We start from the raw sequence: 56,646 nt of genomic DNA, 5'->3' as shown, positions 1-56,646 counted from the left end.
TGGATGCCCCCGTCGGAAGCCTCCTCGCGTATTCCACGTCGCCGGGCAGCGTGGCTTTCGATGGCGATCGGAAAAATGGCCTCTACACTGAAAATCTCATTCGCGAGTGGTCGCGCCGCGACGCGAATCTGGAGAACGCACTCAAGCGCGTACGCCTGAACGTTCGGCTCGAATCGCAAGGCAAACAGATTCCCTGGGAATCGACTTCGCTGGAGAGCGAAGTCTTCATTTTTGACAGCGGACGCAAGCAACTGACCGACGCCGAACTCGAGAACTACGTCAAGGAGGATCTGGCCGCCTGGGAGCGCATCAAGTCCTCGCAGAACGCCGACGACTGGGTCGAGTATTTGCGCAAGTTTCCCGATGGACGGTTCGCGGAGATCGCTCAGTTCCGGCTGACGCGGTTGCTGGCAAGCAGGCAGTCGACGTCGGTCGCTGCCGCCGATGTGGGCCCAGCGAGCGCCGCAAGTGCTGCGCCGAATGGGCAGCCCTCACCCGCCCAAGCGGCGGCGACTGCAACCACGGCCCCATTGAACCCACCCGCGGGCGCGACCACAGCGGCAAGCGCGTCGACGACGGTCTCCTCGCAACCTGCAGTCGCAGCGGCGGCCCCAGTCACAACAGTGCCGGCGACCATTGCGGTGGCCGCTCCGGCCGCGGGTTCAAATTCGCCTCCGGTCGCAGCCTCGCCCGTATCCCCGCCGGGGTCAGCGACGGCATCGACAACCTCGATTGCGTCCGAAGCGTCGGCGGCCGTAGGAGTCTCGAGCGCTTTGGGAATTGCGGATAACCCGGCGGTCGTCATTGTGCCCGGGGGGCGCGCGCCTCGGCTCACACCGATGTCTGCAAATCCATTTTCGGCGGGACACTATCCGTTGGCGCGCCTCTTTTCCGTCGGCGACGAAGTCACCTATCGTGTGAGCGACATACTGACCGGCGTCGAAAGCTCTCGCTATCGCATTCGCATTACGCACGTCGACGAGAGCGCGGATATTGTGGAAGGCAACAACGGACGCTGGGTGTTCGACTCGATGGGCAACGAGATTGCTACTCCGAATGTCGGAAGGCATGCACCTGCGCAAAGGGTCCCTGCGGAGCTTCAGATTGGAAAGCGATGGAGCGCCGCATGGACCGTGCCTAACTCTCGATTCGGAGATCGAAAGGTCGAGCTGAATCTGGTGATTGCCGCGCGCGAAGTGACGCGCGTCTCGGATGTCGAATTTGACGCCTTTCGCATCGAAGGCCGCGGAAACCTGCTTTACCCCAGCGGTAATTTTCGACGTCTCGAGCAACGTTACTGGATCGTGCCCGGACTCAATTTTCATGTGAAGGCAGAGTACGTTGCGTATGCGCTGTCGTCGGTGGTACCTGCGGTTGTCGAGCGCAACGAGATGGTCTCTATGCGCCAACAGAGGGTCGGCCAGATCGCGGGCTGATGAGTCGTGATGCGCCACGCTAACTATGTGCGGCCAGATCGAAGCCATCCACCTACCGCGCAATTCTCAAGGCTCACGGCTCGAGAGCGTCATGGTGTCATCTGAAGTCGACTCGGCGGGTACCCATAGAACTTCTTGAACGCCTGTGCGTACGCGCCTTCGGTCGAATATCCGACTGCCAGAGCGATGTCGAGGAGGCGCATGCCACACGCGTGCAGTTCAAGAGCCTTTGTCATGCGAACTCTGTTGCGCCATTGCTGGAACGACATCCCAGTGGACGCATTGAAGCATCGTTGGATTGTCTTCGCACTGGCGCCCACGTCTTGAGCCCAGTCATCGAGCGACCTGGAGCTGGACGGATTACCTTCGATTTCGCGGCAAATGCGCGCGATCCGTTTGTTAGCGGGAATAGCGATTTCCGACGACATGCACGGCGCCCGTTCGATCTCTCCAACAAGGACCCGTGCCTTCGCATCAGCAAGACTCGCCTCATGGCTCTCGCTCGACCAACGCTGCGCGTCGAGGATCAACTCGCGCAACAGCGGTCGCACCGACATGACAAAAACCGAGCCGCTCGAAAAGAAAGCAGGCTCGATATACAGACTGTGATAGCGAAAACTGCGGTCGATCAACACCGCGTGCGCAATACCGTTAGGTACCCACGCTGCGCGATCCGGGGCGAGCCGAATCATGCTGTTGGCCGTCTCGAGAAGCAGGCCGCCGAGTTCCGGATAAATCAGTTGGCCATGTGCGTGAACGTGAGCCAGCGCTTCTGACGATTTCCCGCGACGTACGACAGAACTCACGGGCAGATGGCCTGCACTGTCGCAATTGCGTGGGCGGGTTGTATTCATCTGTCGCTTTTCGATCGATTGTTGGCCTTTCTTCAAGGGCCTGAAAAATGGAGAGCAGCTACATTTTACTCACCTTTTAACGGGAGATTTCGAATGTTTGTAGACCTCACTCTTTCAATTGCACAGGACGATCCGGTCATTGGCAAGGCAAGCAAGGATCCAGCGAGCTACATGTCGCAAGGTCATGTCGGCACCCATCTCGATGTCAATTTCGGTCACACCAGCCCTCCCAAGGAATTCTGTCTGCGGCGCGGTTGGGTCGTGGATGTCAGCGACAAGGCAGATGTGGAAATCGACGAGACCGTTCTAAAAGACATCGACTGGTCCGAAGGCGATTTCATCATGTTTCATACCGGGCAGACCAGAAGATTCACTTACGGAAGCAAGGAGTACTTTAAGGATCATCCGCAATTGAACTGGGATTCGATAAAGTCGATCGCGAGCCGCAGGCCGAGCTTTATCGGACTGGATTTTCCCGGCTTGCGGCGGGGCCCGGAACACAACATCGCCGACGCTATTTGCGCGGAGCACGGTGTCTATGTGATCGAAAATCTCGCCAATCTGGATAGCCTGCTGGCCGAAAGCAACGGAAGCGCATTCGAGGTTGTTACTGGATGGACGGGTTTCAATGGAGCAACCGGCCTATCGTGCCGCGTAACTGCGATTGTCAGGTAACTGCACGCGTGCCGGAGGCAAACACCATGACACAACCCTCTGAAACTCGAATCGATGCAGCGGGGTTTCGCAATGCGATGGCGAGGCTCGGCGCGTCGGTGCACATCGTCACGAGCACCGGTCCGGCTGGAACTGTCGGGCTGACCGCATCGGCGGTGTGCAGCGTCACCGACTCACCTCCAACACTATTGCTGTGCGTGAACCAGAGTTCTTCCGCACATGACCCGCTCACCTCGAATGCGGTCTTGTGTGTGAACACGCTCAGTTCGACACAGGAAATGCTGTCACGCCGCTTTAGCAGCCGGATACCGATGTCCGAACGCTTCGCCGATGCACGTTGGCATACGCTTAGCACTGGATCGCCGGTTCTCGACGATGCATTGGTCTCGTTTGATTGCAGGATCGTAAGCTCGACACGTTACGGAACCCACAGCGTGATCGTCGCCCAGGTCGTGGAAGCATGCGTCGGAGAGCACGCAGCGCGCGGACTGATGTATTTTGACCGGTGCTATCACGCAGTCTGACGAAGATTAGCAACGCTACGTTTCACTCGCCGCCTGCCGCTATAGGGAGAGTCAATACCGCGTATGGCGGCAGGCGTAGTCGGGAGCATGAACCTATCGATGGGTGATAATGCACGGCGCTAATAATTTGAAGCCCTTTTTTTGGAGCAAGCCAGAATGCGAATAAGGACGGTCGGGGTAATGGGCTCCGGAAAAAACCCATGGTCAGATCTCGCGGAGCCGCTCGGCCGCTGGATTGCCATGGCCGGTTATAACGTACTGACTGGCGGTGGTCAGGGCGTCATGTTGGCGGTCGCGCGGGCGTTTTGCAGCGTGCATGGGCGCACCGGCCGATCCGTCGCAATCTTACCGACGCGTGTGGACCCTCTGGCCGGTTTCGTACCGCTCGCCGGATATCCGAATCCCTATGTCGACGTGCCGATCATCACGCCGTTGCCGCGCCGCGAACCAACTGCCGCCCCCGACGCGCTCAGCCGAAACTATGTGAACATTCTCAGCAGCGACGTCGTGATTGCACTGCCTGGCGGCCCAGGCACAGTCGATGAGATTTTGCTGGCACAGCGCTTTCAGAAGCCATTCGCCTGCTTCGGACCCGAGCAGGAATTTCGAGCAATGGGATATGACGGGCAATGCCTGTCGTCGCTCGATCAGATTAAAACCTTCGTCGACTCGACGTTCGCGTGACCCATAGCACAGCGCATTGCCCTACAAAACGATGCGAGTCTAATTTGCCTTGCTGGCGTGTGCTATCCGGCAGGCTTAACGTCGCATCCAGACGATCCCGCCATGCGCGTGAGACCAGGCAACCGGGTCCCTGAGGTACGCTTCAAGTTCGTTCAGTGAGCGTTCGTCGACAAGCCCATCACATCTTGCAGCCACCAGAACATCTTGCCAGGTCGCCAATGAATGGACGGTCACGCCCCATCGTTCAAGTACTTCCGCCGTCGGAAACACTCCGTAGTCGAAAATAACGAAGATGTCTTTCACCTTTGCGCCGACTTCGTTGAGCGCACGGCAAAACTCACGCTTCGACTCTCCAGCGGCCATCAGGTCGTCAATCAGCAGTACGCGATCGCCGGTTTCGACCACCCCCTCGATTTGCGTCGACGGACCCAGACCTTTGGCCTTCTTACGCACATACTGCAGCGGCAACTTCAGAGTGTCGGCGATCCAGGCAGCCAGTGCTATGCCACTGGACTCCGCGCCCACAATGGCATCAATGCCTTCCAGACAATTGCGGTCACGCAGAAGTCGCAGGCTTTCGCTCACCAGGTCATACCGGAGCTTTGGAAACGAGATGAGGCGCCGGCAGTCCATGTAAACCGGACTGGTCCACCCTGACGGCAGGCGAAACGGCTCGTCGACGCGAAACTGAACACAGCCGGCTTCAATGAGTGCTTTCGCGACGGTGGTGGTGAGCGCGAGCTCTGTGCGTGAAATCGACATACAAACTCCAATACTTGTTATGGCGTACGCTACGGCCTACTGCGCAACGGCGTTCCGCTCTTCATCGGTCCCCGCGACGGCAATCAGACTGGCCAGACTTCCATGACAGTTCAAGTGCTCAAATGGGCGACGAGCCGCCAGGACAATGCGCCGTCTCCCATGAACGTTTCAATTGATTGGCCGTCACCGAGCGCAACACTTCGTGGAGCCTCATTGCGTTCACGAATCAGTGTGACGGTGCCATCGTTCGGCGGCAGGCCGTAAAAAAGGCGGCCGTTCTCGCTCGCGAAAGCTTCAAAGCGCTCAAGCGCGTGCTCCTCGTCGAACACCGTCAGGTACGCCTCGAGGGCCGTCGGTGCGCTGAAGATACCTGCGCAACCGCACGCAGCTTCTTTCGCTCCGCGCTCGTGCGGCGCCGAATCGGTGCCGAGGAAGAACGAGCACGAGCCCGAGGTCGCGACGCGCCGAAGCGCAAGTCGATGCTGCTCGCGCTTAAGTACCGGCAGACAGTAATAATGCGGACGCAATCCTCCCGTGAACATCGCGTTCCGGTTGAAAAGCAGATGCTGCGGCGTAATGGTCGCGGCGAGCCGGCCACTGGTATCCGCATCCACAAAGTTCGCGGCCTGTTCGGTGGTGATGTGTTCGAGCACGACCTTGAGCGCGGGAAACGTCTCGAGCAAAGGCTTGAGCGTGCGGTCAAGGAAAACGGCTTCCTTATCGAAAATGTCTACACCTGGGTCCGTGCTCTCCCCGTGGATCAGAAGCGGCATTCCCATTTCCTGCATGACGTCGAGAACCTTCGCGACTTTCTCGATTCCGGTCACACCATACTCGGAATGCGTGGTCGCGCCGGCGGGATAGAGCTTCACCGCCGTGAATACCCGTTCCTCGAATCCCGCGCGGATTTCGGCGGGATCCGTGCTGTCACACAGGTAGCACGCCATCAACGGCTCGAATACTGTACCCGTGGGCAATGCATCGAGAATGCGCTCGCGATACGCACGCCCAGCCGACACGGTCGTAACCGGTGGCTTGAGGTTGGGCATCACAACGGCGCGGCCGAACTGGCGCACCGAATACGGCAGCACCGTTTGAAGCATTGTGTCGTCGCGCAGGTGCAGATGCATGTCGTCCGGGCGGCGGAGGGTAACTGACTGAACCATGACTGTTCCTTGACCGATGCGGACTTGTTAGAGATGGTCGATGGTGTCGGCAAGCACACGCACGCCAAGCATGAAATCGTCGATGTCCATCGCTTCGTGCGGATTGTGGGAGCCGTTCTCGTTCCGGATGAACAGCATGCCGCTGGGGATGCCCGCATTTGCAAACAACGACGCATCGTGTCCCGCGCCACTGGGTACGGTTTCATACGGCGTCCCCATGCGCTTGCACGACTGGGCGAGCTCGGTGCAAATCCTCTCGTCCATCGTGGCGGGCGAAGACTCGAGCCGCCGGTCGAACTCAAATTTCACGCCACGTTCGCGCGAAATCGACGCGCACTCGGTACGCATCAACTGATAAAACCCTTCGAGCGTGTCGTGACTCTTGCTGCGCGCTTCGAAGCTGAAGTGGACCGTGCCTGGAATACGCGAGATGGAGTGCTCGGACGGATCGGTCCCCACGACGCCCGTCGTCACGACCAGATCGATGCCGCGTTCGAGCAGCACGCGCCAGTGCTCGTCGAGCCTGGTGATCAACTCCGCGACGGCAAACATCGCATCGTGACGCAGCCAGCGAGGAACCGCACCCGAGTGACCCGCCTCACCGGCACAGGTGATCCGGTTGTGCCGGACGTTGCCACGAATGCCCGGAACCACCCCGAGCGCAATCTTGCGGGCAACCATGATGGGACCCTGCTCGATATGCAGTTCAAGATAGGCCTTGGCCCTGGATTTATCGAATAGCGTTTCCTGCGACGCAATGGCGGCGGTGTCCGCGCCAACCTGTTCCATGTAGCTCGCGAGCGATTTGCCGGACGTTCGGTGCTTGAGTTCAAGGTCCTGAGCGGAGAGCTTGCCGAAGAGGGAGCCTGAACCCATATAAGCCTTGCCGAACCAGGCGCTCTCCTCCCCGCGAAAGGCAACGACGCGCAGCGGCGTATCTGACAGTTGGCCACTCTGCTTCTGCGCAACAAGACAAAGTAAGCCCGCGATGATGCCCGCAAGGCCATCAAAGTTGCCGCCTTGAGGTACCGAATCCAAATGCGAACCGACCCACACCGCCGGGCGCTGCGCGTCGCTATCAGGCAGACTGAATATGAGGTTGGCGGCGCGATCGACCTCGACGTGCAACCCCTCCTTGTCGGCAAAGTGCCGCAGATAATCGGCCGCCGCGGATTCGCCCTCGCCATAGCTGTCTCGCGTGACACCTACGCCGTCGAATGAGAGTTCGCGAATATCATCGAAGAGCTTCTGCGCGAGCCCGGTAAGCTCAAGTATTTCCATGATGCTGTCCATTTGCACAATGAGCCGGATCTATCCGGCGCTTAGTGAAGGCAGGCGGTGAGTGAGCCGCCTTCACGCATCGAGGATTCAGCCCGACTGTTGCGCGAACCGCAGCCAGCGGTCACTCAACTGACGGTCCAGCTTCACCTGGCCAGTCAGGTCCCGAATGCTCTCAACGCCCATTTCCGTGCAGTACGCGTCAAGTCCGTCGATGATCTTCTGCATGACACCCGGGTCACGAAACGATGCCGTTCCAACCTGCACAGCACTGGCACCCGCGAGCATGAATTCGATGGCGTCTTCGGCGGTCTGGATACCGCCGCAGCCGATAATCGGAATCCGCACCGACCTGTAGCACTGGTGCACAAGACGCACGGCGATAGGTTTGATGGCGGGACCGGACAAACCACCCATCACGTTGCCGAGTTTCGGCTTGCGGGTTCTAACGTCGATAGCCATGCCGAGCACCGTGTTGCCCATTACGATGGCGTCGGCGCCGGCGTCTTCGGCTGCCCGTGCGACGGCCGCGATATTGCTCGCGTTAGGCGTCAGCTTGACCCAGAAGGGGTGATTGGTGCGCCGGCGAATTGCCGACACGGCCTTGTAGGTCGTATCGGGCAGCATGGCGAATGCCATGCCGTCTGCTTCAAGATTCGGGCACGAGATGTTCGCTTCGATGGCTGCGACTTCCGGCAACGACATCTCCTCGCAGGCCTCGGCAAACTCGTCGGCGGTATCGGCTGAAATGGAAACGACAACGGGCGTATTGAACTCGAGATAGGGCGGCAGCACTTTCTCGCGGTAATACTCGAGTCCCTTGCTCGGAATGCCAATCGAATTGAGCATACCGCTGTAGCTATCCGCCACGCGCGGCGTGGGGTTACCCGCGCGCGAGGTGGGCGATACGCTCTTCACCACGAGCGCACCAAGACGATTGAGGTCCAGCGCTTCCTGATATTCGATCGCAAAACAGCCTGACGCCGGCATGACGGGGTTGCGCAAAATCATGTCGCCAACCCGGGCAGTTAAATTAGCCAAATTCCACCTCCCCAACCACCTCGCGGATGGGAAACACAGGGCCTTCGCGGCAGACGCGAAGGAATTTGCGCTCACCGTCGCAATCGAACAACCTGACGCATGACAGGCACACGCCCATGCCACAGGCCATGCGTTGCTCCATGGCGACTTCGGCGGTGATTTGCGGATAGTCGGATAGCACGCGCTGCAACAGCATCAGCAGACGATGCGAACCACAGGTGTACACGGCGTCAGGACGCTGCGCCTCGATAAGCTCGCGAAGCAGCACCTCCATTGCCTCGACCGAAGAGGTTCCGTCCGCATCGAAGACACTCCGGACATCCGCCCTCGCCCCGCGCAGAAACTCTTTCTCCATCAGGTCTGCCGGTGAACGCGCCGACATGACGGCCGTGATGTCGACACCCGCGCCATACGCTTCCTTGATCAGTGGGGCCATCGTGGCGAGGCCAACGCCACGCGCAACCACGAGAATGCGGCGATAGTTGGCGCTGAAGGTAAAGGTGTTGCCTAGCGGCCCGACAATCTCCATGTGGCCACCTTCGAGCAAGGTCGCCATCGCCTTGGTGCCAACGCCCGTGACGTTGTAGAGAAACTCGATACGGTTGTCTTCGGGACCTGCGCCATAGACACTCATTGGGCGCAGCAGGAACGGTTCATGTTCCGGCGAAGTTGGGCATTTGAGCTGATAGAACTGCCCAGCCTTCGTGATCCGCGCAATGGGTGCGTCTGCTTCCAGACGGATGTACTTGTATCGTTGATTGACCCAGTAGTGCTCCGCAACTTTGCAACGATAGGAAGCGACAGTGGCAGCGTTCTCGACGCTGCACGGGCTTGCTGACATGATGACTCCACTCTTCAATAACGCCACGAACCAGACGGGGAACAGAAAGGTTCGCGGCAAACTGCCTGGTTATTCCAGTTCCGCGCCCTTCAACTCCGGAATGAGAAAGATAGTTGCCCCCATGTCGAGCAGGTAGAGGCCTGCGAGCAGGGCAATCGCGAGTTGAAGCGAATAAGCCGCGGCGATACCGCCAACGACGATGGGACCCAGTCCCCCCACCGCACGGCCGATGTTAAAGAGAACGTTCTGTGCGGTAGCGCGTGCGGCTGTCGGGTAGGCCTCCGAGATCAGCGCACCATAGCCGCCAATCATGCCGTTGACGAACATGCCCATGAGCGCACCAGCCCACAGCATCACACCCGGGTCCGAGAGCTTCGAGTAGGTGATCACCATCGCCACCGCGCCGGCCTGGAAGAGCAGGAAGGTCGGCTTGCGTCCAATGCGGTCCGCCAGATGGCCGAAGAGATAGACACCGACCATCATTCCAACGATGGTGACCGACGTCCACAGCGCCGACTTGGTGAGCCCGAATCCAAGTGTTTTGGCGAGGTAAGTCGGCAGCCAGATCATGATGCCGTAGTAGCCGAAGTTCTGGATCGAACACAAAATGACAATGCCAACGCTTGTGCGAGCCGTTCTTCCATCGGCGATGAGTAGCTTGAATGCATTGGGCTTCCTGACCGATGTCTTCGCATTGCGCACAAACACTTCGGGTTCGTGCAACTTGTTACGCACAACCCATGCAACGAGCGCCGGCGCGACACCAATCAGGAACATTCCACGCCAGCCGATGTGCGGAAGCAGCAACGGCGTGAGCAAAGAGGCAGCAAGCACGCCGCTCTGCCAGCCGAGCGCGACATACGACGACACGCGAGCGCGATGCTTTGCGGGCCATGCTTCAGCCGCCAGCGCCATGCCGATTCCAAACTCTCCACCCAGACCGACACCCGCGACCGTCCGGTAGGCCAGCAAATCCCAGAAGCCATGAGCGAAAGCACACAAGCCGGTGAAGAGCGCAAAAATCACGATGGTCCACGTCAGAACGCGGATCCGGCCGAACCGGTCGGCAAGCGCGCCGAACAGGATTCCACCGGCAACTGCGCCAATCAGCGTCCACGTGACCAGCGCACCCGACTGCTGCGTGCTTAGATGCAGGTCCAGCGCGATGGCAGGCAGCATGAACCCGAGGATGAGCAGATCGAATCCGTCCATCGCGTAGCCGATTGCCGAACCGGCGAGTGCCTTCCACGCGTACTTGTTGGGACGGTGGTCGTCCGCGACTCCCGCGATGGCATGGTGCCCCGCCGCATTTGCATTTGCTTCCATTACATCCTCCGTGTGGAGACTTCCTTTCCTGCAATTCGAAAGAGGTCTTATAGACCAGGCGTCAAACCACGACGCCACCCGTACAAAAAAATAGACAACCAGCGCGTCGGAAACCATCCCAGGTAACATCACCCGGGAAACTTCGTGCGGTGTACTGTTTGACGACGGCCTCGGGTCTCGAACTGCGTGGAAGGGTCGCTGTCTCGGCAGTTGAACTCTGGTGGTTCAGCTTCTCGTCTAAATATTTAGACTACGCGGTTTTAGCGCACCCTGCAACGCAATTTCTGTCAGTGAAAACCCGTAAGCACGAATTGGCCAGGCAGCGCACGCGCCACGCCCTTCAGAAGTTGTGGCGAAGCCCCGCGCCGTAAGTGAGTCCTGTGGACTGGCTGGCGTAGTGGTCGTATTTGAACGCGGCGTACACGTCCGTGCGCTTCGAGAGCGGGTAGTCGTAGCCGACTGCCCAGGTGGTGCGATGAATGTCGCCACTGTTCGGCCCAGTCGACTTCGAATAGACGAAGTCTCCGAGTACCGACCCGACGCCCACGGGTACGGAGACGCCAAGCTGCTCCGAGTTTGTCGTTGCCGTGCCGAGCGTAGCGTTGTCGCGGATGTTCATGTAGCCGGCGAACACCCGAACAATATTGAAGTTGTAGGACCCATCGAGTTGAATCGTCTCCTGACTCTTCAGTCCTGGGACGGCCGGCAACGCCGTAGCGATGTCCCCCGCCGCATTGCTGTAGTTGATGTACTGGTAATTGGCCGCCAACTGGACCGGGCCGTTCGCATAGTTGAGCGTTCCGCCCCACTTATGCGCACCGGCCTCGCCCGCGGTATTGCCGAACGAGTATATGAGCGTGCCGTTCAGGCCGCGAACAGTTGGCGATGAGTACGCCACGGCGTTATTCCAGCCGGAATCGCCCACTACGCCCTGCGGACCTAGCCCCTTGTACGTGTGGAAAATCCACGGCGAGAACGTATAGGAATTAAAGAAGGGATTGAGGTTGATCGTGGAAATGTACAGAGGCGTTGTCAGCCTCCCCGCGCGAATGGAACCATACGGCGTAGCAATGCCGAGGTACGCGTTGCGGGAAAAGAAGCTGTCGTTTGTGAAGCGGCCGTACGTGCCGTTCTGAGGCTGGAAATAGCTCTCGAGCACAAAGAATGTGGAATAGCCGCTGCCCAGATCCTCGGTACCGCGAAGTCCCCAATAAGACGTGGACAGCCCCCCGCCTTGAGTCACCACGGCCGCGGGAGCGCCAGGACTTTTTACGGAGCCGACAAATGCGTCGACCAGGCCGTAAAGCTGCACCGAGGATTGCGCGAACGCCGGCGCGCTCAGCGCGGCAGTGCCGAGAAGACAAAGACTCGGCAGGAGTTTTAATTTTGCACCAGACATGAAAAGCCTCTTGTTCGTTTCTGCTGACAGCCGCGTGGTCTTCCGGCCTGCGTCGCCCATATCGCGAACGCACACCGGGCATCTGTGGCGCGCCCCGTAGGCCGACGTCACACAGAAATCTTGCGACCGTCTAAATAAAACGACAAGTGTACAAAATTACTAAATCTATAGAATTTCGGCAAAAACGACCCGGGATTTTCCCTGGTATTACCGTTTGAAAGGCAGCATGAGGTACAATTCGTTTGTATTTTTATACGAGGATGTATCGTGGCCGACGTTCTAGGTTTCCGCAAAACAGCGCCCACTTTCGACTTCCTCGCTATCGGCGAGCGCCTGCGTGCCTACCGCATGGCTCGCGGACTTCGCTCCGACGACATTGCCGAACGGCTGGCGATTTCCCGGGCAGCCGTCTACAACCTCGAGCGCGGGGAAATCGTCAAAATCGAAACGCTCGAACGTCTGGCCGCATTGCTGGAAGTCACGCTTCCGAACCTGCTCGGTGTCGAGTCCGAATACCACGATTCTGCGGTCAGCTACTTTGAGCGCATGCGCCAGCTCGAATCACGCTCCACGCGCATCCTGGCGAACTTCGATCCGATTTCATTCCTGCTGACCTCCGAGGCTTACGCGCAGTATCTGCGCTCCATGCTCGAGGAAAGCGTTCCGGCCGAACTCACCGATGAAAGCTCGAAGCGGATTAATAGCGATGTTCTGAAAATTCTGTCCGCCCGGCGCAAGTTGTTTGAACAGCAACGCCCGAGCATTCTCAGCCTGATCGGACTTCGACAGATCGAGCAGTTCCTGCACCATGGTCTGGTGGGTCGTTTAGGCCTGCCTTCGGGCGTGCAGCTTGAACGCAAGCTCGCTGCGCGCAAGGAAGTCGCACACATGATCGACGTGTTGAATAGCGACCCGATTGGCGTCCAGGTCGGCATCGTGACCGACAACCTGCCGAGCGAGACCTTCCAGATTTTCGAGGAAGCGGGGAGTCAGCACGTGGCGGTATCGCCATTCCGGCTTGGCGAACTCCCCAACGTACGAACCGGCATTGCGACGATTACAACATCGGCGGATGCAGTCGCGATGTATCGCGGTTTGATCGAACGGCTTTGGATCGGCGCCGCCAAAGGACGTGACGGCGCAAAACTCCTGCAGTCGTTGCTTGACCGTAGCTAGTGCGTCACTGCATGCCTGCTGCCCACGAGCTTAGGCACAGCAACGATGCGGTTGGCGCACAAGCCGTTACGCGCGCCGTCAAACAACAATGCTTGGCGCCAACTGGGTGGCAAATGCATTGAGCGCCTCCAGAAAGGCGGCATCCGACGCTACGCTGGCATCTTTCAGCGCTTTCGTATCCTTTCTCAACTCTGCAAGAAAGTCGTCCATGACTTCCGCCGACACCGCCACACCTTCATGGCGTTCACTGAACGCGGCCGCCCGCTCCGCGAGTAAGACGAGGGCGGCCGATTCGCGTCCGGAAACCGCGGCCGCATCCCGGCACTGCGTTGCAAACTGATGGATATCCGAGAAACCAACGTGGGGGCGCTCAAGCCAGCCACTTGCGAGTTGCAGATTCATTTCGCGTCCTTGAACGATTAGGAACAGACGCCGCCTTGGTTATTGCTGAACCCGTGGCAGGTCGTCAAAACGACATCATGCGCTCGTCTAAAAAAAAAGACAACCTTACGGATGTCCGATTCCCTGCGCGCCCGCGAAGCGTCCCGCGCCAACCTCACCGGTGGTCACCGCTGGCGGCATAAGCAAGACCGTCACGGACCTAATCTCGCCGCTATCAGGAACTGAGCAGGCTTATCTCGCCCCCCAACGCGACGTCACGCGATCGGCTGAACCCATTGACTGCGCCAGGCCGGTGCTTCAAAGGGCTCCGAAAAATACTGGGTCTCGTGAACGACCTTGCCGTTGCGGAATTCCATAATGCTCACCGTGTAAGCCGCCTGCCCCGTATAGGCGATGCTGTATTCCGTGACCCACAGATTGCCTTCTCCCTGAATCCGCCTCACATCGAACCCTGACGGCTTATCTGGATGATGGCCTCGGAGTGCCTGCAAATTAATTCGCCCGACGATCCGTTCACCTGATTGCGGATAGTCACAGATGACATCGTCATCGTAAATATCGTGTTCCGCGTCGAGATCGCCGGCCGCCGATGCGTGCCAGTGCGCATTCAGCGCCTCACGTATTTGTTCTTCCTGCATGGCGTGCCTCCGGATACGGTTCGTACTTTGCGGAATCAACCCCGGGCTGACCGTCCTGACGACTTCGTTGAATCCGCACGGGTAGTGGCAACTGTATCGAGAATCAGCGTCCCCGACAAAGTCGCGTCGAAGTGACCATAATCCATCAACACGTAATCCGCCAGCCGCAATGCCCAAAGCACTGCGGCCAGAAGGACCATAGGCATCCGGGGACGCGACTAGCGGAAGCCGAACATCACGACCTTTTTCCCTTCGAATCTTTCCTGCACACCTTGCTCGCAATACGATGGACAAGTGATGCCGTCCGGGGTCTCGCCTGACACGGTGATCGCCTTGGACACAACCGATTCGATGAGCATCCCGTCCTCAGCGACGACCATTTGCAGATCGGTCTCGACGCCGGCCGGCACGGGTCCGCCGGCGGTATAGACGATTTTCATGGTGCCGGTGCAATCGGAGTTCACCGTGTAGGTTCCGCTCTGGTTCGGATTGAATGTAGTCTGCCCCCCTTTCGGCAGCCCGGCGATCACCCCGTAGTCGGTGCGCGAAAAATTGCCCGCGCCGTCGAACGTAACCAAGGCGACGTCATCAAGGATCGACGTAGAGGCGAACGCATGCACCTTACTATCCGGACCTATCAATCCAAGAATTTCTCCGTGACCGATAAAGCCATACGGTCCCTTTAGCGTTGCGTTCGAGCAAAGGCCGCGGGAGCCACCGGGACCGCCGGGACCGCCGGCCTGCGCGGCGCCACTGAGCAACAGAAGTGCAACGGCGGTGGCTGACAAAATGCCTGAATGCCAGACTTTCATGGTCATCTCCTTCACTGAATCAGGCGCACAACATCACAGCGCGCAGGGACCCATTGCCTGGCGGGATGAGGCACCCAATTCAAACAGATGAAATTAAAAATGGCCGGGGTGATCCGGGGTGATAGCTGGCTGCCGCCGTTTGCGCAACGAGCGATAAGAGAACGAGGGGCCGTTGCTGCGGCCGGCTGTTCCCGGGAGCGAGGCGAGAGAGCCCAAGCATGGGCCAACGTCATTGAATGGCGAGACGCTTCACCAGGCAGTCATTTTTTGCCCGGTGTCGGCGGACACGTGCAGAAAGGGTGCAAGACAGTCCGCGCAATGGTGACTTCGTGAGTCGTCCACGCTTTAAAGTCGCTTAGTAGGACTAGCGTAATCCACCCGATTCGCGAGTGCCAAATGAATATCGGACAAAAGGCAGGCGCATTCAGATCGCGCGGTGCGAACAATGTGCGATCGCTGAGTAGCGGACGACTGTGCGGACCTCACTGAATCGGAATTGACCGCAGTCGTCCCTATGCAACTACTACACAAAATCAAATAGTTTTGCCGGATTCTCGACCAGGATCTGCCGCCTGATTGTTGGCGAACTCAGCCACGCAGCCTGCGTCGCCGCGGTCGCTCGAGGCGCCGGCGTCGGCAGCATTGACGTATGCGGCCAGTCACTGCCCCACACGAGCCGATTCGGCGCAACGCGGATCCAGTACTGCGCGAGAACATCGACATCCTGATAGCCGTCAGCGGCCCCAACCAGAGAGTCGAGGTACGGCGCAGACAGTTTCAACCATGCACGGCCCGCTCGCAGCCATTCGGTCACGAGTCCGCATGCTGGATGCGCCAATGCGCCGCGAAGCGGCAACCGCGCAAAATGATCGAACACGAACTCGGTCGGCAAACGGTCGAGCAGCGTGCGATGTTCGACGATCTGCGCTGCGGTCCAATGCAGTTGCAAATGCCAGCCGAGAGCATGCACACGGTGCGCCAGCGCCTCGACCATGTCGAAGCGGGTCGGCGCCTGATCCGGCGTATAGAGCGTGAAGCGGATGCCGCGAATCCCGCCCGCATGCAGTGCTTCGAGCTGCGCATCGGTCACATCGGTCCGCAGGGTCGCGATACCGCGTGCGCGATCGGGGCCGAGCTGGCGGATCGCATCCAGCGTGACCGCATTGTCGACGTCGTAGTTGCGTGGCGTGACGACGACCGTGCGCGACGTACCGAAATGCGGTTGCGCCCTTCGGTAATCGTCAACAGTTGCCGGAACGGACGACATGTCGTCGGCGGCGAGCGTCTCCTTGAAACGCGGATCGAAGATGTGGATGTGTGCGTCGCACGCGTTCGCGAATGCGTCGCTCATGCAAGAACGCGTTGCTGCAGCACCTGAGCGAAGGCTTCGGTGGCATGCGCGATGTCGTCGTCTTCGATATGGCGATGGGTGACGCAACGAAGCATCGCATTGCCCGACGGTCGGGTCAACACGCCGTGCTCGCTCAGCGCATCGACCCATTGATGGCTCGTCATGCCCGTGCCACCGATTTGCACCTGCACGATGTTGGTATCGGGCGCACTGGCTGCGAGCGGCGCGCCAATCGCGTTCAAGCTGTCGCTCAGTGCGCGCGCCTTGACGTGGTCCTCGGGGAGTCGCGCGCTCATCGTGTGCAGCGCCTCGAGCCCGGCCGCCGCCATGATGCCCGCTTGCCGCTGCGTGCCGCCCAATACCTTGCGATACGCGCGCGCAACCGCAATCGCTTTACCGCTCGCTGCGAGCACCGCGCCGACCGGCGCGCTCAATCCCTTCGACAAACACAGCGACACCGATTCCGCGTGCTGCCCAAGTGCGGCCGCCGGAATACCCAACGCCGCTGCAGCATTCATCAAACGCGCACCGTCAATATGCACCGGCACGCCTGCGCGCTGCGCAAGCGCATGGACAGCCTGCATGTGATCGAGCGGCAAAACAGCGCCACCTGCATTGTTGTGTGAGGTCTCCATCGCGATCAGCCCGACACCGATCCGGTACGCGCCCGGACTGACCGCCGTTGCAAGCCGGTCCAGATCCATCGCGCCCGCTTTGCCTTCGACCGGCGTGTAGGCGAGTCCGGCGAGCAGAGAGCCGCCGCGTTCCGTCGTGAACATATGCGCGTTCGCTTCCAGCACGACTTGCTGATGCCGCTGCGTATGCGCGAGCACCGCGAGCAGATTCGCCATCGTGCAGGTCGGCACGTAGAGGCCGGCCTCCTTGCCGAGCATCGTCGCGACGGCTGCTTCGAGCTTCAGTACCGACGGATCGCCATCCAGACCATCATCGCCGACCGGCGCCTCGCGCATCCGCTCGTACATGGCCTCGGTCGGGCGGGTTACGGTGTCGCTGCGCAGATCGGTCAGGCGGGCGTGGCGCGCGTAGCGGGAATCGAAAACGGGAAAGTCCTGCATGTCGGTTCTGTAATAAGGCTAGTGGTGAAGGAGCTTCGACAGGAAATAACGCGAGCGCTCGCTGCGTCCTGTCGTGCTGCCGAAGAAGTCGTCTTTCGGGCAATCCTCGATGATGCGGCCGCCGTCCATGAAGACGACGCGATCCGCGACGCGTTGCGCAAAACCCATTTCGTGCGTGACGACCATCATCGTCATGCCTTCGCGGGCGAGATCGGTCATCACATCGAGCACTTCATTGACCATCTCGGGGTCGAGCGCGGAGGTTGGCTCGTCGAACAACATGACGCCCGGATCCATCGCGAGCGCGCGCGCAATCGCGACGCGCTGCTGCTGGCCGCCGGACAGCGCGCCCGGATACTTGTCGCGATGCGCGGCGAGTCCGACGCGTTCAAGAAGCTCCATCCCGCGCTTTCGCGCTGCCTCGCGGCTGCGTTTGAGCACGCGTGTCTGCGCGAGATTCAGGTTATCGAGTACGCTCAGATGTGGAAACAGTTCGAACCCCTGAAACACCATGCCGGCTTGCGAGCGGATCTTGCGCAGATCCGCTCGCGGGCCCGTCACGTTCATGCCGTCGATGCGGATATCGCCTTGCTGCACGGCCTCCAGACCGTTGACGGTCTTGATGAGCGTCGACTTGCCGGAGCCTGAAGGGCCGCACACGACAACAACCTCGCCGCGCGCGACCCGCGTGCTGCAATCGCTCAGTACGCGAAACGCGCCATACCACTTGCTAACGCTATCTATCTGAATCATGAGTTCATCCTGACTGATCAATGCGCATGCCGCGCGACGTCGAAGCGTTTGACGACACGCGACGCGCTGAAGCAGATGACGAAGTAGACCGCGGCGGCGAACAGATACATCTGCACCGTGCTGCCGTCACGCGATGCGATATCGGACGCGGCGCCGAAGAAATCCGTCATCGACAGCACGTACACCAACGACGTGTCCTGAAAGAGCGTGATGACGCGCGTCAGCAAGGCTGGTGTCATATTGCGCAACGCCTGCGGCAATATCACCGTGAGCATCGTCTGGCGCTGCGTGAGGCCGAGCGCGAGCGCGGCCTGCATCTGCCCTTTCGGTATCGAGGCGATACCAGCACGCATGATTTCGCAGAAGTAAGCCGATTCGAACAATGTGAACGTAATGACGGCGGAGCGATAGGCACCGACTTCGATGGGTGTGGCCGAGTGCGTCAGCCATGCGCCCACATACGGCGCGAGAAAGTAAAACCAGAAGATAACCAGCAGCAGCGGCACCGACCGCATGCCGTTCACGTACAGCGTGGCGGGTACCGATATCAGCTTCGACGACGACATGCGGCAGATTGCGAGCAGCGTGCCGAGAACCAGCCCGAATACCGCCGCGAACGCGGTCAGCGTCAGTGAGAAGGTCATGCCGGTTTCGAACAGATACGGCAGCGCCGCGACGATTTCATGCATTCCCGATGGCAACATCACCGTTCCTATGACTGTTCGACTTCGGTGATCGCAAGCGCGCCGGACGCCGTGCGCGACCGGGCAGCAGGTGTTGCGACCCTACGCTCGAAGAGCATCAGCCCGTACACGACAATCGTGTTGATCACGAAGTAGATGATGGTGGCAGCGCTGAACGCCTCGAAGATATGAAAACTGAACTCCTGCATCGAACGCGCCGCGCCAGTGAGTTCAATCAGACCGATCGTCATCGCCACCGACGATCCCTTGATCATGCTCATGAACTCCGATGTGAGCGGCGGGACGACGACACGAAACGCCTGCGGCAGGATCACGAAACGGTACGCCTGGAAGCCGGTGAGACCGAGCGCGAACGCGGCTTGCCGCTGCCCCGCACGCAACGCGCGAATGCCGGAACGCAGCGTTTCCGCAATGCGCGCCGTCTCATAGAAGCCGAGGCACAACAGCGCCGGAAAAAACTGGTTCCACGGCTGCGGCATCTGCTTGATCGCCGTGCCGAGCGCCTTGGGCAGCAACTCGGGCAGCACGAAATACCAAAGGAACATCTGCACCAGCAACGGCACATTGCGGAACACTTCGACGTAAGTTGCGGCCGCTGCGCGCGCTGTTTTTGATTCGACGGTGCGCATCACGCCAATCGCCGAACCGAGCAGCAACGCGAACACGTAAGCGCAGACCGACAACGCCATCGTCCAGCCCGCGCCGATCAGAAGCGTTTGCAGATAGGAGTGCACCCCATCGGGCGACAGATCGTTAAAACTGGTCCAACTCCACGGGTAGTTCATGGCGGTTCAGGATCGTGATGATGAGGCGCCGCTCGGATAGCAGCGCGTGTCTGTCTTATGGATTCACGGTATAGGCCGCAGGATCGCCCGAGTCCGATGGGTGCTCGATTGCATGCTTCAGTTCCGCGCTCATCGGGTACTTGAGGTTCACGCCCGCGGGCGGCACCGGCGAGTTGAACCACTTTTCGTAAAGCGGGACGATCTGCTTTGTCTTCATCAGATCAAGCACGGCGTTGTCCACGGCCTGCTTGAAACGCGCGTCGTCTTTCGGCTCGACGATGCCGTACGGCGCGAGCAGCATCGCCTTCGTGCCGATCGTGTAGTCCTGCGCTGCGCCGGACGTGGCGACGAGCGCGTACGCAAGACCGTCGTCGGTCGATACGGCCATGGCACGGCCGGTCTTGACGGCGATGAACGACGCGGCGGTATCGTTGACGGGCAATACGGAAATGTTCAGATGCTGCTGGTTGCTGATCTGCTGGATGATCTGCAGGTCGAGGCCGCCGGCAAGGCTCGTCACCGTTTTGCCGGCGAACGCGGCGGGGTTGTTCACGTCGAGGTTGCTGTCCTTGCGCGCCATCAACACGACCTTCGTCACGAAGGTCGTGGGCGAAAACGATACGAGCTTGTGGCGTTCGACCGTGTTAGTAGTGTTGCCGCATTCGAGATCGATCGTACCGTTTTGCAGCAGCGGCAGACGTGTAGCCGAGGTCACCGGTACGTAGCGGATCTTTATCTCGGGCAGCGCAAGTTCCTTCTTCAGATGGTCCGCGATGCGCTGACAGATCTCCACCGAATAGCCGACCGGCTGATGTGCGTTGTCCAGATAGGCAAAGGGCAACGAACTGGTGGGATAGCCCACCGACAGCGTGCCGGTTTGCTTGATGCGGTCGAGGCGGCTAGGTGTATCGGCGTGCGCGCCGGACGTCAGACCGATTCCCGCGATTGCGGTGGCAAGCAGCCCGGCGGTTTTAAACATCGAAAGTGCATTCATGTTCTTGGTTTTCGTCAGAAGTCGTTGCGCTCGCCGCTGCGAGCTGCCTGGTTTGTCATTGGAAGCGCGGCGCCTGGGACCTGGCGACGTCCTCAATATGGGTCGCCATTATGCTAAAGTCCAATACTTGTATCGCATCGTTCAATTCAAATCTGATATGCCAAATCTCAAGCTCGGAGTGCGCCATATCGAGGCGTTTCGCGCTGTCATGTCGACGAATTCGATGACGACCGCGGCGCGGGCAATGCATACGTCGCAGCCGCAGGTCAGCCGGCTCGTCTCGCAACTGGAGGCGATCACCCAGTTTCCGCTCTTCGAGCGCAATGGCAGCCGGCTCAGTCCGACGCAGGACGGGCTGCGTTTTCATCGTGAGGTGGAGCGGACTTTCGCGGGTCTCGCCGAACTCGAATCGGTCGCTGCAAATATCCGTTCGTTCAGCGCGGCGCGCTTGAGCGTCGCGGCCATGCCCCGGCTCGCTGGCGATCTGCTAGTGAAAATCGTCGCGCAGTTTCACGCCGCGCATCCCGACGTCCTGGTGTCGATTCATTCGGGTAATGCCGTGTCCGTGAAGGACTGGGTGCGCTCAGGGTTTTGCGATACCGGGCTGGCGCTTCTCACGGGCGAGGCGCCCGGCCTTCGCGTCGAATCGATCGCGACGCTGCGCTGCGTGGCCGTGCTGCCGAACGCTCATCCGTTGTGCCGCTTGCGCAAACTCAATCCGGCGCACTTCGCCAATCAACCCTTCATCGCGCCGACCGGTGAAAGCCTTTTGCGCTCCACCATCGACGATGTATTCGCAGCCGAGCATGTGTCGAGACACATCGTCGCCGAAGCGAGTCTCGGTTCGTCGGTATGTGCGATGGTGCGCGCGGGCATGGGAATCAGCCTCGTCAATCCGCTCGCCGCAAGAGATGAGTACCTCAGTGGCGGAATCGAGATTCGACCGTTCACGCTCGACATACCGAACGAGATAGCCTTGCTCTATCCGCAGTATCAGGCACAGGCGCGCCTCGTCACCGCGTTTTCGCAAATCGCACGGCCGGTCATCCGTAATGAGATGGCATTGCTAAGGAAAGCGGTCTCGTAGCGACGGGATTCACGCCTTCGCTTCAACTGCGGATCGTGAGACTCCGTAGCTCATGGCGCAGAAAGCTTCCGAACCATCCGTCGACAGACGGCTCCGGCGAGTGGTTGTTAGCAAGCATGGTTCGCGCGGCATCCATGCGGGCGTTCTCGACACGTTCTGCGGGTGAGATCCTTGCGTCACGCGTGAAGACACGGGTGAAGTTCCGAAGGCTCGTCCTGGCAACGGAGGCCAGAGCGCCGATCGATCTTTCCTGTGACGCTCGATTGCGGATTGCTGTATCCCAACCTCCTTCGCCTCTGTGCAAACATTTGTGCGCGCTGAGACAAGTATGCGGAATTTCGTCTATCTACCCTTGCGCTGGTGCGATGCAACAAGGCCTACATGGTGTGTGCCATTGACATCTGCCGCTTTAAGGGGTTCAGGGATGTATACCAATCTTGTCGATCACGGGCATCGCGTGCGGCGCGCGGGCGGTGTCGCCCGCCATTGGCGCGAGCTGGCTCTTGGCGCCGTCAGTCTGCTGGCGCTGCTGGTGTCGGGTCAGGCACAGGCTGCCGCGCCGGCGCCTGCCGAATGCGCGGCGCTACAGGCGAAATACCCGCAATTCAAGGGCAAGACGCTGATCAACGCGATCAATCCGCACACGCCGGGCTATGAAGCGCTGGACCCGAATGACCCGAGTAAATATATCGGCTTCGACATCGACCTCGGCGACGCGATTGGCAACTGCCTCGGCTTCAAGGTGGCGTACAAGCCGGTCTCGTTCGCCGCGCTGCTGCCGACGCTGCAAAGCGGCCAGGCGGACATCGTGATTTCCGACATGTATGCGACCGAAGAGCGCGCGAAGGCGGCGGACTTCATCACCTATTCGAAGGTGTTCGACGGAGTCCTCGTCGCGAAGGGCAATCCGAAGAAGATCAGCGGCATCAACCCGACGATGTGCGGCACCACCGCCGCCGAGAACACCGGCTACGTTGAAGTGCCGTTGATCCAGAATCTTGCGCCGGCCTGCAAGGCGGCGAACAAGCAGGAAGCCGCGGTGCAGCTGTATGACAACAACGCGAACGCGATCCAGGCGATTCTCGCGGGCCGCGCCGACACCTATATTAACGACGTGAACACGGTGGACCAGGCGGTCAAGGCGTATCCGAACCAACTCGAAAAGGCCAGTGCGGTGACGCTGCCGTATTCGATCGGTATCGGCGTGCCGAAAACCAACCCGGCAATGCGCGCAGCCGTGATGGCAGCGCTTGTCGCGATCCAGAAGGCAGGCATCCAGACCGACTTGCTAAAGAAGTGGTCGCTTGGTGTTGAAAACCTCGAAACTCCCAAGCTGATTGCCTCGAACTGATGAATTTGTTTCTGCACTATCTCGGCATGCCGTATCTGCTAAGCGGCATCGGTTTTACGATCGCGGTCACGGCCCTTGGGCTCGCGGGCGGGCTGATCGTGGGACTGGTGCTCGCCAGCATGCAACTGAGCAAGGTGGGGCCGCTCGCCGCGATCGCACGCGGCTACACGGTCATTTTTCGCGGGACACCGCTGATCCTGCAACTCGTGTTCGCGTACGACGCGTTGCCGCACATCGGCTTGAAGTTGAGCGCGATGGCTGCAGCGGGTCTCGCGCTCGCGGCGAACGAGGGGCCGTTTATCGCGGAGATCCTGCGCGCGGGTGTGCTCGGTGTCGACCGTGGTCAACTGCTCGCGGGGCAAGCGCTCGGCATGACGCCGACCGTGCTGCTGCGCCGCGTAATCGCGCCGCAGGCGATCCGCACGATGATACCCGCGCTCGGGAACGAATCGGTCAGCGCGCTGAAGAACTCGTCGCTGGCGTCCGTGATCGCGGTCGACGAACTGACCTTGCGCAGCACCCAGCTCGCGTCGTCGACGTTCGATTTCTTTTCGATCTTCTTCGCGTCCGGGCTGATGTATCTCGTGCTGACCGGCGCGATCGCCGCGATCCAGTTGTTCGCCGAAACCGCGCTCGATCTCGAGCGCAGCCCGTCGGGACGCTTTGCACGGCTGCTGCCGTGGCGCCGTGCCCGAATTGCGACGAGCCCACCGGGCGCGACGCCCGCCGCCGATGCGCTGCTCGAACCGACGCCGTCGCCCGTGCCCGTGGCCATGCCCAACGCGCGTGACGTTCAGCGTAACCTTCACGCGGAGCGCGCGCAGCGCTATGCGGCGCTCCAGAAGCAGAGCGCGGCCGTGCAGGTGAAGGGCCTGAGCAAACGTTATGGTGAGCAGATGGTGCTCGAAGGCTTCGACCTCACCGTCCGCCACGGCGAGGTTATCGCGCTGCTCGGGCCGAGCGGCTCGGGCAAAAGCACGCTGCTGCGCTGTATCAATCACCTGGAGAAGTGGGATACGGGGGAAATTCGCATCGCCGGCAAGCGCCTCGGTTTTCGGATCGACGGTGCGCCGATGACCCAGGGCGATATCGCCAACGAGCGTGCGAGTGCTGGCGTCGGCATGGTGTTCCAGCATTTCAACCTGTTCAGTCATCTGACGGCGTGCGAGAACATCGCGGGGCCGCTGCGCTGGGTGCACGGCATCGCCCCCGCCGATGCCGAGCGCCGGGCGCGTGAACTGCTCGAACGCGTCGGCCTCAGTCATCGCGCCGACGCGTTGCCGCGCCATCTGTCCGGCGGCCAGCAGCAGCGCGTCGCGATCGCCCGCGCGCTCGCCCCCAATCCGCGCGTGCTCCTGCTCGACGAACCGACGTCCGCGCTCGATCCCGAACTCGTCGGCGAAGTACTCGACGTGATCCAGCGGCTCGTGGACGAAGGCGGTCTGACGATGCTCATCTCAACGCATCAGTTGCGCTTCGCCGATCAGGTGGCCGATCGCGTCGTGTTCATGAGCGGAGGCGCGGTGGTCGAACAGGGGCCCGCGCACGAAGTGCTCGCCCACCCACGCCATCCGTTGACGGCGCGATTCCTGAGCGTGATGGGCGCCGACGACCGGCTCGAAATCGCGTCGTAACGGCACGCGCCATTCAGCTTTGCCCGGCCCTTTGCGCCGGGCGCCTTACAAGGTTCGAACAATCATGAAGCACCATACTTTGCCTGTGTCGCCCGAAACGGTTCATTGGGGTTACTTCAGCAAAAAAGTCGCGCCCGCATTGACGGTGCGCTCCGGCGACCGGATCACGATCGAGACGCTGACCCACCATGCGAACGACGATCACGAACGGATGGTCGCGGGCGATCCCGGCGCCGAAAGCATCTTTCACTGGACCCGCGAGCACAAGGCCATGCCGCGCCGTGGCGCGGGGCCGACCGATGGACCGTTTACGCTCGGTTCCGGCGAAGGCGTCGGCGTGCATCTGCTGACCGGGCCCGTCGCGATCGAAGGGGCGGAGCCCGGCGACGTGCTCGAAGTACGGATACTCGACGTACGACCGCGGCCGAGTTGCAATGCGTGTTACCGCGGCCGCTGTTTCGGTTCGAATGTCGCAGCATCCTGGGGCTTCCACTATCACGATCTGATCGAGGAGCCGAAGCCGCGTGAAGTCGTGACGATCTTCGAGCTCGACACCTCGGGCGAGCCGTTCGCACGTGCGGTCTACAACTACGTGTGGACACCGCAGACGGATCCGGACGGCATCGTGCATCGGACGATCGACTACCCTGGCGTGGAGGTCGACCATTCGCTGGTCACGAAGCGGGAGAATATCCTGTCGAACGTGAAGGTACCCGCCCGGCTGCATTTCGGCACCATGGGACTGGCGCCGACGGAGCTCGACTACGTCAGCTCCAATCCACCCAGCTACACCGGCGGCAATATCGACGACTGGCGTGTCGGCAAAGGGGCGCGGATGTACTACCCGGTCGCCGTCGAAGGCGCATTCTTTTCGGTCGGCGATCCGCATGCGGCGCAAGGTGATAGCGAGCTCGGCGGTACCGCGATCGAGACTTCGCTGACCGGAGACTTCGAATTCGTGCTGCACAAGAAGAACGACCTGGGCGGCACGACCCTCGAAGGCCTCACGCACCCGATGCTGGAAACCGAAGACCAATGGTCGGTGTACGGCTTTACCTTCCCGAACTACCTGGCGGAGCTCGGCCCGGCCGGACAGATCGAGGTGGCACAGCATTCGAGCCTTGACAAGGCGATGCGCGACGCGTTCCGCAAGCTGCGTCGCTTCCTGATGACGGTACACGGGCTGAGCGAGGACGAGGCCATCGCGTTGATGTCGGTCGCCGCGGATTTCGGCGTCACGCAAGTCGTCGACGGCAACTGGGGCGTGCAGGGCTCGATCCGCAAGAACGTCTTCGTCGGCGCGGGGGGCTGAGCGTTCCGGTCCGGGCCGCGGGCGTTGCTGAGCACATGAGCTGGCGTGCCGGATGCGCCAGCCCGGTGCATAGGAGCGCTGCTGGTGCGGACTCGCACGACCGCGACGGGCCCCGCGAACACTACCGCTCAGGGCCGGGGTTATCGATGCAGTCAACTTTTAATGGCGTAAATATTGCTTTCCGAGATGACCTGTCCGGCTCTTCGAATCCATCCAAGGGTAGCGGGCGGCCTGCGACGCGCTCGCGCCGCAGGCATCGACCCTGGAGTCCACTTGGATCTGCTGCGCTTTACCACCGAATCCTATCCGGAAAGCGAACGGATTCACGCCTGGCGGGAAGCGTTAGACAACATGGGATGGCGTAGCGGCGCGATCCCCTCTGCACGGGCCTTGCACGGGATGATCCAGGCTCGGCGGTCGATCGGCGGCTTCGATCTGAACCTGCTGGCATCCGCAGCGCAGTCGCTCGAGCCGAATGCTGCCGACGGCGAAAGCGTGCTGATCGTGCTGCACCTTGACGGCGCGGCGACGCTGGTCGCCGACGGCCGACGCCAGCCTCTGTCGTTGAACGACCTTGTCTATCTGCCGTCGCGCGACGGTGCCTCGCTGGTTTTCGCTACGGATTTCCGCGCCTTTGTCGTGCGTATACCGCGTGCGGCGATCAAAGGGCGGCTCCTTGCGCCCGCCACGCTGCGTGCCTGTCGGATCGCCGGCGATACCGGCGTCGGACACGTGTTTTCCGGTTTCCTGGCGTCGCTGGCGGAAAGCGTGGATACGTTGTCGACCAACGAATTACGTCCGCTTGAACTCGTGCTTATTGAGTTCCTGGTAGCGATTCTCGCGGCGCATCAGCGCGAAGCGCCGATCAGCGGGCTGACGTCGTCACAGGGGGCCATCTTCTCTCGCGTCTGCCGCAGTATCGAAGCGCGGCTTGGCGACCCGAAAATCAGTCTCGCGCTTCTTGCCACAGAAGAGCGCGTCTCGCAGCGCTACCTGCAAAAGCTGTTCGAAACCGCCGGCCAGAGCTTCTCCACCTATTTGCGACTGCGCCGCCTGGAACGCTGCAGGGTCGAACTCGTCGATCCTCTATGCGCGAAGATGTCGATCTCGGACATCTGTTTCCGTTGGGGTTTCAACGATCCCGCGCATTTCAGCCGTGCATTTCGCGAGCAGTATCGCACCTCACCGCGCGCCTTTCGTGAGGAAGCGAGCCTGGACCTGGCCCGGCATCTGGTGCGAAACATTTCGCGCGGACTACCGTTCAAAACGGAAGCGCTGCTGCTCAACGCGCAATGCGCGACGCACGCCAACGCGCAAGCACGGTCGCGGGAAGCAACGCTCGAGAGTATGAGTACAGTCGTGGCCGGCGCCCCGGTCGACACACGGACCGCTTCCACGAAGGGCGTTACCCGTCGGCCGGGGAAGGCTCGCCACCACCTGTTGCGTGCGACAGCAAACACGGTGCATTGGGGCTATTTTTCGCACGACCTGAAGCCCGTGCTCGAAGTCGACAGCGGCGATACCGTGACGATAGAGACGCTGACGCAGCATGCATCGGACGACTGGGCGCGCATGGTTGCCGGTGACCCAGGCGCCGAAAGCGTGTTCCACTGGACTGCCGAGCGCAAGAACGTGAACCGGCGCGGTGCCGGACCGCTCGATGCATCGATCTACGGACGCGGGGCCGGTGAAGGGTTCGGAGTGCATATCTGCACCGGTCCGATCGCGGTACGCGGCGCCGAACCGGGCGACGTACTGGAAGTCAGGATTCTCGATGTGCGTCCACGGCGCTGCGCGAATCCGCAATTCAGCGGGCGCGCGTTCGGCAGCAATGCGGCCGCGTGGTGGGGCTTTCATTACCGCGAGCTGCTGACCGAGCCGAAACCACGCGAAGTTGTCACGATCTACGAACTTGACGCTGAGCCCCAGCCGCACCACGGTCCGTCCTATGCGCGTGCGGTCTACAACTATCGCTGGACGCCGCAGCGCGATCCATTCGGTGTGGTGCACCCAACGATCGATTATCCGGGCGTGCCGGTCGACCCTTCGACGATCGAGGAAAACCATGGGATCCTGAAGGGCGTCAAGATTCCCGTACGTCCGCATTTCGGCGTGATCGCGGTCGCGCCACAACAGGATGGCCTCATCGATTCGATCCCGCCGTCCGCGTTCGGCGGCAACCTCGACAACTGGCGCATCGCGCAGGGTGCGAGCGTCTTTCTGCCGGTTGGCGCTCCCGGGGCATTGCTGTCACTCGGGGATCCGCACGCGTCGCAGGGCGATTCGGAGTTATGTGGGACCGCGATCGAATGCTCGCTGACCGGCGACTTTCAATTGATCCTGCACAAGAGCGCGACGCTTGCCGGTCAACCGTATGCCGACCTTACGTATCCGCTTGTCGAAACGCCCGAAGAGTGGGTGTTGCACGGCTTCAGCCATGCAAACTATCTTGCTGAATTTGGCGCGCACGCGCAGAGCAAGGTCTACGAAAAACCGACGCTAGACCTCGCAATGCGCGACGCGTTCATCAAAACGCGCCGCTTTCTAATGACGACCAAGGGTCTCACCGAAGATGAAGCCATCTCGTTGATGTCCGTTGCGGTCGACTTCGGCGTGACACAGGTTGTCGATGGCAACTGGGGTGTGCACGCGATCATCCGCAAGGCCTTGTTCGTAAGCTAATCAATTTGTGATGCGTTCGCTATGGCGCTGCGAGGAGTGGTACGCGCACGCCGCTTTTCTTTGTTCATGGAGTTACTGCAGATGGATTCATCGACGAGATTCTGGATGGTTGAGGGTGCGCCTACGCCGGTCGGCCCCTTTTCTCATGCAACCGAGCAGCGCGGCTGGGTGTTTCTCACCGGCCAGATGCCGACATCGCCTGACGATGACAACGCCCCGCTTCCCGAAGGCGTTGCCGCACAGACCACCCGGGTGATGGACAATCTGGTTCTGGTGTTAAAGGGGACCGGGCTTGGGCTCGAAGATGTCGTCTCCGTGCGGATTTTTCTGACCGAGTTCAAACGAGATTACGCGACGATGAACGCGGTCTATGCTGCCTATTTCCCGCCTGGGAAATTGCCGGCGCGGACCTGCATCGGCGTGACTGGATTGGCGCGTGACGCGCTCGTCGAAATTGACTTTATTGCTCATAGGCAAACTTCGGCAGCCGCTTGATATCGGTGTGCTGTTGACCGTTCCGGTACCACCCTGGTTAAGCCATGCCTGCAGGAAGCGGCTGGGTCCTGCACCGTGCCGTAAGACCCGTGCCCGGCAGCGTCCCATTCAGAGGTCGGCGCCAGATCGACCACTGCCGCAATGCCCTGAACAGCACCTTTCGAGACCGCGTCGTCCAGCAGCGCCCTGATGGCGGCGCCGTCAAAGGTCATGGTTTGCTCCTGTGTTCACGATTGAGAACCCGTTCGCGGAATCAACTTCGATACGGGTCGTGCCACTTCGCCGGGAAGATGGACGCAACTGTCTCGTCGGCCGAAGCGATTCCTCGGCTTGCGTACTCAATTGTCTTGGGCGCTACATTGGCGGTTTGACGCCATTCTTCTCAACGACCACGCTGACTGCACTCATTTGTCCATGATCACTAGGGGCCGCCACTGCGAACACTGCTGCTCCAGGCTTGAGATCTGCAAAAGCCGCTGGGGCGAAGGTGACAACCGGCGCTGAGTTCGGTACCGAGACGGTGAGCGTCTTGTCGCCATAGCTCACGTTGAGATCACGGGCGTCGGCCTTCTCGGTGACCGACGTTACCGTGGCGCCCGTCATGGTGCTTCCCGGCGTCAGATCCCAGTCGTAATGCCCTTCTCCCGTTCCGCGCCGCTCCTCCCTGAATATCATGACCTCCAATGCCTTCACGCCACTGGCCGTTGCCATTCCGGCGGCGCCCACATAGTTGCCCGGCTTGATGGTCGCGGCATCAAAGCGCTTGACCGCTGCGAATCGCGTCTGGTCGCCGAGTGCCAGCTTCATATGCGTACCCTCACGGGTCAACACCGTGAACTCGCGGCCGTCAACCGATTCGATTTCACCTCGAACATGCGTTGACGCGAAGTACTGGTTGATTTGCCGTGCAATATCGATGTGGTCTTCCTCCAGCGCGAAGTGACCCGTATCGTAGTAGTGGACCAATGCGTCGGGCACTGCCTGTTTGACGGCTTCGGCGCCGGCCGGCAGGAAGATCGGATCGTTCTTGCCCCACACCACGAGTGTCCGCGGCTGATGCGCGTGCAGATAGGCCTGCCACACTGGAAACGATGCGACGTTGCTCGGAATGTCGAGCTGCAAGTCGGTCATGATCCGGCGGCTATCGGGGTTCGCAAGGGCGGCTGCGTCGTTGGTCCAGGCATCGGGATTGAGCGCCGCGGGATTGCGCGCGCCATGCTGATAGAGCAACAGCGCAGTCGCGAGCGATACATGGCTCTCTGCCAACGCGCGTTTCTCCGGCGTGATCTCGCCAGTGATCGCTTCGTCTCGCTTGCGTCGGGAGGGGTCGACGCCCGCGATGGAGACGATGGCATTCTGAAAAATGAGTCCGGCGATCCAGTCCGGATGATGCACGGCGATACGCATGCCCACTGGACCGCCGAAGTCCGTCATATAGATGATGAGATGCGGATCGCCGAGACTCACGACAAGTTTTTCAATAATGGCCGTCACGTTGTCGAACGTGGGCGTGAACTTGTCGGCTGGGGGCGCGTCGCTATAGCCCATACCTGGATAGTCAGGCGCCACGACGTGGAAGTTCTGGGATATCAGCGGAATCAGGTCCCTGAACTCATGAGACGACGAGGGAAAGCCGTGGAGAAGCAGCAGAGTCGGTTTCGATTTGTCCCCGGCCTCTCTGTAGAAGATCTTGATGCCATCAATGTTGGCATAGTTGTACGACACCTCGGCTGCCTGCGCACCGGTTCCGGAAAAGGCAAGCAACGATGCCGTAAGCACGCACACGGCAACTCGCATGAGTTTAGAGAGCAACATGAAATTCCTTCGGGATGGGCGGGCCATGTAACGGAAAACCGGTTCTGCCGGGAAACAATGCCTCGAATCTTGCAAACAGTACAATTGATCTTCCGCGCTTCGGATATTGATGCGATCAATGAGGAAGATGCCATGCGGTTTAACAAGCTTGATTTGAACCAGTTGGTGGTTCTGGACGCGCTACTGGAGGAATGCAGCGTGACGAAAGCCGCGCAGCGCCTATTCCTCAGCCAGTCCGCCACCAGTTGCGCAATGGCAAGGTTGCGCGACTATTTCAAGGACGAATTGCTGGTTCAGGTGGGAAAGGCGATGGTGTTAACGCCTCGGGCCGCGGGCCTTAGGCGCCCGGTCCGCGAGGTGTTGCTGCAAATTCAGGCCATCACCATCGACAGTCCCGCGTTTGATCCCGCATCGTCGGATCGAAAGATCGTGGTGGAAACGTCTGACTACGTCATCAGCGTGTTTCTCGGCGAGGTCCTGAGGCGTGCCTCCGTCGAGGCACCGCTCATGAAGTTCAGAGTGCGTACCGCAGCGACTCTGGGGCTAATGCATCTGGAGAATGCCGAGGTCGACCTGCTGATTACGCCGGACTTCCGCGCCGGGCCGTCTCACCCCGCTGAACCCATATTCGAGGATTCGTGGTCATGCCTGACATGGGCGGAAAACGAGCTGATCGGCAATGTCCTTACTTTGGCCCAGTATCTCGAGTTGGGTCACGTGATCATGGAGTGGGCTGGAGGCGCAATTGTCACATCCGACAGCCGGGCTGCAACGGCGTTGGGATATGTCCGTCGGGCGGAGGTAACCGCGGAGACGTTTCGGGTCGTCCCGCATTTCCTGATTGGGACCCGAAGGATCGCTACATTGCAGACCCGTCTTGCATTGATGCTACAGCGCGATTCACCGTCACTACGGTTGCTTCCTTGCCCATATCCCATTCCCAAGCTTGTCGAGGTCGTGCAGTACAACAAGTTCCAGGAGCGTGATCCAGCGCTGCTTTGGTTTAGACAGCTCATGCGGGAAGTTGCGCTTGTGAGCTAGTGTTATGTCTACGAATATCAAACTCTTACCGTGAGCGACCCCACATGACCATGTTACCGATTGCCGACCGATGGTTCGAACTCAAACGCATCAGCGACGACATTACCCTGCTTTGGGAACCCCACGTCGTGCCGCTAATGCGATGCAATATCTGGCATGTGCGCGGCCGCGACCGGGACCTGATGATCGACACAGGAATGGGTATCGTCAGTCTGCAGGATGCAGCGAGGCATCTGCTGCAGAAGGACGTCACCGCTGTCGCCACGCATACGCACTCTGATCATATCGGCGGACATCATGAGTTCGAGCACACGCTGGTTCACGAGTTGGAGGCAGACAACCTGCGCTCGCCGCGTGAGCGAGGCACCCTTCTGGCGTCGGTATTAGGCGACGCAGCAATTCGCCGGTATCGCGAAGCAGGTTATCCGTTCGACGGCGATCTGATCACGGCCCTTCCCAGCGCTGATTACGCGATGTCGGACTATCGCGTGCGTGCCGCAACGGTCACGGAAATCGTCAAGGAAGGGAACATCGTCGATCTCGGCAACCGGCATTTTGAAGTCCTGCATCTACCCGGCCACTCACCGGGCAGCATCGGCCTATGGGAAGCGGCATCCGGCACACTGTTCTCGGGCGATGCGATCTACGATGGCCCGCTGCTGGATGAAATAGGCGGTGCTGATATTCCGGCTTATGTGCGCACGATGAAGCGCTTGCGTGAATTGCCCGTGCAAGTGGTCCACGCTGGACACGACGGGAGCTTCGGGCGGGAACGACTGGTCGAGTTGGTGGATGCCTATCTGGCTAAACGTAGTTGATTCGTTGGCCGGGTCCGCTGCTCCTTGCGTTGCCGGCTGGACTTTGCGCGCCATGTAAATGATTGGCGTATGTCGGCCATGAGGAGTCACCCACTCATCGCTAAATTCGAGGAAATCAAAGTCGGCTCCACCTCACACAGCCGACTTTGATGTTAATTAGTCGCAGATGCACGGTACGAGCATTGTCGGACACCGAGAGTCAGAAAGCCGAGACGGCGCTCCTACGCTTATCCCGGCATTCCTTAAGTACGTGAGCAGCCCAGCCCATTAGATGCTGTGGCGTAATGTCGGCCACTACGTTCCACGTATTTGCGAGTGATACCACGGCGGAGGAACGTCATGGGAGTTCATTGCCATCGCCGGCGGTGGAATAGAAATCATGAGACCTCCCGGGCACGACATCGAGAAATAAATACCCATCTGTGCGCTACCGGGCAGCGACATTTGTTCGGCCTGTCCGCCGGCCGCTAACCAGCGCTACAAATATGATAGACGTATTCTGCGGGCTGCGGCACTGTGGGTGGCGAATCCGTATTCAAGCCGACGAGACGGCGATTAACCTGCCCCGCCCCCTGAAGGACGCCGGCTCAGCGCACCGATGCCTCAAGAGTGCCCAATAGCCGTCGCATTTCAAGGGCCACCTGAACCGGCATAGGCCAAACGTATAGCGTCTCTCTGCTTACGACGCCCCCCTTCTCAATGCAACAACCTCGCGTCGCGGCGGCGCACCGAACATGCGCGCATATTCCCGGCTGAACTGCGATGCGCTTTCATAGCCGACCTGAAACGCGGCGGTTTCCACATTGGTCGCATCAGCGCTCATCAAACGGCGCGCCTCCAGCAGACGAAGTTGCTTCTGGTACTGCAGCGGCGTCATCGACGTGAGTGCCTTGAACTCACGATGGAATGCCGAAGGGCTCAATTGGGCAGTGCGCGCCAGATCCTCGATGCGCACAGGTTCCGCGAAGTGTTCACGTAACAGATGGATTGCGCTCATCACACGTTGCGAATGTCCGCCGGACAACGCCAGCCGCGCGATCTCAGCACCGCCCGGACCGCTCAGAAGCCAGTAGCTGATCTCACGCATGAGCAGCGGATAGATCACCGGGATGGCGTGTGTCGTATCGAGCAGGCGAATCATGCGCAGCGCGCAGTCGGCGAGCGGTCCGTCGAAATTCGCGACGAAAATCCCCGACCGTGCGCCACCGCTCGACTCAGGCAGCGTATCCAATGATTGCACCACGTCGCGCATGATCGCCAGATCCAACTCGATGACAACGCCAAGAAACGGTTTCCCGGGACCGGCCTCGACCACCCGCCCGAACGCCGGCGTCTCCACGCTGACGATCAACGCCTGTCCCGCCCTGTAGTCGAACTGTCTGCTGCCGAACGTCGTGGCCTTTGCGCCCTGCACAACGATACAAAGTGCCGGCTTGTGGATCAGATGATTGGGCCGCGTCTCCTGATTCGAGCGGAGAATCGTCAGTCCCTCGACTGCCGTGACGTAAGGGCTTTCGCCGGTCTGCGCGTCCGTGTAGTCGGTCACAGCCGCAATCAGCGCATCGAACATATCCAGGTCTCACGGTGTGGGTGGTCAGGACGTTATAAGCACTCGAGCAGGATTAGGCAAGAAACAGGTGAGATCCGGCATTCAAATGAAGTGACGACAAAGCTATTGTTGTCCCCATGCCAAACCAAAGGAGCATGCAATGCCTATCGACACTACCCCTGCCTCAAATCCGAAAATTGCAATCGTTACCGGCGGCAGCCGCGGTCTCGGCCGCAATACCGTGCTGTCCCTCGCGAGGCGCGGCATCGATACGATCTTCACCTATCACTCGAATCGTGCAGAGGCCGAACATGTGATCGCCGCGGTTGAAGAGACGGGACGTCGGGCCATTGCGCTGCGACTCGATACCGGCGACGTCGGTTCGTTCGACCCGTTCGTGCAGGATGTTCAGCACGCGCTGGCCAGCCTGGGCGCCCAACGTTTTGACTACCTCGTGAACAATGCGGGAACCTCGCTGCACAACTCATTTGACCAGACAACCGAAGACGAACTGGACACCGTCTATCGTATCCATTTCAAAGGCGTGTTCTTCCTCACGCAAAAACTGTTGCCGCTCATCAACGACGGTGGGCGCATTGTGAATATTTCTTCGGGGTTGGCGCGCATCACGCTTCCCGGGTCTTCCGCGTATGCGTCAATGAAAGGGGCCGTCGAAGTGCTGACACGCTACATGGCGAAGGAACTCGGCGCACGCGGAATCGCGGTCAACACCGTCGCCCCGGGCGCTATCGCGACCGACTTCAGTGGCGGCATGGTGCGCGACAATCCCGAAGTGAACAAACGCGTAGCGGATATGACCGCGCTCGGCCGCGTCGGCGAACCCGACGATATTGGCCCGATGATCGCCGCCCTGCTCTCGGACGACAACCGCTGGATCAACGGGCAGCGCATCGAGGTCTCGGGCGGCATGGTCCTTTAACGCCCCCGGCCGTGACGCTCGACTCGTTCGATGCTTCCCGCAAACCTTTCGGCTAACCGCTGCCGCTCGAACGCCTCGACGACGTAGTCGACAAACACGCGTGTTTTCGCTGGCAGCAGCACTCGCGTCGCGTAATAGATCGAAATCGCTCCGGCGTCCGCGTACCAGCGCGGCAGCAATCGTGGAGACGCCACCGCCACGAGATGCGCAGGCGCCAATGCGCTCGTGCGTGGGGCATCCGCTCGCGTGGGAGGCGACACGCTTGACCAGGCCATCATTAACTACGTTCGCCGCACTCACGGCCTGCTGATCGGCGAGCACACCGCGCAACGAGTCAAGCTGGAGATCGGCAGCGCGCTTCCACCCAAGGACGACCTGGAGACGGTAGTGACCGGCCGCAACCTGGCCGAAGGCATCCCGCGCTCCATGACTCTATCTAGCCAGGAGGTATACGAAGCGTTCATCGAGCCGCTCGAGCAGATCGTGTCGCTGCTAAGACGCGTCCTGGAGAGCACCCCGCCAGAGCTTGCAGCAGACATCGCCGATCGCGGATTCATGCTGACCGGTGGAAGCGCCATGCTGCGAGGCCTCGATCAACGCTTGCGCGAAGAAACGGGACTGCCGGTGGCGGTCGCTGAACAACCGATGACGTGCGTGATTCGCGGCACCGGGCTCGCGATCGAGACGCTTACTTACTGGCGGGTAATCGCGACGCAGAACAAGAAACGCGCTGAAGCGGTATACGCCGACTTTGTGGCGCAGACCGAAAGGCTGGCGGCCGCGCAAAACAGGCGTGCCGAGCTGGCAGCGCAGGAAGCAGCGACCCAGCGCCTGGTCGAGCAGGCGCAAATCAAGGCACAACAACTGCAGGCCGACGCCCAGATCGCTCAGACCCAGCGCGACGAAGTCGCCACGCAGCAAGCGCAGGCCGCAGACCAGGTCAAGAACCTGAAGGTCGAAGATCAGGACGCGCGCAAGAAGCTCTCGCAAATCAGGCATCAGGTTGCTGGGCTACAGATCGCGTCCAATTTGGGGCTCCCGCCGGAACATCCGGCACGATTGCACAAGACCAGAAAACACGCTCAACACACCAAAATCGCCACGTTGGCGACAGCTCAGTGAGCCATGCGGACTCTTGTGCGTCACCCCGGCGAGCTGGAGCTCAATTGAGTTCGACGTCAAGCGGGTGGCGCCTGCTGGCATTCCGCCTGAAACCAACGGTCGACCTGGCGCTGTGCCGCTTGTAGATCCTCCGGGTAGTACGGGTCGAACCACCTTGATGGGTCGTAGCCTGCCTTCCTTAGAGCCGCCAGTTCGCTGCGGTTTCGCTCCGGGGTGGGAGGGGCGTTGTTCCTGAGCGCGGCCAGGTCGATGCATTGCGATGCGCTCAAGTGCGCCGCGCTTTGCTGGCTGCCGCCCGCCGCGCAGCCGGCGAGCAATAAAACCAACGCGGAAAGCATTGGCCATTTTTTCGGGGGGTTCGCCATATCGCGTCTCCTTTCATTCAATCGACACTGTACAGCGGCGTCAAACGGCCGATACCGTCGTCCGCTATCCCTGTGACGTGGACACATACAGACACATACACTCAGACCTCGACCCGCTAACTGCGCCGCCTATCGAACGGCTTGCCACAAACTTTTCATTTTCCGACCATATCCTTTACGGTTTCCAAACGACGCAATACGAATAAGGAGACCGGGAAATGCTCGACAAGAAGATGTGCGTAGGCCTGACTTTCACCTTGGCGCTTGCTGCCTGCGGCAGCGATGATACGTCCACGAATTCGGGAACCAGCGCGCCCCAGACCCAGCAGGGCACCCAGCTTTTCAGCCAATCCATCGCTCCGTACACGAGCTGGGGCAACGTGCCCATCGTCGGCACAGGCTACGGCTCCGCGCTGGCGCCCGCGCCCAACCAGGCCGGCTTCTTCTACGGCATGACCGATCGCGGCCCCAATGTCACCGCGCCCGACGGCACCAACAAGATCGAGCCCTACCAGGCCTTTCAGCCGGCGATCGCGCTGTTCCAGCTCGTCAACGGCAAGGCCAACGTTTCCAGGGTCATCGGTCTTTCGCTGGCTGACGGCACCCCCATGAACGGCCGGGTCAACCCCGAAGCAACCACCGCCGAGATCATCTACGACGTGAACGGCAACGTGCTGCCCACGAGCACGGCAGGCCTGGACCCCGAAGGTCTGGTCGCCATGGCCGACGGCACCTTCTGGGTCTCCGACGAATACGGTCCCTACATCGTCCACTTCGACGCGACCGGCAAGGAAATCTCGCGGCTCAACCCCTACTCCACCGCCACGTCGGGCAACGACGTGGCGCTGCCCGGCGAGCTGAAGAAGCGCAAGCCGAACAAGGGCATGGAAGGCCTCACCCTTACCCCGGACGGCAAGTACCTCGTCGGCATCATGCAGTCGCCGCTGGACAAGAACGGCTCCGCCGCGGTCGCCTCGGCCAAGGGCGCCATCACGCGTGTCGTCAAGGTCTCGCTCTCCGACCCGATCAACGACGTACACGAGTACCTCTATTCGCTGCACACCAACGGCGCCGGCAACCCCGAGGGCCAGGCCGTGAGCGAGATCACCGCGCTGCCCGACGGCACCTTCATCGTCGACGAGCGCGACGGCAACTTCGAGGGCACCAGCGACGGCACGGCGACCGGCAAGGCCAAGGCCGACAAGAATCTGTGGAAGCTCGACTTGAGCAAAGCCACCGACGTCGGCCCGAAATCGCCGCTGATCGGCACCACCATCGCCGGCGGCGCGGTCACCTACAACTCGACCAACGGCCTCATGGTGGGCGGCAAGACTATCGAGGATCTGGCCGGCACGGTTGACGCCCCCGCCGCCGTGCAAGCGCTCAGCACCGCTGGCATCACCGTCGGCGCTGAGGGAATGTTCCTCAACTACGCCGCACTCTTCACCGCTATTGATCCGAAGGGTATGTACTTCGGCCACGACAAGGTTGAAGGCGTGGCAGTCGATCCGGCCGACCCGACCAAGATTTACATCTCGAACGACTCGGACTTCGGTATCACTGACGAGCCGAGCACGGTACCGATGGCCACGGCCACGAACCCCTTCCCGCCCAGCGAGAAGTTCCTGCCGGACGGCAAGACCCAGGACTTCGGCGAGATCGTCAAGATCGACATGACGCAAGTGCCCGCCAAGTTCAAGCAGTAGGCAAGGTGCTTTCGCCTGTCTACGAAACGACCGGACCCCGTGCGCCATGCGCACGGTCAGTTGTTCGTAAGCAGCGGGATTGAGTAATCCGATTCGGCTTGCATGACGGCTTATCGGAAGAGGCGCATGCCTCTTCCGATCTTCCGATATAGGTCCGCCTGATTTCGCGAAAGCGAGCTGTTATCCGTTACACCAGCACGTGACCACCGTCGACAACGATGACCTGTCCCGTGCTAAAGCCCTGCTGCATCAGATAAAGATATGTTTGCGCGACGTCGCTCGCCTCCCCGACCCGCCGTACCGGCATCTTCTCGGCGATATAGTCGTAAAGACCCTCGCGATCGGCTTCGCTCATGTTGTCCCACAGGGCGGTACGCAAGACGCCGGGCGCCACGGCATTGACACGCAGCGGCGCAAGCTCAACGGCCAAGGTCCGTGTCAGTGACTCGATTGCGCCGAGAATGCTGGCTGGAATGGTCCACGCAGGCAGCGGACGCGACGATGCCACGCCGCTTGTCAGTGTGATGGAGCCGCCCGCGCGAATGTGCGGCGTCGCATATTTGACGGCCTTGAGCGCGCCCCAGTAGCGCACCTCGAAGGCACGCTGCGCGGCTTCGATGCTTAGCTCAGCAAGGTTCTGCAGAAGCAGCGATTCGCCAGCCGTGTAGACGAGATGATCGAACGCACCAACGCGCTCGAAGAACGCTTTCACCTGCGCCTTGTCGGTGAAATCAAGTGGCTCGCCGCGCGTGCCTTGCGGTAGTTGCTCCAGTGCAGCCGCGACGCGCTTCGGGCTGCTCGAGGCGATGATGACCTCAGCTCCGGCATGCGCTGCCGCTTCGGCTACGGCAAAGCCAATTCCTGACGTGCCGCCGGCGACAACGACACGGCTCTGTCGAAGAGTAATGTTGGTAAGTTGATTGTTTCCCATGCTTAACGATTTCGTAATAGAGCAGCGATCTTCGCGGCGGCGCTCGGCGTAGTGCAGCATGTTGCGTGCACGTGCTGTCTAATCATCGATCGATGCGCTACCGCGGCCGCGTGTGAGTGTACGTGGTTTGCGGTAAACGCGCTGCGGACGCCAGCGCTGCTAACGATGAGCGCCGGTACAGTTACGATTGAAGTGCGCATCACTGACGTCAGTGATGCGGCGGCGTGCGTGCCCGGCTCACTGAACTCGGACTCCCACTGTACGATGTGCTCAACCCGCCGTTGATGGACGCGATTTCCTCGCATATCGCGAGGCGCAGTGGTGTGCTGAAAGTGGTGAACCTTGGGCGTGCCGCCTCGACCACCCGGTTAGGCGGCGCTGGCGATCGGCGCCTCGAGAAGACAGCCAAACTCGCGGGCAAAGTCGACAGAAACACGCGCGTGAACTGCGCCCTGTTTGTCAAAGAACCGCTGCGTCCCTTCAAGCGTGAACACACCTTCGTGCCAGACGTTCGGATGGATGTACAGACCCTGCTGTCCGTCGAAGCGAAAGCACACGAACTTCTCCGGCGCGATGTCATCCCCGGGCAATGCCAGTGGAATGTAAAAGGGACGATGATCGAGAGGAAAGAATAGTTGTCCGCCGTCCGGGTGGTAGTTCGCGTGCCAAAGCAACATGCGCTCAGGGGCGTTGACGTTGTCGTCGCGGGCTGCTTCCGGGTCTCTGGCGTACGCAAGAATGTAGTTGCCACCCACGGCCTCGTTTCGACCGTAGAGAATATCCCCGCGCCATTCGCTTACGAATGTCCCTTCGGTTGTGCCTGCCTCATCTCCAGTTCCTGGGTCGATGGGTCTTGTCCCCACCGATGGCCACTGCACAATCTCGATTGGGCAATCGCTCGGGTCTGATACAAGCTTGCCAAATCCTTTAAGCGTTGTAGGGGTTGCGTCGACTACGGGCATTAAAACGCGTCCTAGGTCGGCGGGAAGATCGGGGTTGAGGTAATCGATTGCTTGGGACATTGGCACGGTTTACTCACGTCGAAAGGGGTGGCCGCAGGTGCTCGGAGAAGGCTATTAACGACTTTCGCACAACGAGTACCGAGCCCGGTAGCAGATGCGTTCTTGCATCGAGGTGAATTGTACAGGCGGTGCCGGCGGGACGTATTTCTGGTCGAACAGAATCGCACTAGGGCGTGGGCACAACTGTTGGATTACGCTGCGAAGCGAAGGTCGACGCCTAAGCGGAGGTGCCTCCGCGGGCGCGAGTGCGAGACGTGATTGTTGAAGGTGTGTTTGATGAGTTCTTCAGCGCGTCTGGGGGACGCGCTGGCCGCTGCTGATGGATTAGTGCGGTGCGATGTTCTGTTGTTGGCCGGTTTCTGAACTTGCGCTCGGTGTGTCTTTGGCGGCGGGTTGGTTGTGCCGGCTTGCTTTTGTTGTCGCAGCTTGCGCTAGCGCCAAGGCTTCGGACTGGGCTTCGGCTGCGATCTGTGCGGACTCTTCAAGCAGGCCCGCCGCACGCTTTGCAGTGATACGTCTTCGAGCGACGCCCTTCGCATCCAACGCAATCACCTGGAAGAGTTCGCGGTCGCATGTGAGTTCCTGTTGATACTGCTCCCACGACATCGCTCAGTTAGGCCGCATACCGCCCACGCGACCGTCTAGTCAACTCTGTCACTCAGGAAGAGCACCGACGTAGTATCGCGCGCTTCACGTGGCCAACCGCGAAGATAAATCGTGGATGCCATGGAACCAGTACGGTCTGCTGTGGATTACCAAACGATGTGGATGACGCCAACCTCTTCCATGAACGCCAACAAGTGATCTGACGAAGCAACCCGGGCGAGTTTGTTGCGCACTCAACTCCTGCGTTCATGAGAGTTGAGTTCAGTCTTTCGTATGCGCCCAGGGCACGCTCGCAAGACATTCGCCGAGATAGGCCAGTATCGCTGTCACCCGCGCCGGCCTGAAACTACCAGGCGGTGTGACGAGGTTGAGATGAACTCTCGCAATCTCCCAGTCTGGCAAGACTTCCTCCAGTTCACCGCTGCACAGCGCATCCCAGACGACGAACTCCGGTTGTAGCGCCAGACCCTGTCCCGCAAGCAGTGCCGGAATGATGGCCTCGGCATTGTTGCTGCTGATTCTCCCCTTCACGGGCACCACGCACTCGTCTCCGGACGCATGACGGAAGCGCCATTGGCCAGGCGTCGGCAGATTGGTGTAGATCAGGCAGACATGGTCCGCGAGTTCCCGTGGATGCGTCGGGCGGCCGTTGCGGGACAGATAGTCCGTGCTTGCGACGAGCGGCCGGCGCACCTCGCAGAGCTTGCGCGAGCGCAGCGACGAGTCCGGCAGCTCGGCGATGCGCAGTGCCACATCGTACCCTTCGGCGACGACATCGATCACAGTATCTGTCAACGACAGGTCGATGTTGACATCGGGATAGCGGTTGAGAAACTCGGGAATCAGCGGTGTCAGATATTTGAGGCCAAACGACATCGGCGCACTGACGCGCACCGTGCCGTGCGGCGTGAGCGCTTGCGCCGACGCCTCGGCTTCGACGGCTTCACCTTCGTTCAGGATGCGGCCCGCGCGTTCGAGGGCCATGCAACCCGTCGGGGTCAACGACAGCCGGCGCGATGTCCGATATAGCAGCGCTGTGCCGAGCCGTTGCTCCAGGCGGGCAATCGCCTTCGATACGGTGGGCTGCGACATGCCTAGCGATTCGGCCGCTTTGGCAAACGAGCCGAGATCGGAAACACGGGCAAATATGGCCCAAGCTTGAAGATCGGGAAGAGAAGGCATGAAAAAACCGGAATGGAATCCATTCGTTCCATTCTATTTATCAAGTTCAGAAGGTCAATTACTATCGCTCCTTCGAAATCGCTCCTGCGGGGCGCTCATCCATGTCGATGGAACTCTCAGCGCGGACGGTCTTCATCACGCGATATCACGTTTGCTGAATCAACCTGGAGAACACGAGGCTTCAGGCACAGCCAAAACCGCTGCTTTCGCCGGCCGATCACGCTCTGAGCCTGATCGACCATCAGTCACAAATGGCGTTCGCCACGAAGTCGATCGATCCGGTTCTGCTGCGCAACAATGCCGCGTAGATTGCGAAGGCAAAGGATTTCTTCGTTTCGACAATCCTGACCACGATGGCATCGAAAACCTTCTGGGGTCGGATCTGTCATCCGATAACACCGGGCGGGTCTCGTCGAAGAGGGTTGCGACGATTGTGGATGGTTCGATAGTACGCGTTGGCGGCTAAGGCAATCAGACATTTAAAACCGTCAGTCCGATAAGGAAGGGCTTTCATCTGAAGAGAGGGGTTCTATGAGATCCGTGAGCGAATTAGTCTACGTGGTCGACGACGACGGGAGCGTGCGAAAAGCACTCGCTGCGCTGTTGCGCGCAAACGGAAGAGACGTCCAGACATTCGACTCTGGCGAGGAGTTCCTGGACACCTCGCATCAAAATGTCGTTGCATGCCTGATCCTGGATATGAGAATGCCAGGCTTGAGCGGGCTGGAAGTTCAGAAGCTTGTCAGCAGGGACTCACAGATTCCGGTTATTTTCATTACCGGAAGGGCAGATGTGCCGTCTACGGTCCTGGCCATGAAGGGCGGGGCTATTGACTTCCTCACAAAGCCACTCGATGAAGACGCGTTGATGCGCGCGGTTGATGCGGCGATCGCCAGGGCGCACGTTCTTCGCAAGGAGGCGGAAGATACAGCGGCGCTCCAGGCTCTCCACCAATCGCTGACGCCTCGTGAGAAGGAGTTGTTACCGTTGCTCGCAAGCGGCCGGCTCAACAAGCAGGCAGCCGCAGATCTTGGTATCACCGAATACACCGTGCAGGTGCATCGCGGCAACATCATGAGAAAAATGCAGGCGGATTCATTTGCCACGCTCGTCAGGCAGGCAAGCAGACTGCACCTTGAAACATCGTCGACGACGCGACGAACGGCGTCACCCGAGCGGCTGTTTCGAGAGCGAAGCTGACGCACGAATGTCCGGTTGCGCCGACGGGTGAATGGCGCTCATCGCTGCGTTCGAAAGACGCGCAGTCGTTGCAGAACTTCGCCGGCTTGCGCAAAATCCTGAGATGAGTGGTGTGGCTCGAAGCTTCGAGAATGGATTGAACAAGCTTATCGTAAGCGGTCAGTCGGCGAACTACCTGACCGCCGGCTACTCCTCAGACAGCGTTGCAGAGCAGTCAGATTTGCTCGACATCTCGCAGGACGTGCATAGCTTGGCGTCCATAATGGTTGCTCAAGCTGTGTCGCCTCCACTAGCCATCGGCTTGTCCGGCCAGTGGGGCTCCGGCGAGAGTTTTTTCATGCAGGAAATGAGACGTCGCATTCGCGACCTCTCGAATCAAGCCGCAAACAACCAGAACGCGGCTTACTGGTCCGACGTCGTCCAAATCGAGTTCAACGCATGGCACTACGTCGATACGAACCTGTGGGCAAGCTTAGTCACGTTCATCCTTCAAAAGCTGGCACGTCTCGCCAACCGCATACCGCTCGGAAATGGGCAACGCCCCGCGGATCGGATCGTCCTCTACATTGATGACCTTGACCGGTGCCCCGCGCACAAGGTCGTTGACGTATTGCAGGCTGTTCATCTACTCCTCGCCTATCCATTGTTCGTGGTCGTCGTGGGTGTCGATCCGCGATGGTTGATGCACTCCCTAGCAGTGCATTATCAGGAGTTTCAAGGGGACGCCGCCAAGTTCACCGCGAATCCGCATGAGTGGATGACGACACCGCAGCACTACTTAGAGAAGATTTTCCAGATTCCACACACACTTCGCTCAATGTCGGAAGAGGGATACGGGCGCCTGATTGAAGGCATGCTCCGCCCCGTTCAACAACGAGGCCTGGAGCAGCGGTCCAACCGCGAGACACAGGGACCAGCCGCTCTCTCGCCAGCCCCGGTACCAAATGTTCAGGAAACGGAAAAGCCGCGAACCCCACACAGCAGTTCCGTCCGTCAACAAGTGACGATGACGGGGAGAGCCGCGCCCACGCGGATGACACACCACCTGCCGAGCCAACATCAAGCGCGCGCGTCGATGAGTTCGAAGTCGCCGAAGATGCACTGGTAATCGAGCCGTGGGAAGCCGCATATGCATCTGCGCTCTATGAGTTGATTCCCTCGCCAAGGGCCGCCAAACGCTTGGCAAACGTCTACCGCATTCTCAAGGCACGTGTGCCTCGGGCAGGATTGCCGAGGTTCGAAGGTCCGCAATCGTTCCCCGGAACATTTCAGATTCCCCTACTACTGCTCGCGATCGTCATTCACTCGCCTCGTTGGGCGGCCCAGTAATTCCCTGCACTTCTCGAAGCGCCACTGCTATGACGCCCGGCGTGGGAATACATCGGAACATCTCTGGCGTCTCAGTGCACCGGTTCGATCTTGAAATCATCGACCGCCACACCAAGGTTCACGCCTTCACCGCTGCCGCTCAACGCCATCGACGTCGTTCCCTTGGTCAGCACCTGGGCAGTACTGCTCCTCCCCGCGCCGGCCGAAGCACCGGCCTGTGCATAACTGCCGTACACATCCCTGATGCTGTGGACATTGCTGATATCGCCGTGGCCGCTGACGTGAAACTTGCCGGCCGTCAGGCCACCGCCGTGCACGCTGATCGTGACTGCGGCCCTTTGCCCATTGTCGCAAGTTACTTTGCCGCGTCCCTCGGCGTGCTGATAAATCGCCGACCATCCGGACATACTGAAAGTCAGATGGCATTTCACCCGCGCGCCGCTTGCCTGAGCCGGGGCGGCGGTCAAGCCCGCCAGGGCGCCCACGCACAGCAAAGTGACGGCAGACGATACAAAGGTATGCTTGCTCATAGAAGTCTCCTGGCACCTGAACATAGGTTAGTCAGTGTAACCGTCATTCGCAATGGGTCGGCTGACCGCCCCAAACGTCGATGCGACAGTGAGGGCGAACGCCGCGTGATGGTAGCGGGCAGACTCTTGATCACTCGGGTTAGTACTCGTTTGACGGTAGCGAATGTAACCGTCGAGAATGTCCAGATCTACGCATTGTCGGGGGGATGATGCCGGTGCTTCAGGAATTGGCGAAGAATATTTGGATCGCTTCGGTTCATCATTCTTTCATAGGTTTGCACGTTGGCTCGCGAATGACTGTGATTCGCCTGTCATCGGGCAAGCTGCTGCTGCATTCGCCCGTCGCGCTCCCGGAGCAGCTTCGCAGTGAGATCGACGCGCTCGGGCCAGTCGCGCATATCGTCTGTCCAAACCTGTTTCACCATATGTACGCGTCCGTAGCGGCGGCCACGTACCCACAGGCACTGCTGCACGGTCCAGCCGCCTTGCAACGCAAGCGCCGGGACCTGCGTTTCGGCGCGACGCTGACGGACCAGCCGCATCCCGAGTGGCGTGACGATCTCGAACTGCTGACGATTGAAGGCTCCATGCTCGGCGAGACGGTGTTCTATCACCCGGCAACGCGCACACTGATCACCTGCGATCTGGTCGAGAACTTTCGCGCGTCGCCGCATTGGCTCACGCGCAACTATTTGCGCCTGGGTGGCGTGCTCGGTCACGTCGGCTGGCATCCCCTCCTGCGTCTGGTCTATCGCGACCGCAAGCGGGCTCGCGCCTGCGTGGATCGGCTGCTCGCCTGGCCGTTCGAGCAAGTCGTACTGGCGCATGGCGAGCCGCTGATGGACAACGCTCACGCGCAGATCCGCGCTGGCTTGGCGTGGCTCTGAACCGGGCGTCGCGATGAAATGTGCGGCGATCCCGAAAGGCGACTGGGGAAAAGATACTGATCCCCTCCGAATCGCCCAGACGTCCTTCTTCAGCGGCGGCTTCTGGCCAACAACCTGCCTTTGTTCCACGGCTCACGAGTTTGCTTGTTTCCCATGACAGACTCCCGTTTAGTTGATGGGAGTTCGATTGTGTCGCCGGGCCGCGAACGTCCATGGTTAGCGGGTACCCTTCATTCGCCCGGAGCCGGCCACCTGCGGACATTCGCTCACCCTTTCACACGAGCGTTTGAACGTCGGCTTTGCCGAAGGCTCCGGACACATTGCAGCCGGTCGGGCGACCGCTGCGACTATTACATATCGCTTGCGTCGCCTCCTGTGGATTTGTCACCCGCGCGAGTTGGGCCGGCATCGATATAGAAGTACCTGGCGATTGATGTCGCCGAGCAGAACATGACGCTGCGGACGCAGAGTTCGCTGGTGGTTGTGACAATTTTATGAACGTGTGTGCGTTCGAAAACATATCAACGGATTGCGAAGTGCATTAATTGATCGGGGTTCGTGCTGTCCAGTTAAGACCGCTCATTTCTCGGCCGATACATACCGTTCAGCTCGCGCTGCGTTGCGCGATCGCCCCGTCAATCAGCCGGCGATTCGTAAACCAACGCGCTTCCCCGGAACCAGATCATGAACAGCTTCGACTCGAAAATCCTGACGATCCTGACAGACGATGCGCTTCACTCGGAGAGTTTCAGCCACGCAGTCAACCTCGTTGCGGACTTCTATCTGTTCAAGGGCCTCCTGCCACTAGCCATGCTGTGTGCCATCTGGTTCGACACAAGGGAGCGCCGGCAGTGGCAACGGGAAATGGTTGTTGCCACCATCCTGAGCGGGTTGCTGGCGCTTTTCATTGGCAGAGTTCTCGCTCACTATTTGCCTTTCCGGCAGCGTCCGCTCTATGACCAAAGCCTGCAGCTGACGTTTCCGATAGCGGCCACTCCGGAAGCGGTCCTTCGAACCTGGAGTTCGTTTCCTAGCGACCATGCCATGCTGTGGGCGGCCGTCGCGATGGGCATTTTTCTCGTCTCCAGATGGATGGGCGTGATCGCACTGCTGCAATGCATCGTTCTTATCTGTTTTCCGCGAGTTTATCTGGGCTTGCACTATCCGAGCGACGTTCTGGCAGGAATGATCCTTGGCGTTGGCGTTACCTGCGTTGTAACGCGAAAACCGGTCATGGTGCGATTTGCGCCAGCTATCGTGCGATTCATCGATAGGTATCCAAGGGTTTCGTATGGCTGCATTTTTGTCATTTTGTTTGAACTTGCGACTACGTTCGATGAGCCACGGGAGCTTGCGCAATCAATCTTTCGACACGTTCTCCACGGTTAATGCTCGACGTCTGTTCTCACTTCTCCAGGCGGACTTGCCTCGCGCGATTATCTTATTCGGTGAGTCAGACCGGGCACATCATGAACGCTCGCGTTGGCCGCAATCGGCTGGATGCGAATGGCTGGTATCACTGATGCCGATGCCTTTATGGTCAGCAACCGTTCAAACGACTGGCCGCTGGACCTCGGAAGCAGCCTTTCACGTCGCGCCAGCTCCATCGGCCGTTGTGGGTCGAGAAGACCCGTTCGTCAATGTCAAAAGCTGACATTCGCCGACACCTAGTCGCGAATGTCGGCAAGGCGACATGGAACGGCCTCCCGCTCCTGAACGGCAACCGTCCGCAAAGGCCGATGACCGGCCACTGACAATCCAACACCACATCGACTCTTCATCTGCCACGGCCATCGGCGGTGGCCCTTCGACTCTGACAAGCAGTTGCTTTGTGGCGTTTTCCCCGCGGGTTGGAATGGCTAATGGTCGAAGTCGTCGAGCGCGACAAGTGCCAAAGATTTGCGCCTATTCCAGCGGCTCACTACACCGGCCGACTAACAATCAATGACCCAACGCAGCACACATAACACCCCCGCTTGAGACACAATTTGACAACGCCCAAAATCCCACGTGCTAGCGTCCCAGGCAAGCGACAACAAAATTGTTAAGGGAGACGCCATGCCGTTCGATAAATCATCTGCAGCGACCTACGCAGATAACCATGCCGAATCACACAGCACTCACAACTGCGCGAAATACGTGCGCAAGGCAATCGAGTGGGGGGGCGTCTTAGTGCGCCCCACACATTACGCCAAAGACTACGGCCCGCTCCTTGAGGCCGCGGGCTTTCGCGAAGCGATCGGAGACCCGCAGAAAGGCGACGTGATCGTGATACAGCCGGCACCAGGTCACCCTGCTGGGCACATGGCAATCTTTGACGGCTCCATATGGGTATCTGATTTCAAGCAGACCCACGCCGGCCGGCAAGGCTTCTATCCGGGACCAGCCTATCGGCAATCGCAGCCGGCCTACAAAATTTATCGATACAACTGAGACGAACGATGAAGAAGCTTCTCACCCTCGCCGTGTCAGTATTGTTGTTGGTCGGCAGTCTGTTATTCCAGCAAGAGGCATTCCCGGATACCGCTACGCCTGACGCAAGCACCAAAGCGTTCTATACCTGGTATATCGAGCTGCAATCCAAAGAGGCCTACCCTTTGCTCGACAAGCGCATTTATGTCTACGTCACCAGGACAACGGTTGACAGACTTCGAGGCGCTTACCGCCATAACAGGCTCCCTGGCGACAGCGACTATTTCACAAAGGTGCAGGACTACGACGAACAAGACTGGCTTAACAACATCGAGACACACCCGCCGCTCATGCTCGGCGACGTTGCGGTTGTTCCGGTTACCTTTGGTTCGAAAGACAAAATCAGCGTATTGGTATTTCTGCGCAAGCAAGGAGACGGCTGGAAGATCACCAAAGTCGATGACACGCTTGACTATCAATAGCAGCAGCGTCCACTCAGGCCGAGACATCGGGTGATCGCGCTTCGATGATTGGCCCTGCAACTTGCCCTGCTTTTTTTACTCAGGCAATAATGCCTTCGCAAGACGATCATCTGAATCTGAATCACAACAACAAACCCGCAACGGCGCCCCTCATGAGTCGGAATGGACAGAAGGGTCCCACGAGCCCACGCCCCAACCAGGGTTAACCCATTCAAAAAAAGAACAAGGCAACAACAACTCTCGCAAACCAGCAGCCTCCAAACGCAGGGCTAAACTTCCCGTAGAAGTGTCCGGCGGTGTTTCCTCAGTCCCACGTTTACACGACGAGTTCCAAGGAGATAACAAATGGAAATCCGCGACCCTTCCCCCGGCCTCTACAACGCAGACCTCGCCCCGTCGAAGCAGCGCAACTGGGGCGCCTTCAGCATCTTCAACGTCTGGACTTCGGACGTCCACAGCCTGTGGGGCTACTACCTCGCCGCCAGCCTGTTCCTCCTCTGTGGCGGCTTCATCAACTTCGTCATAGCAATCGGCCTAAGCTCGCTAGTCATCTTCGCGCTAATGAATCTGATCGGCTACGCAGGCGAAAAAACCGGCGTCCCCTACCCCGTCCTCGCACGCGCCTCCTTCGGCGTCTGGGGCGCCAACCTGGCAGCCCTGGTCCGCGCCGTGGTGGCCTGCTTCTGGTACGGCGCCCAAACCGCAGCCGCGTCAGGCGCAATGGTCGCCCTGCTGATCCGCAGCGACAGCCTCATGGCCTTCCACAAAAACACCCAATGGCTAGGCCACTCCGGCCTGGAAGTCATCTGCTACATCATCATCTGGGCGCTACAACTGCTCATCATCCAGAAAGGCATGGAGACAGTGCGCAAATTCCAGGACTGGGCCGGTCCCGCAGTGTGGGTTGCGATGCTGATCCTCGCGATCGGCCTATGCGTCAAAGCCGGCGGTTTCTCCTTCAGCCACGGCATCCCAATGAGCGCATTACTCGACAAAACCAAAGACGCAGGCGTCAGCGGCGACCCCGGCTCGTTCTGGGCGTTAATGGCAGTAGGCGCAACCTGGATCACCTACTTCGCCGCGCTCTACCTGAATTTCTGTGACTTCTCCCGTTACGCAAAAAACCGCGATGCGGTGAAGAAAGGCAACCTGTGGGGCCTGCCAGTCAACCTGATCGCGTTCTCGCTGGTTGCCGGCGTCACCACCATCGCCGCCTTCAAGGTGTACGGCGAAGTGCTGCTCCACCCCGAACAGATCTCGGCCAAATTCGACAGCTGGGTGCTGGCGCTCATCGCGGCGCTGACCTTCGCGATCGCCACGCTGGGCATCAACGTGGTGGCCAATTTCGTCTCGGCCGCGTTCGACATCTCCAACGCCTTCCCCAAGCGGATCAGCTTCAAGAGAGGCGGCTACATCGCCGCGGCTATCGCGCTGGTGCTCTACCCGTTCGCGCCGTGGGAAGGCAACGCCGCGCACTTCGTCAACGGCATCGGCGCCACCATGGGCCCGCTGCTGGGGATCATTCTGGTGGACTACTACCTGGTGGCCAAGGGCAACATCAACGTCGCGGCGCTCTATCAGGAGTACGGCGAGTACCGATACGAAGGCGGCTGGAACGTCAACGCGCTGGTCTCCGCGGCAGTCGGCAGCGTGTTTTCGACCTTCCTGCCCAACTTCACCAACCTGCTGCCGGTCTGGTGGAATACCTATGGATGGTTCTTCGGCGTGGTGATCGGCGGCGGCATGTACCTGATCATGGCAACGCTGCGGCCACGGGCCGCGATCGCGCCGACCCGCGCTTGAAGGCTTCCTGAAGGAGCGACGGAGATTACAAAACCCGCGCACAGCAGACACGGCAATATTGCCCATGGCTCACCGTCGGCGGTCATGCTAGGATTTCCGCAAACAACTCCGGAGACTGCTATGCCGTTCATCTGCGAAAACGTTGAATGTCGTGCCGTGCTGGCCCGTGGGCAGGTCAGATCGATTCGTGAGGACGAGGGGTGGTGCTTCTACTGCCCAGATTGCAAAGCGAGGAACGCGCTAAACGATATCGGCGCACCGGGCGGTCCCGTCGAGTTGAAACAACCGGAGCGGCCCGATCCTCCGCACAAGGTGATTGCAAGGGCTCGACCACTGGAAGACGGCAAGTACGCGGCGCAATTGCGCGTACAAAGGGCTCTCGGCGTGAGAGGCACTTATGCGGTCGAAGAGCATTGGGAGCAGCTCGGCGTATTCCCTGACCCAAACGAGGCCGTCGCGCATGCGAAATCCATCGCGGCGGACTTGCTGGCTGGAAGGCATAGCCCCCAGTAAAACGCCGGAATATCCGAACCGCTCGAGGCTGAAACTTGCTGTTAAACCCGGTGTCCCGGGTTTAACTTCAACCAGCGTCCCTCATGCAGCTTCAGCGGGAACGAGCTTGATAAATACTTTGGCCGCTTCATTGCCATGCGACAAGGCGCGCAGTGCAAGCGTGAGTGCTAGCTGCGCGTCGTGGGCTACTGCGCTTCGGTCTTGATCGAACAGCTTCGCAGCATGACGCATATGCTGCGCTGCCTCCAGGTGAAGCTCCGCTGCCGTCGCGTGATGTTTTGCTGCAGTTGCACTGTTTGCGCCGGCGCCCGCCGGTGCAGGCGCTAGCGGCGGCACATTAACGTTATGTGCACCCGCATCATGCGCCTCAGCGATCGCATGCAAGGTATGGCCATGGGCCAACATCGCCTGATGCGCGGTGTGCGCAAAGTCTTTGCCCGCTTCGAAATGCCGCGATGCACCGTGGTGAAATCGCGCTGCCTGCTCATGATGTGATGCCGCTGCTATCAGATGTTCTTTCTTGCTTTGCTTGGTACTCATACCCGGCTCCAGTACGACTGTAGGACTGACTCGGACGACGACCGATTTGAAAACGCAGTGGCGGGTCGCAAACCACCGGCTACGAATTTACACGCACTTGCGCTCTCGATGAGCGTTTTTCGTCACGCGTACGCCAAGCGCATTCAAGCCGCGCTTTCGAGGAAGTCTGTCATCCGGTCCTGATTGGTCACCGTCGACGCAATCGTCGAAGCAACTATTCAGGTTTTGCTGGAAGAAGGTTACGAAGGATTCACCACGGCACGCGTGGCCGAGCGCGCCGGCGTGAGCGTCGGTACGCTGTATCAGTACTATCCGAACAAGGCCGCATTGGCCGTCGCCGTGGTCGACCGGTGCTGCGAAGACTTTCTGATTACTTTCAAAGGCGCACTGGACGAACTGCGCCGCGCATCGCTGGACGATTGCATTCGCGCGCTAGTCGACGTGGCGTTCGTCTCGCATCACCTGACGCCGGAACGTCACCGATGCGTGCTCGATCTGGCGCCACGGCCCGGCGTGGCGGATCGAACGGAAGTGGTCAGGCGGGCAGCAGCGAACGTTCGCCTCAAGCCTCCGGCGTCGGCACTCTGATCCACCCTTCCATCAAAACCCGCGCGCTGCGGCTCATGATCGCCTTGGTGACCGTCCACTCGCCGCCTTCCTCACGCGCCTCAGCCCCAACCCGCAACGTCCCCGACGGATGACCGAACCGCACCGCTTCCCGCGCGCCGCCGCCAGCGGCAAGATTCACCAACGTCCCCGAAATCGCCGCCGCCGTGCCGATCGCCACCGCCGCCGTTCCCATCATCGCGTGATGCAGCTTGCCCATCGACATCGCCCGCACCAGCAGATCGGCGTCGCCCGCGCCAACACGTTTGCCGCTCGACGCAACGTACTCAGCAGGCTTGGCGACAAAAGCCACCTTCGGCGTATGCTGCCGCGTCGCGATCTCATCGATATTCTTGATGAGGCCCATCCGCACCGCACCATGCGCGCGAATGGTTTCGAACATGGCCAAAGCCTTGTCGTCGCTATTGATCGCGTGCTGTAGTTCGGTGCCTTTATAACCGACCGATTCCGCGTTGATGAAAATGGTCGGAATACCGGCATTGATCATCGTCGCCTTTAACGTGCCGACACCTGGCACTTCTAGATCATCGACCAGATTCCCAGTCGGGAACATCGCGCCGCCAGCGCCCTCTTCTTCGGCCGCCGGGTCCATGAACTCGAGCTGAACCTCGGCAGCGGGAAACGTCACGCCGTCGAGTTCAAAGTCACCCGTTTCCTGCACGGCGCCATCGGTAATCGGCACATGCGCGATGATCGTCTTGCCGATATTCGCTTGCCAGATACGCACAATCGCCACACCGTTGTGCGGAATCCGGCTCGCATCGACGAAACCCGCGCTAATCGAAAACGGCCCGACCGCCGCAGAAAGATTCCCGCAGTTCCCGCTCCAATCGACGAAAGCCTTATCGATCGCAACCTGCCCGAACAAATAATCCACATCGTGATCCGGCCTGCTGCTCTTCGCGATGATGACCGTCTTGCTCGTGCTCGAAGTCGCGCCGCCCATGCCATCGATCTGCTTGCCATAGGGATCCGGGCTGCCGATCACACGCATCAGCAACGCGTCACGCGCTGCGCCCGGTACCTGGGCCGCCTCCGGCAAATCCTGCAAGCGAAAGAACACGCCTTTGCTGGTACCGCCGCGCATGTAAGTCGCCGGGATCTTGATCTGAGGTTTGTGGGCCATGAAAGTAATGTCCTGATGAGATCGTTTTTAAAACCTTAAGCCGCAGCCTTGGTCGATTCGAGAAAGTCCTGCGCGAAGCGTTGCAACACGCCGCCGGCTTCGTAGATCGATACTTCTTCAGCAGTATCCAGGCGGCACGTCACCGTCACCTCCACGCGCTCACCGCTCTTGCGATGAATCACGAGCGTGAGGTCGGCGCGCGGTTTGCGTTCGCCGATCACGTCGAAGGTTTCCGTGCCGTCGATAGCAAGCGTGAGACGATTCACACCAGGTTTGAATTCCAGCGGCAACACGCCCATGCCCACCAGATTCGTGCGGTGAATCCGCTCGAATCCTTCCGCCACAATCGCTTCCGCGCCGGCAAGTCGCACACCCTTGGCCGCCCAGTCACGCGACGAACCTTGACCGTAGTCGGCCCCGGCAATCACGATCAACGGTTGCTTGCGCTCCATGTAGGTTTCGATTGCTTCCCACATGCGCGTGACCTTGCCCTCGGGCTCGATGCGCGCCAACGAGCCCGCCTTGACCTTGCCGTCTTCCAACACCATTTCGTTCTTCAGCGTTGGGTTCGCGAAGGTGGCGCGCTGCGCGGTCAAGTGATCGCCACGGTGCGTGGCGTATGAATTGAAGTCCTCTTCGGGCAAACCCATCCTGGCGAGGTACTCGCCCGACGCGCTATTCGCCAGGATCGCGTTCGACGGCGACAGGTGGTCGGTAGTGATGTTGTCGCCCAGCACAGCCAGCGGACGCATGCCCTTCAACGTGCGTTCACCGGCAAGCGCGCCTTCCCAATACGGCGGACGGCGAATATAAGTACTCATCGGACGCCAGTCATACAGCGGATCAGCCTTCTCACCCGTATCGACGGACACAGCGAACATCGGCTCATACACCTTGCGGAACTGCTCCGGCTTCACGCTCGAAGCGACGATCGCGTCGATCTCTTCATCCGACGGCCAGATGTCCTTCAGCCTGATTGCATTGCCGTCAGCATCGACGCCAAGCACATCCTTCTCGATATCGAAGCGGATCGTGCCCGCAATCGCATAAGCCACCACCAGCGGCGGCGAAGCCAGAAAGGCCTGCTTCGCGTACGGATGAATGCGGCCATCGAAGTTGCGGTTGCCGGACAGCACAGCCGTCGCATACAGATCGCGATCGACGATTTCTTTCTGGATCACCGGGTCCAAGGCACCCGACATGCCGTTACACGACGTGCACGCATACGCCACCACGCCAAAGCCCAGTTGCTCCAGTTCCGGCAGCAGGCCCGCCTCTTCCAGATACAGTGTGACCGCCTTCGACCCCGGCGCGAGCGAAGTCTTCGCCCACGGCTTGCGCGTCAAGCCACGTTGGTTGGCGTTACGCGCCAGCAAGCCGGCGGCGATCATGTTGCGCGGGTTGTTGGTGTTCGTACAGCTCGTGATCGCAGCGATGATGACGGCGCCGTCCGGCATCAGGCCCGGCTCGTTCTCCACCTTGCCGCTGATACCACGCGCGGCCAGTTCCGAAACCGGCAAACGGCGATGCGGATTCGACGGTCCCGCCAGCGTGCGCACGACGGTCGACAGATCGAACTTCAGCACGCGCTCGTACTCGGCATGCTTCAGCGTATCGCCCCACAGGCCGGTTTCTTTCGCATAGGTCTCGACGAGTTTGACGAGCTCATCGTCGCGGCCGGTGAGCTTGAGGTATTTGATGGTCTGCTCGTCGATATAGAACATCGCCGCCGTCGCGCCGAATTCGGGCGCCATGTTGGCGATGGTCGCGCGATCGCCGAGCGTGAGGCTCGCTGTGCCTGCTCCGTAGAATTCGAGGTATGCGCCGACCACTTTTTCCTTGCGCAGGAATTCGGTCAATGAGAGCACGATGTCGGTCGCGGTGATGCCTTCAACCGGCTTGCCCGTCAGTTCCACACCGACGATGTCCGGCAGGCGCATATAAGACGCGCGGCCCAGCATCACGCTCTCCGCTTCAAGACCGCCGACGCCGACGGCAATCACGCCGAGCGCATCCACCATCGGCGTGTGCGAATCGGTGCCGACCAGTGTGTCGGGAAAAGCCACACCATCTTTCACCTGCACCACCGGACTCATCCGCTCCAGGTTGATCTGATGCAGGATGCCGTTGCCAGGCGGAATCACGTCGACGTTCTTGAATGCGAGCTTGGTCCAGTTGATGAAATCGAAGCGATCTTCATTACGGCGATCTTCAATCGCGCGGTTCTTCGCGAACGCGTCCGGATCGAAACCGCCGCATTCCACAGCGAGCGAGTGATCCACTACGAGCTGCGTCGGCACGACTGGATTGACCATCGCGGGATCACCGCCTTGGGCCGCGATTGCGTCGCGCAAACCGGCGAGATCGACCAGAGCAGTCTGGCCGAGAATGTCATGACAGACCACGCGCGCGGGGAACCACGGAAAATCCAGCTCGCGCTTGCGTTCGATGATCTGTTTGAGCGACGCCGTCAACGTCACCGGATCGCAACGGCGCACGAGGTTTTCGGCCAGCACGCGCGAGGTGTACGGCAGCTTGTCATAGGCGCCGGGCTGGATTGCATCGACGGCGGCACGCGTGTCGAAGAAATCCAGCTGGGTGCCGGGAAGGCGTTTGCGGTTGGCAGTATTCATGGCGTAGGGGACAAAACAATAATGATCCGGGGACGATGGCGGCAGCCGTGCTTCACAATCCGCTGCCCCTCTTTAAAGCGGCGCTTCCCTGGCGTTTCAATCGGTCAGTCTATGTAGTTTAGCTTGCGGTGGCGCGGCGGCTTGCACGATCTTCGACCTTCAAACACGCTTCGACATCCTTCGATACGCTTAAACGCGCTTGGCGAGCGGCACGAACGGCAGATCGTCG

52 protein-coding genes and 4 pseudogenes (1 of these 56 only partly in view) are annotated in these 56,646 nt (G+C 60.0%); 27 read left to right on the top strand and 29 right to left on the bottom strand.

The window, feature by feature from the left end; genetic code table 11:
* Positions 1 to 1,436: the 3' portion of a caspase family protein gene (locus PQR53_RS12425; RefSeq protein ID WP_408453724.1), read on the top strand. It extends 529 nt beyond the left edge of the window; the window shows 1,436 of its 1,965 coding nt (coding positions 530–1,965); its start codon lies beyond the left edge, outside the window; it ends in the stop codon at positions 1,434 to 1,436.
* Positions 1,437 to 1,525: 89 nt separating this feature from the next.
* Here PQR53_RS12425 and PQR53_RS12420 read toward each other — a convergent pair whose 3' ends face one another.
* A complete protein-coding gene (locus tag PQR53_RS12420; RefSeq protein WP_408453721.1) occupies positions 1,526 to 2,290 on the bottom strand; it encodes a helix-turn-helix domain-containing protein in 765 nt (254 codons plus the stop codon).
* Positions 2,291 to 2,383: 93 nt separating this feature from the next.
* Here PQR53_RS12420 and PQR53_RS12415 point away from each other — a divergent pair, with 93 nt between their 5' ends.
* From PQR53_RS12415 to PQR53_RS12405, 3 genes are all read left to right on the top strand, one after another.
* On the top strand, positions 2,384 to 2,965 hold the full coding sequence (locus PQR53_RS12415) for a cyclase family protein (protein ID WP_408453718.1): 582 nt from the start codon (positions 2,384 to 2,386) through the stop codon (positions 2,963 to 2,965).
* A 26-nt stretch (positions 2,966 to 2,991) separates the two neighbouring features.
* Positions 2,992 to 3,489, top strand: coding sequence for a flavin reductase (locus PQR53_RS12410; RefSeq protein ID WP_408453715.1), 498 nt, complete (start codon positions 2,992 to 2,994; stop codon positions 3,487 to 3,489).
* Positions 3,490 to 3,669: 180 nt separating this feature from the next.
* On the top strand, positions 3,670 to 4,173 hold the full coding sequence (locus PQR53_RS12405; protein ID WP_408453712.1) for an SLOG cluster 4 domain-containing protein: 504 nt from the start codon (positions 3,670 to 3,672) through the stop codon (positions 4,171 to 4,173).
* Between the two features lie 75 nt (positions 4,174 to 4,248).
* On the opposite strand, the gene PQR53_RS12400 is transcribed toward PQR53_RS12405, so the two are convergent.
* The 7 genes from PQR53_RS12400 to PQR53_RS12370 all read right to left on the bottom strand — a co-directional run bounded on the left by PQR53_RS12400 (position 4,249) and on the right by PQR53_RS12370 (position 11,986).
* A complete protein-coding gene (locus PQR53_RS12400; RefSeq protein WP_408453709.1) occupies positions 4,249 to 4,935 on the bottom strand; it encodes an orotate phosphoribosyltransferase in 687 nt (228 codons plus the stop codon).
* A gap of 110 nt (positions 4,936 to 5,045) precedes the next feature.
* A complete protein-coding gene (pyrC, locus tag PQR53_RS12395) occupies positions 5,046 to 6,101 on the bottom strand; it encodes a dihydroorotase (RefSeq protein ID WP_408453706.1) in 1,056 nt (351 codons plus the stop codon).
* Positions 6,102 to 6,128: 27 nt separating this feature from the next.
* Positions 6,129 to 7,382 (bottom strand): allantoate amidohydrolase, encoded by a 1,254-nt coding sequence (locus PQR53_RS12390; RefSeq protein ID WP_408453703.1) that lies wholly within the window; start codon positions 7,380 to 7,382, stop codon positions 6,129 to 6,131.
* Positions 7,383 to 7,469: 87 nt separating this feature from the next.
* Positions 7,470 to 8,420, bottom strand: coding sequence for a dihydroorotate dehydrogenase (locus PQR53_RS12385; protein WP_408453700.1), 951 nt, complete (start codon positions 8,418 to 8,420; stop codon positions 7,470 to 7,472).
* Positions 8,413 to 9,261 carry a dihydroorotate dehydrogenase electron transfer subunit gene (locus PQR53_RS12380; protein WP_408453697.1) on the bottom strand — a complete coding sequence of 283 codons (849 nt, stop codon included), beginning with the start codon at positions 9,259 to 9,261 and terminating at the stop codon, positions 8,413 to 8,415. Before PQR53_RS12380 ends, PQR53_RS12385 begins: the two co-directional genes overlap by 8 nt.
* Positions 9,262 to 9,330: 69 nt before the next feature.
* On the bottom strand, positions 9,331 to 10,587 hold the full coding sequence (locus tag PQR53_RS12375) for an MFS transporter (protein ID WP_408453695.1): 1,257 nt from the start codon (positions 10,585 to 10,587) through the stop codon (positions 9,331 to 9,333).
* 340 nt (positions 10,588 to 10,927) lie between these two features.
* On the bottom strand, positions 10,928 to 11,986 hold the full coding sequence (locus tag PQR53_RS12370; protein ID WP_408453693.1) for a porin: 1,059 nt from the start codon (positions 11,984 to 11,986) through the stop codon (positions 10,928 to 10,930).
* A gap of 267 nt (positions 11,987 to 12,253) precedes the next feature.
* Here PQR53_RS12370 and PQR53_RS12365 point away from each other — a divergent pair, with 267 nt between their 5' ends.
* Positions 12,254 to 13,162, top strand: coding sequence for a helix-turn-helix domain-containing protein (locus tag PQR53_RS12365; protein ID WP_408453690.1), 909 nt, complete (start codon positions 12,254 to 12,256; stop codon positions 13,160 to 13,162).
* Between the two features lie 78 nt (positions 13,163 to 13,240).
* Here the strand turns inward: PQR53_RS12365 and PQR53_RS12360 are convergent, their stop codons facing one another.
* From PQR53_RS12360 to PQR53_RS12320, 9 genes are all read right to left on the bottom strand, one after another.
* Positions 13,241 to 13,564: a hypothetical protein gene (locus PQR53_RS12360; protein ID WP_408453687.1), complete on the bottom strand. Its 324-nt coding sequence runs from the start codon at positions 13,562 to 13,564 to the stop codon at positions 13,241 to 13,243.
* Positions 13,565 to 13,818: 254 nt separating this feature from the next.
* On the bottom strand, positions 13,819 to 14,202 hold the full coding sequence (locus PQR53_RS12355) for a nuclear transport factor 2 family protein (protein ID WP_408453685.1): 384 nt from the start codon (positions 14,200 to 14,202) through the stop codon (positions 13,819 to 13,821).
* A 218-nt stretch (positions 14,203 to 14,420) separates the two neighbouring features.
* Positions 14,421 to 15,014, bottom strand: a complete 594-nt coding sequence (locus tag PQR53_RS12350; RefSeq protein ID WP_408453682.1) for a hypothetical protein — start codon at positions 15,012 to 15,014, stop codon at positions 14,421 to 14,423.
* A 523-nt stretch (positions 15,015 to 15,537) separates the two neighbouring features.
* Complete coding sequence (locus PQR53_RS12345) at positions 15,538 to 16,365, bottom strand: amidohydrolase family protein (protein ID WP_408453679.1); 828 nt, start codon at positions 16,363 to 16,365, stop codon at positions 15,538 to 15,540.
* The gene (locus PQR53_RS12340) at positions 16,362 to 17,441 is read right to left on the bottom strand and encodes a threonine aldolase family protein (RefSeq protein WP_408453676.1); all 1,080 of its coding nucleotides are present in this window, start codon (positions 17,439 to 17,441) and stop codon (positions 16,362 to 16,364) included. Before PQR53_RS12340 ends, PQR53_RS12345 begins: the two co-directional genes overlap by 4 nt.
* Positions 17,442 to 17,459: 18 nt before the next feature.
* Positions 17,460 to 18,194 (bottom strand): amino acid ABC transporter ATP-binding protein, encoded by a 735-nt coding sequence (locus PQR53_RS12335; protein WP_408453673.1) that lies wholly within the window; start codon positions 18,192 to 18,194, stop codon positions 17,460 to 17,462.
* 17 nt (positions 18,195 to 18,211) lie between these two features.
* On the bottom strand, positions 18,212 to 18,898 hold the full coding sequence (locus tag PQR53_RS12330) for an amino acid ABC transporter permease (RefSeq protein ID WP_408453670.1): 687 nt from the start codon (positions 18,896 to 18,898) through the stop codon (positions 18,212 to 18,214).
* Between the two features lie 8 nt (positions 18,899 to 18,906).
* Positions 18,907 to 19,683 (bottom strand): amino acid ABC transporter permease, encoded by a 777-nt coding sequence (locus PQR53_RS12325; RefSeq protein WP_408453667.1) that lies wholly within the window; start codon positions 19,681 to 19,683, stop codon positions 18,907 to 18,909.
* A gap of 55 nt (positions 19,684 to 19,738) precedes the next feature.
* Entirely contained in the window at positions 19,739 to 20,677 is a 939-nt protein-coding gene (locus PQR53_RS12320) for an amino acid ABC transporter substrate-binding protein (protein WP_408453664.1), read from the bottom strand.
* Positions 20,678 to 20,774: 97 nt separating this feature from the next.
* On the opposite strand from PQR53_RS12320, the gene PQR53_RS12315 reads away from it, so the two are divergent.
* From PQR53_RS12315 to PQR53_RS12290, 6 genes and pseudogenes are all read left to right on the top strand, one after another.
* On the top strand, positions 20,775 to 21,764 hold the full coding sequence (locus tag PQR53_RS12315) for a LysR substrate-binding domain-containing protein (protein ID WP_408453661.1): 990 nt from the start codon (positions 20,775 to 20,777) through the stop codon (positions 21,762 to 21,764).
* A 424-nt stretch (positions 21,765 to 22,188) separates the two neighbouring features.
* Positions 22,189 to 23,115 (top strand): ABC transporter substrate-binding protein, encoded by a 927-nt coding sequence (locus tag PQR53_RS12310; RefSeq protein WP_408453658.1) that lies wholly within the window; start codon positions 22,189 to 22,191, stop codon positions 23,113 to 23,115.
* Positions 23,115 to 24,749, top strand: coding sequence for an amino acid ABC transporter permease/ATP-binding protein (locus tag PQR53_RS12305; RefSeq protein ID WP_408453656.1), 1,635 nt, complete (start codon positions 23,115 to 23,117; stop codon positions 24,747 to 24,749). The genes PQR53_RS12310 and PQR53_RS12305 overlap by 1 nt, the downstream gene beginning before the upstream one ends.
* Before the next feature lie 67 nt (positions 24,750 to 24,816).
* Positions 24,817 to 26,061: pseudogene (locus PQR53_RS12300) on the top strand (acetamidase/formamidase family protein); the annotation flags it as partial.
* 273 nt (positions 26,062 to 26,334) lie between these two features.
* Positions 26,335 to 28,743, top strand: a complete 2,409-nt coding sequence (locus PQR53_RS12295; protein WP_408453653.1) for an acetamidase/formamidase family protein — start codon at positions 26,335 to 26,337, stop codon at positions 28,741 to 28,743.
* Between the two features lie 81 nt (positions 28,744 to 28,824).
* Positions 28,825 to 29,238 (top strand): RidA family protein, encoded by a 414-nt coding sequence (locus PQR53_RS12290; RefSeq protein ID WP_408453650.1) that lies wholly within the window; start codon positions 28,825 to 28,827, stop codon positions 29,236 to 29,238.
* A 354-nt stretch (positions 29,239 to 29,592) separates the two neighbouring features.
* Here the strand turns inward: PQR53_RS12290 and PQR53_RS12285 are convergent, their stop codons facing one another.
* Entirely contained in the window at positions 29,593 to 31,080 is a 1,488-nt protein-coding gene (locus PQR53_RS12285) for an alpha/beta fold hydrolase (RefSeq protein ID WP_408453647.1), read from the bottom strand.
* Positions 31,081 to 31,122: 42 nt separating this feature from the next.
* On the opposite strand from PQR53_RS12285, the gene PQR53_RS12280 reads away from it, so the two are divergent.
* Entirely contained in the window at positions 31,123 to 32,094 is a 972-nt protein-coding gene (locus tag PQR53_RS12280) for a LysR family transcriptional regulator (protein WP_408453644.1), read from the top strand.
* Positions 32,095 to 32,138: 44 nt separating this feature from the next.
* Positions 32,139 to 32,912 (top strand): MBL fold metallo-hydrolase, encoded by a 774-nt coding sequence (locus PQR53_RS12275; protein WP_408453642.1) that lies wholly within the window; start codon positions 32,139 to 32,141, stop codon positions 32,910 to 32,912.
* Between the two features lie 679 nt (positions 32,913 to 33,591).
* On the opposite strand, the gene PQR53_RS12270 is transcribed toward PQR53_RS12275, so the two are convergent.
* On the bottom strand, positions 33,592 to 34,482 hold the full coding sequence (locus PQR53_RS12270) for an AraC family transcriptional regulator (RefSeq protein ID WP_408453639.1): 891 nt from the start codon (positions 34,480 to 34,482) through the stop codon (positions 33,592 to 33,594).
* A gap of 139 nt (positions 34,483 to 34,621) precedes the next feature.
* Between PQR53_RS12270 and PQR53_RS12265 the strand changes: the two genes are divergently transcribed.
* Positions 34,622 to 35,401 carry an SDR family NAD(P)-dependent oxidoreductase gene (locus PQR53_RS12265; protein ID WP_408453636.1) on the top strand — a complete coding sequence of 260 codons (780 nt, stop codon included), beginning with the start codon at positions 34,622 to 34,624 and terminating at the stop codon, positions 35,399 to 35,401.
* Here the strand turns inward: PQR53_RS12265 and PQR53_RS12260 are convergent.
* Positions 35,398 to 35,583, bottom strand: a pseudogene (locus tag PQR53_RS12260) (hypothetical protein); the annotation flags it as partial. The gene PQR53_RS12265 and the pseudogene PQR53_RS12260 sit on opposite strands and share 4 nt — an antisense overlap.
* Positions 35,584 to 35,620: 37 nt before the next feature.
* Here PQR53_RS12260 and PQR53_RS12255 point away from each other — a divergent pair.
* Together PQR53_RS12255 and PQR53_RS12250 are read left to right on the top strand one after the other, a co-directional pair.
* Positions 35,621 to 36,091: pseudogene (locus PQR53_RS12255) on the top strand (rod shape-determining protein); the annotation flags it as partial.
* Positions 36,080 to 36,523 (top strand): DUF2968 domain-containing protein, encoded by a 444-nt coding sequence (locus tag PQR53_RS12250; protein WP_408454285.1) that lies wholly within the window; start codon positions 36,080 to 36,082, stop codon positions 36,521 to 36,523. The pseudogene PQR53_RS12255 and the gene PQR53_RS12250, both read left to right, overlap by 12 nt.
* 56 nt (positions 36,524 to 36,579) lie before the next feature.
* Here the strand turns inward: PQR53_RS12250 and PQR53_RS12245 are convergent, their stop codons facing one another.
* A complete protein-coding gene (locus PQR53_RS12245; protein WP_408453634.1) occupies positions 36,580 to 36,888 on the bottom strand; it encodes a DUF4148 domain-containing protein in 309 nt (102 codons plus the stop codon).
* 218 nt (positions 36,889 to 37,106) lie between these two features.
* Between PQR53_RS12245 and PQR53_RS12240 the strand changes: the two genes are divergently transcribed.
* Complete coding sequence (locus PQR53_RS12240; RefSeq protein ID WP_408453631.1) at positions 37,107 to 38,594, top strand: esterase-like activity of phytase family protein; 1,488 nt, start codon at positions 37,107 to 37,109, stop codon at positions 38,592 to 38,594.
* 187 nt (positions 38,595 to 38,781) lie between these two features.
* Here the strand turns inward: PQR53_RS12240 and PQR53_RS12235 are convergent, their stop codons facing one another.
* The 4 genes from PQR53_RS12235 to PQR53_RS12220 form a co-directional block, all read right to left on the bottom strand.
* Entirely contained in the window at positions 38,782 to 39,525 is a 744-nt protein-coding gene (locus PQR53_RS12235; protein ID WP_408453629.1) for an SDR family oxidoreductase, read from the bottom strand.
* A 368-nt stretch (positions 39,526 to 39,893) separates the two neighbouring features.
* Positions 39,894 to 40,547 (bottom strand): ureidoglycolate lyase, encoded by a 654-nt coding sequence (locus PQR53_RS12230; protein WP_408453626.1) that lies wholly within the window; start codon positions 40,545 to 40,547, stop codon positions 39,894 to 39,896.
* Between the two features lie 324 nt (positions 40,548 to 40,871).
* Positions 40,872 to 41,153 carry a hypothetical protein gene (locus tag PQR53_RS12225; protein WP_408453623.1) on the bottom strand — a complete coding sequence of 94 codons (282 nt, stop codon included), beginning with the start codon at positions 41,151 to 41,153 and terminating at the stop codon, positions 40,872 to 40,874.
* A gap of 261 nt (positions 41,154 to 41,414) precedes the next feature.
* A complete protein-coding gene (locus PQR53_RS12220; protein WP_408453621.1) occupies positions 41,415 to 42,335 on the bottom strand; it encodes a LysR family transcriptional regulator in 921 nt (306 codons plus the stop codon).
* Between the two features lie 164 nt (positions 42,336 to 42,499).
* On the opposite strand from PQR53_RS12220, the pseudogene PQR53_RS12215 reads away from it, so the two are divergent.
* From PQR53_RS12215 to PQR53_RS12205, 3 genes and pseudogenes are all read left to right on the top strand, one after another.
* Positions 42,500 to 42,718, top strand: a pseudogene (locus tag PQR53_RS12215) (hydrolase); the annotation flags it as partial.
* A gap of 148 nt (positions 42,719 to 42,866) precedes the next feature.
* Positions 42,867 to 43,535 (top strand): response regulator transcription factor, encoded by a 669-nt coding sequence (locus PQR53_RS12210; RefSeq protein WP_408453618.1) that lies wholly within the window; start codon positions 42,867 to 42,869, stop codon positions 43,533 to 43,535.
* Between the two features lie 31 nt (positions 43,536 to 43,566).
* A complete protein-coding gene (locus PQR53_RS12205; RefSeq protein WP_408453615.1) occupies positions 43,567 to 44,643 on the top strand; it encodes a P-loop NTPase fold protein in 1,077 nt (358 codons plus the stop codon).
* A 292-nt stretch (positions 44,644 to 44,935) separates the two neighbouring features.
* On the opposite strand, the gene PQR53_RS12200 is transcribed toward PQR53_RS12205, so the two are convergent.
* Positions 44,936 to 45,394, bottom strand: coding sequence for a hypothetical protein (locus PQR53_RS12200; RefSeq protein ID WP_408453613.1), 459 nt, complete (start codon positions 45,392 to 45,394; stop codon positions 44,936 to 44,938).
* A 206-nt stretch (positions 45,395 to 45,600) separates the two neighbouring features.
* Between PQR53_RS12200 and PQR53_RS12195 the strand changes: the two genes are divergently transcribed.
* The 6 genes from PQR53_RS12195 to PQR53_RS12170 all read left to right on the top strand — a co-directional run bounded on the left by PQR53_RS12195 (position 45,601) and on the right by PQR53_RS12170 (position 51,491).
* The gene (locus PQR53_RS12195; RefSeq protein ID WP_408453610.1) at positions 45,601 to 46,281 is read left to right on the top strand and encodes a DUF4336 domain-containing protein; all 681 of its coding nucleotides are present in this window, start codon (positions 45,601 to 45,603) and stop codon (positions 46,279 to 46,281) included.
* A gap of 684 nt (positions 46,282 to 46,965) precedes the next feature.
* Positions 46,966 to 47,670, top strand: a complete 705-nt coding sequence (locus PQR53_RS12190; RefSeq protein ID WP_408453607.1) for a phosphatase PAP2 family protein — start codon at positions 46,966 to 46,968, stop codon at positions 47,668 to 47,670.
* Between the two features lie 669 nt (positions 47,671 to 48,339).
* Positions 48,340 to 48,714 carry a CHAP domain-containing protein gene (locus PQR53_RS12185; RefSeq protein ID WP_408453604.1) on the top strand — a complete coding sequence of 125 codons (375 nt, stop codon included), beginning with the start codon at positions 48,340 to 48,342 and terminating at the stop codon, positions 48,712 to 48,714.
* An 8-nt stretch (positions 48,715 to 48,722) separates the two neighbouring features.
* Positions 48,723 to 49,175, top strand: coding sequence for a DUF3828 domain-containing protein (locus PQR53_RS12180; protein ID WP_408453601.1), 453 nt, complete (start codon positions 48,723 to 48,725; stop codon positions 49,173 to 49,175).
* 345 nt (positions 49,176 to 49,520) lie between these two features.
* Positions 49,521 to 50,978, top strand: coding sequence for an NCS1 family nucleobase:cation symporter-1 (locus PQR53_RS12175; RefSeq protein WP_408453598.1), 1,458 nt, complete (start codon positions 49,521 to 49,523; stop codon positions 50,976 to 50,978).
* A gap of 120 nt (positions 50,979 to 51,098) precedes the next feature.
* Entirely contained in the window at positions 51,099 to 51,491 is a 393-nt protein-coding gene (locus PQR53_RS12170; RefSeq protein WP_408453596.1) for a hypothetical protein, read from the top strand.
* Positions 51,492 to 51,572: 81 nt separating this feature from the next.
* Here the strand turns inward: PQR53_RS12170 and PQR53_RS12165 are convergent, their stop codons facing one another.
* Positions 51,573 to 52,031 carry a hypothetical protein gene (locus tag PQR53_RS12165; protein WP_408453594.1) on the bottom strand — a complete coding sequence of 153 codons (459 nt, stop codon included), beginning with the start codon at positions 52,029 to 52,031 and terminating at the stop codon, positions 51,573 to 51,575.
* Positions 52,032 to 52,214: 183 nt separating this feature from the next.
* On the opposite strand from PQR53_RS12165, the gene PQR53_RS12160 reads away from it, so the two are divergent.
* Positions 52,215 to 52,619 (top strand): TetR/AcrR family transcriptional regulator, encoded by a 405-nt coding sequence (locus tag PQR53_RS12160; protein WP_408453592.1) that lies wholly within the window; start codon positions 52,215 to 52,217, stop codon positions 52,617 to 52,619.
* Here the strand turns inward: PQR53_RS12160 and prpF are convergent.
* On the bottom strand, positions 52,594 to 53,784 hold the full coding sequence (prpF, locus tag PQR53_RS12155; protein ID WP_408453590.1) for a 2-methylaconitate cis-trans isomerase PrpF: 1,191 nt from the start codon (positions 53,782 to 53,784) through the stop codon (positions 52,594 to 52,596). The genes PQR53_RS12160 and prpF overlap by 26 nt on opposite strands.
* Before the next feature lie 35 nt (positions 53,785 to 53,819).
* Positions 53,820 to 56,417: a Fe/S-dependent 2-methylisocitrate dehydratase AcnD gene (acnD, locus tag PQR53_RS12150; protein ID WP_408453587.1), complete on the bottom strand. Its 2,598-nt coding sequence runs from the start codon at positions 56,415 to 56,417 to the stop codon at positions 53,820 to 53,822.
* Positions 56,418 to 56,646: the final 229 nt, after the last annotated feature.

The organism is Paraburkholderia fungorum, from assembly GCF_046027605.1.
Classification (GTDB): Bacteria; Pseudomonadota; Gammaproteobacteria; order Burkholderiales; family Burkholderiaceae; genus Paraburkholderia; species Paraburkholderia fungorum_F.
This window is presented reverse-complemented; position numbering and strand designations above follow the sequence as displayed.

Excerpts from the sequence above, each read along its gene's own strand:
- pyrC (WP_408453706.1), bottom strand. The coding sequence starts at position 6,101 with ATGGTTCAGTCAGTTACCCTCCGCCGCCCGGACGACATGCATCTGCAC.
- PQR53_RS12375 (WP_408453695.1), bottom strand. The coding sequence starts at position 10,587 with ATGGAAGCAAATGCAAATGCGGCGGGGCACCATGCCATCGCGGGAGTC.
- PQR53_RS12420 (WP_408453721.1), bottom strand. The coding sequence starts at position 2,290 with ATGAATACAACCCGCCCACGCAATTGCGACAGTGCAGGCCATCTGCCC.
- PQR53_RS12170 (WP_408453596.1), top strand. The coding sequence starts at position 51,099 with ATGCCGTTCATCTGCGAAAACGTTGAATGTCGTGCCGTGCTGGCCCGT.
- prpF (WP_408453590.1), bottom strand. The coding sequence starts at position 53,784 with ATGGCCCACAAACCTCAGATCAAGATCCCGGCGACTTACATGCGCGGC.
- PQR53_RS12310 (WP_408453658.1), top strand. The coding sequence starts at position 22,189 with ATGTATACCAATCTTGTCGATCACGGGCATCGCGTGCGGCGCGCGGGC.
- PQR53_RS12325 (WP_408453667.1), bottom strand. The coding sequence starts at position 19,683 with ATGAACTACCCGTGGAGTTGGACCAGTTTTAACGATCTGTCGCCCGAT.
- PQR53_RS12245 (WP_408453634.1), bottom strand. The coding sequence starts at position 36,888 with ATGGCGAACCCCCCGAAAAAATGGCCAATGCTTTCCGCGTTGGTTTTA.
- PQR53_RS12180 (WP_408453601.1), top strand. The coding sequence starts at position 48,723 with ATGAAGAAGCTTCTCACCCTCGCCGTGTCAGTATTGTTGTTGGTCGGC.
- PQR53_RS12350 (WP_408453682.1), bottom strand. The coding sequence starts at position 15,014 with ATGAAAGTCTGGCATTCAGGCATTTTGTCAGCCACCGCCGTTGCACTT.
- PQR53_RS12415 (WP_408453718.1), top strand. The coding sequence starts at position 2,384 with ATGTTTGTAGACCTCACTCTTTCAATTGCACAGGACGATCCGGTCATT.
- PQR53_RS12205 (WP_408453615.1), top strand. The coding sequence starts at position 43,567 with ATGGCGCTCATCGCTGCGTTCGAAAGACGCGCAGTCGTTGCAGAACTT.
- PQR53_RS12305 (WP_408453656.1), top strand. The coding sequence starts at position 23,115 with ATGAATTTGTTTCTGCACTATCTCGGCATGCCGTATCTGCTAAGCGGC.
- PQR53_RS12275 (WP_408453642.1), top strand. The coding sequence starts at position 32,139 with ATGACCATGTTACCGATTGCCGACCGATGGTTCGAACTCAAACGCATC.
- PQR53_RS12285 (WP_408453647.1), bottom strand. The coding sequence starts at position 31,080 with ATGGCCCGCCCATCCCGAAGGAATTTCATGTTGCTCTCTAAACTCATG.
- PQR53_RS12390 (WP_408453703.1), bottom strand. The coding sequence starts at position 7,382 with ATGGAAATACTTGAGCTTACCGGGCTCGCGCAGAAGCTCTTCGATGAT.
- PQR53_RS12270 (WP_408453639.1), bottom strand. The coding sequence starts at position 34,482 with ATGTTCGATGCGCTGATTGCGGCTGTGACCGACTACACGGACGCGCAG.
- PQR53_RS12370 (WP_408453693.1), bottom strand. The coding sequence starts at position 11,986 with ATGTCTGGTGCAAAATTAAAACTCCTGCCGAGTCTTTGTCTTCTCGGC.
- PQR53_RS12195 (WP_408453610.1), top strand. The coding sequence starts at position 45,601 with ATGATGCCGGTGCTTCAGGAATTGGCGAAGAATATTTGGATCGCTTCG.
- PQR53_RS12185 (WP_408453604.1), top strand. The coding sequence starts at position 48,340 with ATGCCGTTCGATAAATCATCTGCAGCGACCTACGCAGATAACCATGCC.
- PQR53_RS12345 (WP_408453679.1), bottom strand. The coding sequence starts at position 16,365 with ATGAGCGACGCATTCGCGAACGCGTGCGACGCACACATCCACATCTTC.
- PQR53_RS12340 (WP_408453676.1), bottom strand. The coding sequence starts at position 17,441 with ATGCAGGACTTTCCCGTTTTCGATTCCCGCTACGCGCGCCACGCCCGC.
- PQR53_RS12240 (WP_408453631.1), top strand. The coding sequence starts at position 37,107 with ATGCTCGACAAGAAGATGTGCGTAGGCCTGACTTTCACCTTGGCGCTT.
- PQR53_RS12235 (WP_408453629.1), bottom strand. The coding sequence starts at position 39,525 with ATGGGAAACAATCAACTTACCAACATTACTCTTCGACAGAGCCGTGTC.
- PQR53_RS12330 (WP_408453670.1), bottom strand. The coding sequence starts at position 18,898 with ATGTTGCCATCGGGAATGCATGAAATCGTCGCGGCGCTGCCGTATCTG.
- PQR53_RS12400 (WP_408453709.1), bottom strand. The coding sequence starts at position 4,935 with ATGTCGATTTCACGCACAGAGCTCGCGCTCACCACCACCGTCGCGAAA.
- PQR53_RS12360 (WP_408453687.1), bottom strand. The coding sequence starts at position 13,564 with ATGAATCTGCAACTCGCAAGTGGCTGGCTTGAGCGCCCCCACGTTGGT.
- PQR53_RS12165 (WP_408453594.1), bottom strand. The coding sequence starts at position 52,031 with ATGAGTACCAAGCAAAGCAAGAAAGAACATCTGATAGCAGCGGCATCA.
- PQR53_RS12355 (WP_408453685.1), bottom strand. The coding sequence starts at position 14,202 with ATGCAGGAAGAACAAATACGTGAGGCGCTGAATGCGCACTGGCACGCA.
- PQR53_RS12405 (WP_408453712.1), top strand. The coding sequence starts at position 3,670 with ATGGGCTCCGGAAAAAACCCATGGTCAGATCTCGCGGAGCCGCTCGGC.
- PQR53_RS12290 (WP_408453650.1), top strand. The coding sequence starts at position 28,825 with ATGGATTCATCGACGAGATTCTGGATGGTTGAGGGTGCGCCTACGCCG.
- PQR53_RS12210 (WP_408453618.1), top strand. The coding sequence starts at position 42,867 with ATGAGATCCGTGAGCGAATTAGTCTACGTGGTCGACGACGACGGGAGC.
- PQR53_RS12220 (WP_408453621.1), bottom strand. The coding sequence starts at position 42,335 with ATGCCTTCTCTTCCCGATCTTCAAGCTTGGGCCATATTTGCCCGTGTT.
- PQR53_RS12265 (WP_408453636.1), top strand. The coding sequence starts at position 34,622 with ATGCCTATCGACACTACCCCTGCCTCAAATCCGAAAATTGCAATCGTT.
- PQR53_RS12230 (WP_408453626.1), bottom strand. The coding sequence starts at position 40,547 with ATGTCCCAAGCAATCGATTACCTCAACCCCGATCTTCCCGCCGACCTA.
- PQR53_RS12320 (WP_408453664.1), bottom strand. The coding sequence starts at position 20,677 with ATGAATGCACTTTCGATGTTTAAAACCGCCGGGCTGCTTGCCACCGCA.
- PQR53_RS12410 (WP_408453715.1), top strand. The coding sequence starts at position 2,992 with ATGACACAACCCTCTGAAACTCGAATCGATGCAGCGGGGTTTCGCAAT.
- PQR53_RS12225 (WP_408453623.1), bottom strand. The coding sequence starts at position 41,153 with ATGTCGTGGGAGCAGTATCAACAGGAACTCACATGCGACCGCGAACTC.
- PQR53_RS12175 (WP_408453598.1), top strand. The coding sequence starts at position 49,521 with ATGGAAATCCGCGACCCTTCCCCCGGCCTCTACAACGCAGACCTCGCC.
- acnD (WP_408453587.1), bottom strand. The coding sequence starts at position 56,417 with ATGAATACTGCCAACCGCAAACGCCTTCCCGGCACCCAGCTGGATTTC.
- PQR53_RS12335 (WP_408453673.1), bottom strand. The coding sequence starts at position 18,194 with ATGATTCAGATAGATAGCGTTAGCAAGTGGTATGGCGCGTTTCGCGTA.
- PQR53_RS12200 (WP_408453613.1), bottom strand. The coding sequence starts at position 45,394 with ATGAGCAAGCATACCTTTGTATCGTCTGCCGTCACTTTGCTGTGCGTG.
- PQR53_RS12315 (WP_408453661.1), top strand. The coding sequence starts at position 20,775 with ATGGGTCGCCATTATGCTAAAGTCCAATACTTGTATCGCATCGTTCAA.
- PQR53_RS12190 (WP_408453607.1), top strand. The coding sequence starts at position 46,966 with ATGAACAGCTTCGACTCGAAAATCCTGACGATCCTGACAGACGATGCG.
- PQR53_RS12380 (WP_408453697.1), bottom strand. The coding sequence starts at position 9,261 with ATGTCAGCAAGCCCGTGCAGCGTCGAGAACGCTGCCACTGTCGCTTCC.